The sequence below is a fragment of the Drancourtella sp. An57 genome (genome assembly GCF_002161525.1).
Classification (GTDB): Bacteria; Bacillota; Clostridia; order Lachnospirales; family Lachnospiraceae; genus Sellimonas; species Sellimonas catena.
Window position 1 is genome coordinate 57,672 of record NZ_NFHY01000009.1, and the last position, 57,671, is coordinate 115,342.

Below are 57,671 nucleotides of genomic sequence, written 5' to 3' on the forward strand. Positions count from 1 at the left end.
TTTGATCACGCCATCCAAAGCACTCAACGGCTCGTCAAGAAGCAGGATCTTCGGCTTCATTACCATGGTTCTCGCAAGAGCCACTCTCTGTTTTTGCCCGCCGGAAAGCTGTTCGATCTTCTTATCCAGATGGTCCTTCAGTCCCAGAAGATTGATCAGTCCATTGACTTCCTCCACCGTTACAATGTTTTTGTTATTGCGAAGGCCGTATGTAACATTCTGTTTCACATTCAGATTCGGGAAGAGCGCATAATCCTGGAATACAATATTGAATCCTCTCTCTTCCATTGGTACATTTAAAATATCTTCACCCTGAAAAATCAGTTCACCGGCATCTGCCTGTGTCAGTCCGAGGATGATATTTAAAAGTGTTGTTTTCCCGCATCCGGACGGTCCGAGAATCGATACAATCTCGCCATCCTCGATCTGCAGATTGATGTTTTTTAAAACATTCACTCCGTCAAATGATTTTTTGATATGCTTTAATTCCAGCATGTACAAATGCCCCTTTCTTTTATCCAGATTTTCTACATTTCATCGTTTTTTTCATCCTATAGCACTATAACTCTTTACGTTTTTTTGTTCCATCCGGCCTGCGTAAAGCTTTTGCAAAAATCACGTTACTGTCTTTTCAGGAAATGTAAAATTCATTTAACAAAAAAAACATTGGGGACGGGTTCCTTTTCACCGGAACACGTCCCCAATGTTTATTGGAGTGGTTTTATTCGCCCGCCGTCTCAGGTTCGGGCTGTCTTCTAAAATTCTGTACAAAGTCAATTAAAAGTGATGAAAGCATCACTGTCACCACGGAAAACGCAATCCGGATGACCGGAATATAAGAAAGGGAAAGTCCCAGTACTACCAGATCCGTAAAAAGATAGGCTCTGGAAAGCCTCCACCCGGTTCCTCTGGAAATGGAAAGGGCAAGTGCATCGTCTCCGCCGCTTGATCCGCCCTGACGTACAATCAGGCCGACACCGATTCCTACAAAAACACCTCCCAGAAGTGCCGCCGCAAGCGGATAATCCGACAGGTCCGGCAGCATGTAGGGAAACTGTTCCCACAGATCATAAAACAGAGACACAAATAAGGTGGAAATCACGGAAATCCTGATAAACTTTCCTCCAAGAAACCGGAATGCCAGAAGGTAGCAGCTCAGATCAAGGATCGGGGTTACAAGTCCTTTTGGAATATGAAACCATTTGTTTGCAAACAGTGTCATGCCAATGACACCTCCTTCAGTAATCCCGGTCTGTGAATGAATATTGTGGATACCGAAGGTACAGATTGCCGCTCCCACGGCAATCCATAACAACATCGGCACCGTAATTCCCTCAACCAGTCTTTGTACTGTTCATCTCATCTTATTCTTCAACATCATAAAACCTCCTTTATGTTTATCTTAAACTCTGGTACTATCCCAGAGTCAAGACATTTTCACAAAAAGGAGGTCTTTTTTATGCTCTCTGCTTTACGCCCGACGTATCACGCTTTCCTGTTTTCAGACGGTTCAGCGAAATTTCTTTTTCCTTATATACTGCTTTGGTCTCAGTTCCTTCTGCAAAAACATAGGCGCTTTCCACAGCGTCCTTCTTCTGAAGCCTGATTCCCCGGATTCCGAGGGCTCCCTTTTTCTTCTCGGATACATCTTCCGCCGGGAATTTGAGGAAGTAGCCGTTTTCTGTCTGAAGTACGGCAAAATCCTGCCCGTTCATCGGAAGCACAGCTCGTACTTCATCACCTTCCTGAAGCTTGGTCGCCGCGGTTGTCCGCTTGGAAACAAGGAATTCCGATCCTGCCACCCGTTTGACAAGTCCGTCTTTTGTGGCAAACAGAAGGAATTCTCCCTCCAGATCCGACTCGTTCATCAACGTAACGATATGTTCTTCCGTGCTGTCAAAATTACTGATATTGTCCACCGGAAGTCCCTTGTCCCGGAATTTGCCATGCGGGATATCCAGTACCTTGATCTGGTGCATCCGTCCTTCAGCAGTAAACAGACAGAGCTTTCCGGTATTCATGCAGCGGATGATATAGCGGCTTTCTGCGTCCGCCGCCTCCTGGTTCCGCTCGTAAACAGACGGATCCACCGTCCTTGCATATCCGAAACGGTCCACCAGACAGATCACTTCCTGCTCCTCGATCTTTTTCTCCTCGTAAACTGCTTCCTCTGCATTTTCAAGGAGGGTGCGGCGCTTCACCGCATATTCTTTCTTCAGCTTATTCAGATCGTCAATGATGACAGCCGACATTTCATCGTAGTCATTTAAGATCTTCTCATAACGCTCGATCTTACGGATTGTTTCTTCATGCTCTTTCTGAAGCGCTTCGATCTCCAGACCGATCAGCCGGTAGAGACGCATCTCCAGAATGGCCGTTGCCTGCCGCTCTGTAAAGGAAAGAAGCTTTGCCATCTTCTCTGAAGTTTTGCTTTTAAATGTAATCTCATCGGTGATTCCGTACATCAAACAGGCCCTGGCGTCCTTGACCGAACAGCTTCCCCGCAGGATCTCGATAATCAGGTCAATCACATCACAGGCCTTGATGAGACCTTCCTGTACCTCACGTTTTTCCTGCTCTTTTGCAAGCAGTGTCCGGTATTTCCTTGTAGTAATCTCGAACTGAAAATCCACATGATATTCAATGATCTTTTTCAGCCCCATCGTCTCCGGCTTTCCGTCCGCCACCGCCAGCATGTTGACGCCGAACGTATCCTCCAGTTTCGTCTTCTTGTAAAGCATGTTCGTCAGATTTTCCACATCGGCATCCTTTTTCAGGTCAATGACGATACGGATTCCCTCTTTGGAGGACTGGTTGGAAATATCCACAATGTCCGATGTCTTCTTCGTCTCCACAAGGGCGCAGACATCATTTAAAAATTTACCGATTCCGCTTCCGATCATGGTGTATGGAATCTCCGTGATGACAAGACGCTTTTTCCCGCCTTTTAAGTCTTCAATCTCCACTTTTCCACGCAGCTTGATCTTCCCGCTTCCGGTCTCGTAGATCTGCAGCAGGTCGTCCTGATTGACCACGATGCCGCCCGTCGGGAAATCCGGGCCTTTCAGATATTTCATCAGCTGCCTGGTGCTGATGGCATTGTTCTTCATGTATGCTTTTACCGCGTCGATGACTTCCCCCAGATTGTGGGTCGGGATGCTTGTCGCCATACCGACTGCGATTCCTTCCGCTCCATTGACAAGAAGATTCGGGAAACGGACCGGAAGAACTTCCGGCTCTTTTTCCGTCTCGTCAAAGTTCGGAACGAAGTTGACAATGTCCTTGTCCAGATCCGCAAGAAACGCTTCCTGGGTCACCTTCGCAAGTCTTGCCTCGGTGTAACGCATGGCCGCAGCCCCGTCCCCTTCGATGGAACCGAAGTTTCCGTGGCCGTCCACCATCACCATGCCCTTTTTGAAATCCTGTGCCATCACGACAAGAGCCTCATAAATGGAACTGTCGCCGTGAGGATGGTATTTACCCATCGTGTCCCCGACAATACGCGCGCACTTTCTGTACGGTCTGTCATACCGGATTCCCAGTTCGTACATATCATAAAGGGTACGTCTCTGGACCGGCTTCAGGCCGTCCCTGACGTCCGGCAGGGCACGGGAAACGATGACGCTCATCGCATAATCAATATATGATTTTTTCATGACATCCGAATATTCGGTCCGGATGATCTGTTCACTTTCATTCTGACTCATGTATCTTCCTCATTTCTAATGGTAACTGTCCGTTTCCTGCTAAATATCCAGCTCTGCCTCTCTGGCATTCTCGTAGATAAACGTCCGTCTCGGCGGTACTTCGGTACCCATCAGCATCTCTGTCACGCTGGAAGCCATCCGGGCGTCTTCGATCTCCACCTGTTTTAAAATCCGGGTCTTCGGATCCAGTGTCGTCTCCCAGAGCTGCTGGGCATCCATCTCTCCCAGACCTTTGTATCTCTGGAGCGTGAACGGCCCTTTGTGCTTCTTCCGGTACTCTTCCAGAGCCCGGTCATCGTAGAGGTATTCCTCCTTGCCGCTTTTTGGCATGGCCTTATAAAGAGGCGGCATGGCAATATAGACATGTCCCTCAAAAATAAGCTCCGGCATAAAGCGGTAAAACAAGGTCAGGAGCAGCGTGGAAATATGCGCTCCGTCCACGTCCGCATCGGCCATGATGATAATCTTATCGTACCGCAGTTTGCTGATATCAAAATCATTTCCGTATCCTTCGGAAAATCCGCAGCCAAAGGCATTGATCATTGTCTTGATCTCCGAGTTTGCCAGCACTTTATCGATACTTGCCTTCTCTACATTTAAAATCTTTCCGCGGATCGGAAGGATCGCCTGGTACATCCGGTCTCTCGCCGTCTTGGCAGAACCGCCTGCGGAGTCTCCCTCCACGATAAAGATCTCACATTTTTTCGGATCCCTGCATTCGCAGTTTGCGAGTTTTCCGTTGCTGTCAAAAGAATACTTCTGCTTTGTCAGCAGGTTTGTCTTTGCCTTTTCCTCCGTTTTCCGGATCTTTGCCGCCTTCTCCGCACAGGACAGCACTTTCTTTAAGACATCCAGATTCCGGTCAAAGTAACGCACGATTTCATCGTTTGTCACCTTGCTTGTGGCCTTGGCTGCATCCTGGTTGTCCAGTTTCGTCTTTGTCTGCCCCTCAAATCTAGGATCCGGGTGCTTGACAGAGACAATCGCCGTCATCCCGTTCCGGATGTCCGCACCGGTAAAGTTGGCATCCTTGTCCTTCAGAATTCCAAGCTCCCTTGCGTACTGGTTCATCACTGTCGTAAAGGTGGACTTAAAGCCTGTCAGATGAGTTCCTCCTTCTGCATTATAGATATTGTTGCAGAATCCAAGAATGTTCTCATGAAACTCATTGACATACTGAAAAACCGCCTCCACCTCGATGCCCTCGGCCTCCCCTTTGAAGTAGACCGGGTCGTGAACCGGCTCGCTCTTGGAATTCAGATCCTTGATAAACCCGATCAGTCCGTCCGGCTCATGGTAGGTAATCTGCTCTTCCGGCTCTTTTCTCTTATCTGTAAAATGAATCGTCAGTTCCGGATTCAGATATGCAGTCTCGTGAAGCCTGCTCTTGATCTCCTCCTCCCGGAATCTTGTCTTTTCAAAAATCTCGCCGTCCGGGAGAAAATTAATGGTCGTCCCTGTCTTTTTCGTCTTTCCGATCACCGGAAGGAGCCCGTTTTCCAGTTCCACCACCGGAATTCCCCGCTCATATCGGTCATGGTGAATGGCCCCGTCACGGCTGATCTTCACATCCATATATTCGGAAAGGGCATTGACTACGGAAGAGCCCACACCGTGGAGCCCGCCGCTTGTCTTGTAGACAGAATCGTCAAACTTTCCCCCTGCGTGCAGTGTTGTATAGACAATACGCGCCGCCGATACGCCTTTTTGATGCATTCCAACCGGCACGCCGCGCCCGTCATCGGAGACTGTCGCGGAGCCGTCTTTTTCCAGCGTCACTTCTATATTCATGCAAAATCCGGCCAGATGTTCATCCACGGAATTGTCCACGATCTCGTATACCAGATGATTCAGCCCCTTTGTACCTACACTTCCGATATACATGCCGGGACGCTTCCGGACTGCCTCCAGACCTTCCAGTACCGCGATACTGTCCGCATCGTATGTCGTATGTTTCGCCATCGTATTCTTCCTTTCTTCCTTCTGATTATTCGTATCTTTCAAAAAATCCATTACTTTCAACAGTTTACCACAATCGAACATACGATTCAAGAAATTAAATTTTACCCGTTTAGCACACGGTTTAAGGACTCTGCCAGCGGCTCCATGGCATTTTTCATCTCCTGCACCGTGTTCGTCTGGGCTCCCGCTTCCACGAGAAGCATCTTCGGGACAAGCTGCATGTTATAGCGGTATCCTTTCAGATAGATATTTCTCGTAAATCCCGGATAATGCTCATCGGCATCCAGCTTCATCTGAAGGGAGAACGCCAGGTTATCCTGAATATACGGATTGTTGAAATACTGGATATCTCCGTTTGCCCTCGTCCGGCACAGGCCGTTGAAGAACATGATTTTCGCCGTCTGCTTTCCATTCACTTCCGTCACCAGGTGGGTCGTTTCGGCAACTCCGTCTCTATGTAGGTCAATGACCACCTCGATGGATGGATTTTCAGCCAGAATCTTTTCCGCCGCGGCTCCGGAGAGCTCATAGGCTTCGCTTCGGTCCAGTTTCCCATTGATGATATCGTAGACACCCCGGTCGTGGATCGTCGGAATATGGTAAGTATTGTTCAGAAGATCCGTCAGGTAATCTCCGATTCCCACGATGGAAGTGGAATCATCCCCCGGAACCGAATCTACAAACGTTTCCTGCGAGTGCGTGTGATAGATCAGAATTTTCGGCCCGTTGTCCTTATTCTCAAATTTCATGTTTTTCGCAAGCAGCGTTTCCGCATTCAACTCTTCCGGGCTGGTCATCGTCGTACTGTCAATCGTATAAAAATGACTGGTCAGATACTCATAGTCCTTCAGCTTCTCCCGGTCGATGGTCCCCTGAATCTGCGTTTCATGAGGTTTTTCCGTCGTGGTATCCTGATTCTGTTCAATCAGCTTTCCATTTTCATCTACCACGTTCTCATCTTCCGCCTCCTTTTTCAAAAGCATCTCATACGTTTCCGAGTCCTCGATTTCCGTCTCGCTTACTTCATTCGCTTTTACATAGTTTCCAAGGGGCGTCATCTGCATCGCCTGCCTGGCCACCCATTCGCTGACCGTCCCTTCCGGTTGGTCGTTCATCCGGACAAGGGCGGGGAAATACATTGCCTCCGCCCCTTTTTGAATAGTCCTCCCGATTTCTGCCCGGATAAACTCTGCCGAACTTTCATAACCTCCCAGAATAATATATCCGCCAAGCACACTCACCACACCTCCGATCAGGAGATGCCTAAGGTGTATGTTTCCACTCAAATGCCTCACTCTACTTTCTTACCATATCAGGATTTTTATGTCTTAACACTATATGCCTTTTTCTTCGTGATTATGTGCCTGTCCTGTCATTTCGCCGCGCTCCTCATTCCTGGAGAATAACAGATTCAGGCCCTCCGATATAGTGAAGCTGATCCGCTTTACCGTATCATCAATATCCTTTGGTGTGACAAACATACCGTTGAGATGAGGAGAGATCAGCTGTCTGACAAGCTCATATTTTTCGGCCGCATGATACCCCTGCAGTACCACTCCCACTCCCTTGAGCGCCTCGGAATGTTCCATCTCTTTCATCAGGTTTTCCATCGCATCATTTACGATGGTAGCAGCGTCCACAACCGTTGGTACACCGATGGCAATCACCGGGATACCGATACTGTCTTCGGTAATGGCATTGCGGTGGTTTCCGACGCCGGAGCCCGGACTGATCCCTGTATCCGCAATCTGGATTGTCCGGTTCAGACGTTTGGAATTTCTGGCCGCCAGCGCATCCACCACAAGGATTACATCCGGCTTCGTCTCTGCCACAACGCCACGGACGATCTCTGCGGTTTCCATGCCGGTCTGTGCCATTACCCCCGGGACAAGAGCGCTTACCAGGGTCACTTCATCCTCGCCCATCGCGTACTTTCCATATTCCCGGACAATGTGCCTCGTAATATTCAGATTGTCCGCCACATACGGTCCCAGAGCGTCCGGCGTCACCTCCCGGTTCCCCAGTCCCACCATCAGGATCGAAATGTCCTCATCCTTGCTTCTTTTTTTCCATTTTCCCTTCAGAAGTTTCTCCACACACTCTGCGATCTTTACAGAAACTTCCCTGTGATACCCCTCATCCGGTACGGCAAGATTCGGTGCCTCCATTGTAATATATGTTCCAACAGGCTTTCCCATCGTTTTTGCTCCGTTCTCTGTCTTGATCTTCACCGTCGTCGTCCTGATTTCCCTTTCCTCGTCATACTCTTCTTCCAGAACGACGCCCTGGACCTCCACATTTTCTTCTTCAAATCGCTCTTTCTCCTCCAAAGCCAGATCGGTCCGGATACTATACTTCTCAACCATGATAAAACCTCGCTTTTTTTCATTTAAACACTAGTTTCTCAAAAAAAAGCCGAAATATGTATTGACAGAAATTATTTATTGACATAAAATAAATGAGTATGCTTCGTCAGATCGTTCCGTGTCCGGCTCTGACGATGAACAAGAAATGAATTTACCAGAGTTGGAGGTGTAGGTCATGGCTAACATTAAATCCGCAAAGAAAAGAATTTTAGTTGCTGAGACAAGAACTGCAAGAAATAAGGCGATCAAATCTAAAGTGAAAACTTGCGTGAAGAAAGTTGAGACAGCTGTTGCTAACAAAGACGCTGCTGCTGCAAAAGAAGCACTCAGCGTAGCAATCTCTGAGATCAACAAGGCTGGAAGCAAAGGTGTTTACCACAAAAACACTTGTGCAAGAAAAGTTTCCCGTCTTACAAAGGCTGTTAACTCTATCGCTTAATTTTTAATTTATAGAAACAAAAAGCAAAAGACATCCTGAAACCGTCAGAGGATGTCTTTTTTATTTGTTGTTTCTCTTTGCTCAAAGGTATCTCTGTTTTTTTATTCTGCCGGAACATCTCTGATCACATTGCAGTCTCGGATCAGGATGCCAAGCGTCACTGCCAGCAGCACGCCTCCTGCCAGTAACACAAGACTTAACATCCAGGCATACGAAGCCTGATCTCCCACAAAGCTTCTAAATCCACAGACTGCTGTATAAATCAGGAACAACATCTGCCATACGGCGAAGCGTTTTGATTTCTGCTCCTGCTCCGGATCATCCCTGGCAGCGGCGCAGACTGCCAATGTTGCCATAACGAGATAAAACAGCTGCGCCAGGAGCCCCGCCCATCTCCAGGGCCCTATTTCATAGGTGCCTGTAAACCGGACCATTGCCGTTCCAAATCCTGCAATCCAGGCATACCGAAACCTTTGATCTCCCGTCTGCCGGTAGAGCTCTTCCAATCCCCGTATCAGACACACAAGTCCCACCAGAGTTCCAATTTCGATTTCATAAATCCGGATACTGACCAGAAGCAGAAGAGTCCCTGCCATGATCTCATACTTCCACTTTTTCATCTATTTCACTCCCTCTTCCTTCAGATACTGCCAGATATCCCGGATTCCTTCCGGCTCCCAGACATCCTTTCTTACAATATCCCCGGCCTCGTCATAGTACGCATATTTGAATCCATCCACCGCAAACGGTCTCGCCTCCTGATCCATCTGAAGCCAGAGATTTCCTTTCTCGATCTGTGTTCCTCCAGGGATCTCATCATGGGAGTTGAGCTGAATCTGACAGAGAGAATACAGATATGGTCCGAACTCCTTCTGTGAAACAACCTCCACTACCCCTCTTGCCAGTATGCCTTCCCCTTCCAGATGTACGGTATACGGCATCAGACTGTTGTCATCCCGGTTCGTAATGCAGGCAAAGGAATAGACAATCGTGCTGCTTCCCGGCGTCTCATCCCGGACAAGCAGGACTGTTTTTTCCGGCATCGTCTCTCCGGTCAGAAAAACCGGATTTTCCAGCTTCATCTTCCTCTCAATCAAAACTCCGGCAGCCATCATCAGTACAATCAAAACCACACCGGCAATTCCGATCCTGACATTTCTTTTCATACACTTTCCCCTCGCACTTTTCTTTCATTGTATCATATATCATTTCAGAAAAGACAAAAAGAAAGCCGATACCGGGAAACATGTGTCCCAATATCGACTCTCCATATAGCATTATTGGTACATCAATAATTAGTTATTGATCAGTTTGTCGTCTTCAGCCCAGCTGTAGAGTTTTCTTAATTCTGCTCCAACTACTTCTGATTCATGCTGAGCGCCTTTTGCTCTCATAGCGTGGAAGTGCGGTGCACCGATCTTGTTTTCTAACAGCCAGTCTTTTGCGAATGTTCCGTCCTGGATGTCTGAGAGGATCTTCTTCATTGCTTTCTTTGTATCTTCTGTGATGATCTTTGGTCCTGTGATGTAATCACCGTATTCTGCTGTATTGGAGATAGAGTATCTCATTCCTGCGAAACCGCTCTGATAGATCAGGTCAACGATCAGTTTCATCTCATGGATACATTCAAAGTATGCATTTTCTGCCGGATATCCTGCTTCAACAAGAGTTTCAAATCCAGCCTGCATCAGTGCAGATACACCGCCGCAGAGAACTGCCTGCTCACCGAAAAGGTCTGTCTCTGTCTCAATCTGGAATGTACTTGTCAGAAGACCTGCTCTTGCACATCCGATTGCTGCACCATAGGCAAGTGCCAGATCCAGTGCTCTTCCGGATGCATCCTGCTCTACACATACGAGAGCCGGAACGCCCTGTCCGTCTACATATGTACTTCTTACTGTATGTCCAGGCGCTTTCGGAGCAATCATAGTTACGTCCACGCCTGCCGGTGGTTTGATCTGTCCAAAGTGGATTGCGAATCCATGAGCGAACATCAGCATCTTACCTTCTGTCAGGTTCGGTTCGATGTCTTTTTTGTACATATCAGCCTGTAACTCGTCGTTGATCAGGATCATGATAATATCAGCCCATTTTGCAGCCTCCTGGTTTGTCATGACTTTGAGTCCCTGTGCCTCTGCTTTTGCTTTGGACCTGCTTCCTTCGTAAAGTCCGACTACAACATCACATCCGGATTCTTTTAAGTTCAGGGCATGTGCATGTCCCTGGCTTCCATATCCGATGATGGCAATCTTTTTTCCCTCCAGCAATGCTAAATTACAGTCTTCCTGATAATAGATTTTTGGTTTGTTCATTGTTACTCTACCTCCTGATTTTCTGATATAATCGTCAAAGGGATCATCCCTTCAGCTGCTGATTAGTCCAGACCGTTTTCCTCGGCCCGTTTTCTCAGAATCTCCTCTGCATCCGCAATATCTTTATTTCCTCTGGAAAGTCCGGTGATTCCGGTCCGCGCAAGTTCTAGAATCTCGTAGCCGTCAAGCAGATTCAAAAACGCGTCCAGTTTAGACTGTGCTCCGGTAAGCTCTATAATCAGAGATTCTTTCTCCACATCGATGATCTTCGCACGGAACACATCCGCGATCGCGATAATACCCGGCCGAAGCGTCGCATCTGCCTTGATCTTTACAAGAATAAGCTCTCTGTAAACCGCTTCCTCATCATTGAGAAGCTTAATCTCCAGTACATCTTCCAGCTTCCGAACCTGCTTTTCGATCTGAGAGAGAATCCTCTCATCCCCGCTTGCCACAACCGTGATCCTTGTAAAACGCGGATCCGCTGTCACACCTGCCGTAATGCTGTCAATACTGAACCCTCTTCTGCTGAAAAGTCCTGCAATACGGCTCAGCACTCCCGGTGTATTATCCACCAATAAAGAATAAACCTGCTTTCTCATACAACCTACCTCTACTTTCTTTTCTAAAAACAGAGTGCGTTCTGTTTTTTTATTGTAACAATGAATCATCCTTTTGTCAAGTAAAGCATTAAATCTTTTTTCTTTTCTGTTTCTTACTGTGCGTTCTGTTCTGCAATCCGCTCGGCCAGATCGTTGAGATAGACCCACCGTTCCATTTTTTCTTCCAGTTCTTTTTCTGTTTTATCTTTTTCCCGGGTCAATTCTGTCAGTTTCATAGAATTGGTGGCATTCGCCATCATATCCTGATCCAGTTTTTCAAGCTTTGCTTCCAGAGATGATATTTCATCATCAATCCCCTCATACTCTTTCTGCTCTTTGTAAGTAAATTTCAGTTTTGCCTGACGGGGCTTCTTCCAGTCTCCCGCTTCGTTTTTCCTTGATTTCTCCGCCTCTTCCGTCTCTTTTCTCTGTTCACCTCTGGCATTCAGATAATCGGTGTATCCTCCTTCGTACTGTGTTACATCCCCGTTTCCGTCCAGTTCGAAAATCCGGTCCACAACATTATCGAGGAAATAGCGGTCATGGGATACGGCCACGACAATCCCCTCAAAAGAATTCAGATAATCTTCCAGAATGGTCACCGTTGCAATATCCAGATCATTGGACGGTTCATCAAGCAGAAGGACATTCGCTCCCTGCATCAGAACACTCAGAAGATAAAGGCGGCGTTTTTCTCCTCCGGACAGTTTTTCCACCGGCGTGTACTGCATCTCCGGCGTGAAAAGGAATCGCTCCAGCATTGCCGATGCGCTGATCTTTCCTTCTTCCGTCTGGACATATTCTCCGAAGTCCTTGATATAATCGATCACCCGGACACTGTTATCCATATCCGGCACTTCCTGGGCGAAATAACCGATCCGGATCGTCTCCCCGATTTCAATCTCTCCCTCATCCGGAGCAATCTGCCCCGCCATCATTTTCAGCAGTGTGGACTTTCCGCAGCCGTTCGGTCCGATAATGCCAAGCCTCTGGTCTCTCAGAACAATGTAGTCCAGATCCCGGATCAGGTTCCTCTCCCCATATCCTTTTGAAATATGGTGAAGTTCGATGGTTTTCTTTCCCATCCTGGTACTGATCTTTGCAACATCCACACTCTTTTCCGCCTCCGGCACTTTCCCGTTTTTCAGTGCCTCCAGCCGTTCCAGTCTCGCTCTCTGCTTTGTACTTCTTGCACGGCATCCCCGCTTTGCCCATTCCAGCTCCATACGGAGCACACTTTTACGCTTTCTCTCAGATGCAAGTTCCATCTCTTCTCTTTGGGCTTTCAGTTCCAGAAATCCGGAATAACCGGCCTCATATCCATAGATTTTTCCATTATCCACTTCCAGAATCCGGTTCGTCACACGGTCCAGAAAATAACGGTCATGGGTTACCATCAGTACAACACCCCGGTAATTTCTCAGGTAGTCTTCCAGCCAGATAATCATTCCCTCATCCAGATGGTTGGTCGGCTCGTCCAGAAGCAGAATATCCACATCTTCGGCCAGCACTTTCGCCAGCGCCACCTTTCGCCTCTGTCCGCCGGAAAGGTCTGCCATCTTTGCCGTATAGTCCAGAATTCCAAGCTTCGTCAGATTGCTCTGCACCTTCCAGTCCGTATCCGGATTTCCGTCCAGTGCATATCCGGCAATATCCGAATCCGCGCAAAACACCGGATTCTGCAGAAGATAGGCAGCCTTTTTCCCATTCTGCCGGATAATCTGTCCTTCATCCGGCTCCTCCTCTCCGGCAATCATCTTCAGAAGGGTGGATTTTCCGGTACCGTTAATTCCGACAATCCCTATTTTGTCTCCTTCCTGTACCCCAAAAGAGGCATCTTCAAAAAGAAACTTATCGCCAAATCGTTTTGTAATGTGTTCTATATTTATGATATTCATCTCTTTGCTGCTCCTGTCTTCTTCGATTTCATTCTTTCTGTATCCGATCATACTACCAGATATGATAAGGGATTTTTCCATTTGCGTCAATGCACGGAAAAAGACTGCTGTTGAAATCGCACAGCAGTCTTTATTCTTTAATAGCCAAGTTTGGGAAGAATATTTTTCGGTTCATCATAAATCAGCAGATCTGCTTTTTCATCCATCAGCGTCTCTTCATTGTGAATCAAAACGATCTTGCTTCCCTCAAAGCATTTAATATAGTTATGGAATACTTCCGAACTAAGCGACGTGCCCAGCAGAAGCAGTACATCACTCTTTTCAATCTCTTCCAGTGTTCTGGAAAGCTTTTCGCTGTCAAGCATCTCTCCAAAAAACGACACATCCGGACGGATCACGCCTCCGCACACTTCACAGTACGGAACTTTCTTTGCCTGTCTGATATAATCAACAGAATATGTTTTTCCGCATCTCTGGCAATGATTGTGATAAATACTTCCATGAAGATTGATCACGTTTTTACATCCGCTCCGTTCACTTAACTCATAGATATTGCTTGAAATAATACATTTCAGCTTTCCTGCCCGCTCCATTGCCGCAAGAGCATAGGTAGATGCCGACGGCTCCAGATCTGCAAGAATCTCGTGTTTATAAAAATCGTAAAACATTTCTGTCCGTGTATTAAAAAAGGCGTCCGTGTAAAGGTATTCCGGAGATCGTCCGTACCTTTCCTCAATCCGGTAAGCACGTTCCTGCTCCTTGAGCGGATAAATTCCGCACTCTTCCATCATCCCGGAACCGCATAATGCGACAATATACTGTCCTCTGTCGATAATCTCCCTCAATGTGTCCAGCTTGTTTAACTCCTGCATGGCAATCCTCTCCTTTTGGACTCTGCCCTTTTTCAAGGGCCGAAACCCTTTTTATTTATTATACTATGCAGGTTTTCCGTGTACAAGGGACATCTTTTGTGTTGTGCTATATTTTTTATTTATCCCAGATCCGGTGTATCCATGAGACAGATTGTCTCAACCGCTTTTCCGTCCGTCTCAAACAGAATAATTTCATTGGTTCCTTCTCTCAACAGCGGTCCCGGAATATAAAGACGTCTCTGCGGGCCGGCCTCCCAGAATCTTCCGATGTTTTTACCATTTACAAACACGCATCCTTTTCCGAATCCGGTCACGTCAAGGAACGTATCTCCCGTCTCCCTGGCATCAAATGTAAATTTGTAGAATGCAGGCATCCCTTCTTCATAATCTCTTGCGAAATCCACCTTTGAGATGTCCTCAAGCGGAAGCGGATACATATCCCATCCCATATGGAACGTTCCATTGACCAGAACCCCATGGGTAATTCCTTTTTTCTGTAATTCAATTTCCGGTCCGTAATTGACTCTTCCCATATTTTCCATCAGAATATCAAGATTTCCCTGCTCATTTTCCAGTTCAAATCCAGTCGTTCTGTCCATCTCATAATCATTACGGATATCTACCTGTTTTCCATCCGCAAAGAGAATTGCACGGTCTGCTCCGCCACGGATTTCGCAGGAACGAATCTCTTTTCCTCTGGTAATTGTACTTCTGTAGAGAACATAGCCATAATTTTGTCCAAGTTCCTCCATGGACAACGGCATGGCCTCTCTGACCGGGGTGCTTAATGTATCCAGCGTATCAAAAAGTCCTGCTTTTTCCTGTACCTGCAATGTTCCATATGATTTTCTTGTAATTGGAGTTGTAAACTCCACTTCCGGAATCTCACGGAATTTGGAAATCACTTTCTGGAATTCCAGATACTTCTCTGTAATCTGGCCATCCTCGCTTAATGGAGCATCGTAATCGTAGGATGTCACATCCGGAAGAAGCTTTCCATCATAATTAGAACCATTCATAAACCCAAAGTTTGTTCCACCATGGAACATGTAGAAGTTCACATGTCCCCGATTCAGCATATCTTCCAGGGATTTTCTATGGTCCTCAAGACCTACAACTTTATGTTCTCCCTGTCCCCAGTGATCGAACCAGCCATCCCAGAATTCCATACACATCAGCGGCTGATTTCCAATGACACTTTCCAACTCGTCAAATCTCTCCGAACCTTTGGAACCGAAATTTGCAGTCTGCCAGACATCTTCAACACCTCCGTCAGCCAGCATATGATCATCTGTGCCATCCGAAGTCACAAATGGTATTTCAATGCCTCGGTCTACCATCATTGTTTTCAATGCGTTCAGATATTCTTTATCATTTCCATAAGAACCATATTCGTTCTCGATCTGAAGCATCAGTACTGGACCGCCCTTTGTGAACTGATACGGCACAATCATCGGAATCAGTTTGTCATAATAACGCTCTACGCAGTCCAGATATACTTTGTTATTGCAGCGAAGCCGGATTCCCGGTTTCGTTAAAAGCCATGCCGGGAATCCGCCGAACTCCCACTCTGCGCAGATATACGGAGATGGTCTTAAAATCACATATAACCCCAGCTCCTGTGCCAGTTCCATGAATCTGCAAAGATCATATTCTCCTTCAAAGTGAAACTCCCCTTCGTACGGCTCGTGGACATTCCACGCCACATAGGTTTCCACCGTATTACAGCCCATGGCCTTTAATTTTTCCAAACGGTCTCTCCAGTATTCCGGAACTACCCGGAAATAATGGATACTTCCTGAAATGATCTGCAGTTTTTCTCCGTTTACATAAATCTCATCTTTTATTTCTATTCTGTTCTCCATTTTTAATCTCCTGCTTAAATTTGTTTCCGGGTTTCTCTTTATGAAAAGAAAGAAGCATCCCCGTTTGATGCTTCTTTCTTTTTCCCTTTTATCCTTTCTGTCACTATGCCATATATTCTTCCAGAAGTGTCATGTCGACCGAATCACTGTCATGAATGATCAGCTTGACAGATTTGGATAAATCCATACTAAGGATCCCCAAAAAGGATTTCGCATCAATCGTGGCTCTCCCCTGAACCAGATCGAAATCCCCCTCCAGTTTTCTCAGAACTCCATTCAGTCCTTTTGCTTTCTCCACTGAACCAATATTCACATATACCTCTCTCATTGTTTTTCTCCTGCCTTATGTGCATATTTTTCTTATCAGACAGCTCCTTATTATACTCGTTTTTCCACGATTTTGAAAGCCTTTTTTTGAAAAATTCACATTTGATTTTTCTCAGGAAAGCCAGGCTTTTCTCAGGATTTCCACTGCTTCTTTAATCTGGTCTTCTTCCATATTGGCATAACCGAGAAGCACAGAAGCCTGGTTTTTTCTGGTCCCCTGTGTATCGTAGGAGGAAAGACCGTAGACCGCCACTTTTTCCTCCCTTGCAAGCCGGATCAGTTCCTCTTCCGACCGTCCGTCCTCAAATGTCAAAAGCAGGTGGACACCGGCATGTTCTCCGGAAATCCTGCATTTTCCTGCAAATGGTTTCAGACAGTTCAGGAAGGTATCGTGCCTTCCTTTATAAAGTGCCCGCATCCGGTTGAGGTGACGCTCGTAATGACCGTCTTCGATAAACTTCTGCAGAATCATCTGATCCACTCTGGATACGGTCGGATTGATAAACCGGCAAGCCGCCTGATAAACTTTCATCAGGCTTTCCGGAAGTACCATGTAACTCATACGGATAGCCGGAGCGATGGATTTGGAAAAAGTGCCGAGATAGATCACCTTCTCCGACGCATCGTAACCTTTCAGCGCCGGGATCGGTTTTCCTTTATAACGGAATTCACTGTCGTAATCATCCTCGATCAGATAACGCCCTTCTTTTTCATCTGCCCATGCCAGGAGCTCCATTCTCCGCCTGATCGGCATAACAATTCCAAGGGGATACTGGTGGGACGGCATGACATAGGCAATATCCGCATCCGTCTCCTGAAGGATACTGGCTTCCATTCCGTATTTGTCCATATCCACGGTACATACCGGATATCCGAGCCGCTCAAACATCCGGTATGCCTGTCGGTAAGTCGGATTTTCGAACGCCACTTTATGATTATGTCCAAGAATCGTATGGAGCAGAAGAAGCATATAGTCGTTCCCTGCCCCGATGATGATCTGTTCCGGCGTACAGTTGACCCCCCGCGCCTGGTAAAGATAGGAGGCGACGACTCTTCTCAGTCCATATTCCCCCTGCGGATCTCCCATCCGGAACAGCTCGGACTTATCCTCCCCCAGCACATCTTTCGAGAGCTTTCTCCACACCTGATACGGGAAACGCTTCAGATCTACCCCGTGCGGAGAAAAGTCATACAGGATATCTTTTTTCTTCTCCTGCTGTCCTCCGGCAACTGTCTTTTTCGGTTTTAGCCGGTACAGTTCCTTAACATCCAGCACAAATGTCCCTTTGTACGGTACCGATTCGATATAACCTTCCGATACAAGCTGTTCATAGGCAAGTTCCACCGTACTTCTGCTGACTTCCAGATAGCCGGCCAGAGAACGGGTAGAAGGGAGTTTTTCCCCTGCGGAAATCCTCCCTTTCTGTATGTCATTTTTTATATACTGATAAATCTGTTCATAAAGAGGAACCGCACTGTGCGGTTCCAGATTCATTGTCAATTCATTCATTTTTATTTTTTCGGAAGTTTAAAGGAGCTCTTGAGTGATACGATTCTGTTAAATACCAGTGCATCCGGTCTGGAATCTTTGGAATCCACACAGAAGTATCCCTGGCGTACGAACTGGAAGCTGTCGTATGCCTTTGCATCCTGGAAATTCGGCTCTACATAGCACTCTCTTACTTCCAGAGAATTCGGATTCAGGTTCAAAGACCCGTCCTCCTTATTGTATACGCCTTTCTCCTCATCAATCAGGTTTTCATAAAGACGTACGGTTGCTTTCACTGCTGTCGGCGCTGCCACCCAGTGAATCGTTCCTTTGACTTTCCGGCCGGTAAATCCGGTGCCGCATTTTGTCTCCGGATCATAGGTGCAGTGTACGACTGTCACATTGCCGTTTTCATCCTTTTCGCATCCGGTACATTTTACAAAATACGCATTCATCAGGCGCACTTCGTTGCCCGGGAACAAACGGAAGTATTTCTTCGGAGGCTCTTCCATGAAATCTTCTCTCTCGATATAAAGCTCTCTGCCAAACGGTACCATACGTTTTCCAAGTGCTTCATTTTCCAGATTGTTATCTGCCTCGAGATATTCCACTTCTCCTTCCGGATAGTTGTCAATCACAAGTTTGATCGGATCCAGTACTGCCATCATTCTTGGGCGTTTCAGCTTCAGATCCTCACGGATGCAGTACTCAAGCATCGCGTAGTCTACAGAGCTCTGTGCTTTGGAAACCCCGCACAGCTCTACAAACATCCGGATAGATTCCGGCGTAAATCCTCTTCTTCTGAGGGCAGCGATTGACACCAGTCTCGGGTCATCCCAGCCATCGACGATCTTTTCTTCTACCAGCTTTTTAATGTAACGCTTTCCGGTCACGACATTGGTCAGATAAAGCTTTGCAAACTCAATCTGTCTCGGGCCGTGATCAAACTCGCACTCTCTGACTACCCAGTCATAAAGCGGGCGGTGATCCTCAAACTCCAGTGTACAGATGGAATGTGTGATCTTCTCAACCGCATCCTCAATCGGGTGCGCAAAATCGTACATCGGATAGATGCACCATTTGTCTCCTGTATTGTGGTGAGTCATATGCGCCACGCGGTACAGGATCGGATCTCTCATATTGATATTCGGGGATGCCATGTCTATCCTGGCACGGAGTACCTTTTCTCCATCTTTGTAAACGCCATTCTTCATATTTTCAAATAATTCCAGGTTCTCTTCTACAGAACGGTTCCGGTACGGACTCTCCTTGCCAGGCTCTGTCAAAGTTCCTCTGTATTCTCTGATCTCATCCGGAGTCAGATCACAGACATATGCTTTTCCCTTTTTAATCAGCTTTACCGCACACTCATACATCACATCAAAATAATCGGATGCAAAGTAAAGATGATCGCCCCAGTCCGCGCCGAGCCACTGGATATCTTCCTTAATAGAATCTACGAACTCCATACGCTCTTTTGTCGGGTTCGTATCATCAAAACGCATGTGGAATTCCCCATTGTATTTCTGTGCGAGACCATAATTCAGAAGGATTGACTTTGCATGTCCGATATGCAGATATCCATTCGGTTCCGGCGGAAAACGCGTACAGACATGATCGTACACTCCTTCTCTCAAATCTTTTTCTATTTCCTGCTCAATAAAATTCCTGGATTCAGTTGCTGTTGTCTCCATAAAGCCCTCCTCATAGGTTTGGTTTTATTCATAACTTTTATGTTACCATAAAACACCTGCAACCACAAGCCAAAACCGCAAACGAGCGGCATCAAACTATTCCGGATAGACTGCGTATTTCATCACACCGTCTTCATGGTTTTCGAAGATCCGGTATGCCTTTTCGATCTCGGAAAGTGTGCATGTGTGGGTAATCAAAGGTCTGGCATCCAGTCTTCCCTCCCGGATCAGTTCCAGAATCTCTTTGCATTTGCATGCGTCTACCCCTCCGGATTTCCAGATCAGATTTTTCCCGTACATATCCGGGAGCGGAAGTGTCTGTGGTTCTTCGTACATGGCTTCCAGCCCGATCACTGCATTGGGACGTGCCAGTCTCCATGCCATCTCAAAGGTGTTGGTGCCTCCTGCCGCCTCTACGACAGCATCGGCCCCGCGTCCGTCTGTCAACGCCCGGATCTCCCGTTCCAGAAGATCCATATCGTCCGGTGTAAATGTCAGATCCGCCATCTTGTATTTTTCCGCGAAGGCAAGGCGTTCTTTCATACAGTCAATGGCAATAATCTGTTTGGGCTCATACAGTCTTGCGCAGAGCATCGTGCAAAGTCCCGCAGGTCCTGCCCCGATAACCACGACCGTATCTCCTTTCCGGATCTCCACCATCTGTGCCGCCCAGTATCCGGTGGAAAGAAGATCCCCGGTGAACAGCGCCTCCTCGTCAGACACCTCATCCGGTATCCTGGTAAGCCCCTGATCTGCAAATGGAATCCTTGCGTACTCCGCCTGTCCTCCGTCGATCCGGCATCCAAGCGACCATCCACCCTCCGGATCAGTACAGTTATTCACATATCCTCTTTTGCAGAAAAAGCATTCTCCGCAGAATGTCTCTACATTGACCGCCACCCGGTCTCCAACGGAAACGCTTCTGACTGCAGGTCCGGTCTCCTCCACAATGCCGACAAATTCATGTCCCAGAGTCACACCCGGCACCGCCTTTGGAACCGCACCATGCAGGATGTGAATATCACTGGAACAGATCGTTGAAAGGGTCACCCGGATGACAGCATCCGTTGGCTTCTGGATGACCGGGCGCGGCTTCTGAAGAAGCGCGGCTCTTCCCTCTCCCTGATAAACCATTGCTTTCAACGTAAACGCCTCCTTTTCCCTGATACTATATTATTCACTGATTCTAATTATATCATTTCTCCGGAAGAGTCTCAAATCTCCTCTTGCTTTTTTTCGGTTCCTTCTTTATACTGAGAATATCTATTCAGGACTTCTTTTTTCTGTTGTCCTACCGGGAAACTATAATTTCCCGCAGAAAATCCCGGCCCTTCGGCCAAATTTATCACGTTTCACATAACCAACAGGAATATTAGGGAAAACGAAGAGAATCGCTTGATTTTCATTGTATTTTTTTGCATTCATTGATAAAATCAGTTTAAGAAGCAGTCTGTCCGTTTTTTCTGTATTCCACTCAAGAAAGGAGACATTTATGACAGAAATTACGCAAAAGAACAATGGCAGTTCGACAGACATGCAAAAAGAGCAAAACATCAATTTCTCAGATGCACAAATTACCAATAAAAAGGTGAAAGATAATGGTGCAAAACTGATTTTCGGCAATCCCATTTTATGTGCACAATTTTTGCGGGGATATACGAATATTGAACTTCTAAAAGACGTTCAGCCGGAAGATATTACAGATATTTCCGAGCGTTTTATTTCTATGTGGCATGAAGAGCGAGATTCTGATTCAATTAAAGAAATCCATTTGAAAGATTGTCCTGAATCCGAGTCTATTTTTTTAATTACACTGATTGAGCATCAGTCCAAAGTAGATCACGATATGTCTTTTCGAATCTTGAGATATATCGTTCTGATTCTCACAGATTATGCGCAACGGATGGAAAAACAGCATTCTGGCATCACTTCTTCCAACGGATTTCAGTATCCCCCTATTATTCCAATTGTTTTCTACGATGGTCCCGGAAATTGGACAGCTTCCACAAACTTTCATAATCGTACAGCTCTTTCTGACATTCTCGGAAAATATATTCCTTGCTTTGAGTACTGCATTGTTCCTTTATCTCAGTACTCCAACCAGGATCTGATTGCCAAAAAAGATGAACTGTCCTTGGTAATGCTGATTGATAAATTAAGAAGTGCAGCTGATTTCCGGCAATTACAGGAAGTGCCAGATGGTTATTTGGAAGAGATTAGCCGTAATTCTCCTGACTCGCTTTTACAGTTGATTGCTAAAATTATCTCTGTCCTTCTACACCGTCTTAATGTTCCGAAAGAAGAAATTGTTGCTTTTGCAGATCAGATCGAACGGAGGGATTTTGCAATGCTGTTTGAAAATTTTGAAGCTTATGACGTTCAGGAAACACGGCGTATCAGCAAAAATGAGGGAATATGTTTAGGAAAAGCTCAAATTGTTCTTTCATTTCTGGCAGATCTTGGGGATGTCACTGAGCCTCTGAAAGAGCGGATTCTTTCTGAAAAAGACCCTGAGCTTTTAACCGTCTGGAGCAAAGTTGCTGCCAAAGCGGCTTCTATCGATGAGTTTATTTCTCAATGTATTCCAAATATAAATGAATAGTTTACGTGTGCGGACATAAAAATGAAAAAACTCCTGATTTCTCAGGAGTTTTTTAAGCTGCCTAGCGGACTTGAACCGCCGACCTCCGCCTTACCAAGGCGACGCTCTACCGACTGAGCCAAGGCAGCATATTTAACACGCTCATTTACTATATCGTAAATTATCAGAAATGTCAAGAGGAAATTTTAAACCTTCCGGTACAGCTTCTTTTCGTGCTGTACCGGAAGGTTTTCTGTTTATGACAATTCCAGTTTTCCTGTATAAAGCTGGTAGTATGTCCCTTTCTGTTTGATCAGATCTTCGTGATTGCCCCGTTCGATAATGCGTCCGTGTTCCAGAACCATGATAGCATCGCTGTTCCGGATCGTGGAAAGCCGATGGGCAATGACAAATACCGTACGTCCTTTCATCAGGTTATCCATACCTTTCTGTACGATGCTTTCCGTACGGGTATCAATGCTGGATGTTGCTTCGTCCAGAATCAGTACCGGCGGATTGGATACAGCTGCCCTCGCGATTGCAAGAAGCTGTCTCTGCCCCTGGGAAAGTTCTTCTCCGTCACCGCTTAACATGGTCTGATAACCATTCGGAAGCATATTGATAAACTGATCCGCGTGGGCAAGTTTTGCTGCCTCGTATACATCCTCGTCCGTTGCATCCAGTCTTCCGTACCGGATATTTTCCATGATTGTTCCGGTAAACAGATGGGTATCCTGCAATACAATTCCAAGAGAACGTCTCAGATCGTACTTTTTGATCTTGTTGATATTGATGCCATCGTAACGGATCTTACCATCCTGCACATCGTAGAACCGGTTGATCAGGTTTGTGATGGTCGTCTTTCCGGCTCCGGTGGAACCTACAAACGCAATCTTCTGTCCTGGTTTTGCGTAGAGTGTCAGATCGTGGAGCACCATCTTTTCATCCGTATACCCGAATGTCATATCGTAGAACCGTACATCCCCCTTCAGTTCCGTGTAGGTCACGGTACCATCCGCCTGATGCGGATGCTTCCATGCCCACATACCAGTTCTCTCTTTGCACTCGATCATATTGCCGTCTGCATCCTTGCGGACATTGACCAGTGTCACATATCCTTCGTCCACTTCCGGCTCTTCATCCATCATCGCGAAGATCCGCTCCGCGCCGGCAAGCGCCATGACAATGGAGTTAAACTGCTGTGCCACCTGCATGAACGGCTGGGTAAAGCTCTTTGTAAACTGAAGGTAGGAAGCCATAACACCAAGGGTGATGCCACCCACTCCCATGACGGACAGGAATCCTCCAAGTACCGCCGTAAGTACAAACTGCAGGTTTCCAATGTTTCCGATAATCGGTCCCATCATGTTTGCAAAGGTATTTGCGTTTGCAGCACTGTCATAAAGTTTCTCATTCAACTCATCAAACTCTTCTTCCGATACGCGCTCATGGTTGAAAATCTTGATGACACGCTGTCCGTTCATCCTCTCTTCCACAAACCCGGTAATATTTGCGATGGCAATCTGCTGTTTCAGGAAATATTTTCCACTGTTTCCTCCGATCGTCTTTGCGACAAAGATGAGCAGGAAGATCATAATAACAGCCAGAACCGTCAGAATCGGGCTCAGCGCCACCATGGAAATAAACGTAACCACGATGGTAATGGAAGACATCAGCACCTGCGGGATGGACTGGTTAATCATCTGACGCAGGGTATCCGTATCATTGGTGTAAAGACTCATGATGGAGCCGTTGGTATTCTGGTCAAAATAGCGGATCGGAAGTTTCTGCATATGTTCAAACATATCATCTCTGACCTGTTTTAATACACCCTGCCCGATCGTTACCATCAGTCTTGTGTAAACAAATGTAGAAATCACTCCGGCCAGGAAGATGGTTCCAAGTACTCCAAGCGCCATGTAAAGCTCTGAGAAATCCGGCGACTCCTGCCCGATCAGCGGGATAATAAAGTCATCCAGCAGAAATTTCAGTGACAGAGATACCGAAATAGACGCAATGGAACTGATAATGATACAGATAAATACTGCAAAAAACTGTACTTTAAAGCGGCTGGTCACATAGCCGAGCAGTCGTTTTGCCGTCTTTAAGGTCCCTTTGGAAACACGTACCTTTTCGTCATTCTTATTCATCTTCCTCACCTCCCTTTACCTGCGATTCGTAAACTTCCCGATAAATCGCATTTGTCTTTAAAAGCTCTTCAGATGTGCCGATTCCGTTGATCTTACCATCATCCATGACGATAATCAGGTCTGCATCCTCAACAGAAGAGACTCTCTGCGCGATAATGATCTTTGTTGTGTCCGGAATTTCTTCCCGGAATGCCTTTCGAATCATGGCATCCGTCTTCGTATCCACCGCACTTGTGGAATCGTCCAGGATCAGAATCTTTGGTTTTTTCAGAAGGGCTCTCGCGATACAAAGTCTCTGCTTCTGTCCGCCGGAAACATTGTTTCCTCCCTGAACAATCATCGTATTGTAGCCAGCCGGGAATTCCTGCACAAAGGTGTCTGCCTGGGCAAGCTTACATACTCTCTGCACTTCTTCATCAGATGCGTTTTCATCACCCCAGCGGATATTGTCGTAAATTGTTCCGGTAAAAAGCACATTTTTCTGAAGCACCATGGATACCTGGTCACGCAGTGCTTCCAGGTTGTATTCTCTGACATCAATACCCCCGACTTTAACACATCCCTTTGTCACATCGTAAAGTCTTGGTATCAGCTGCACAAACGTAGATTTGGAACTTCCGGTACCGCCGATAATTCCAATTGTCTGTCCGGATTTGATGTGAATATCGACATCTTTCAGGGAAAGATTTCCACCTTCCCCGGCATAGCTGAAATCCACATGTTCAAAATCGATGGATCCGTCCGGAACGACCTTAACAGCATCCTCTTTATCCTGCATCTCCGGCACTTCATCCAGTACCTCCGCAATACGGTCACTGGAAGCCTCCGCAATCATAATCATAACGAAAACAAAAGATACCATCATCAAGGAAGAAAGAATCTGAAGTGCATAGACAATAACGCTTGTCAGCTCTCCTGTTTCCATCGTTTCAAATACAATATCCTTTCCTCCAATCAGCACCATGCAAAGTACAACCGCATATACAAAAAACTGCATGGTCGGAGAGTTCCAGGCCACGATTTTCTCTGCCTTTGTAAACAGATCGTAGACAGTCTGAGATACTTTATGGAATTTCTTGATTTCGTAGTCTTCTCTTACGTATGCCTTTACCACTCTGGCCGCATTGACATTTTCCTGTACCTCGTTGTTCAGAACATCGTATTCATCAAATACTTTGATAAAATGAGGATGGGCCTTCTTGGCAATGAAAATCAGTGTCCCTCCCAGCAGCGGGATTACAATAAGGAACAGGAGCGCGATTTTTACATTGATCGTCAGTGTCATGATCCATGACAGAACGATCATAATCGGTGCTCTTGCAAGCAGACGGATGCTCATCATATACGCCATCTGCACATTGGTAACATCTGTCGTCATACGTGTTACAAGGCTGGATGTGGAAAAGTGGTCAATGTTTTTAAAGGAAAACTCCTGAACCTTGTAAAAAATATCATGCCGCAGGTTTTTCGCATATCCCGCTCCGGCTCTTGCCGCATAGGTACCGGCCTTTACTCCGAACCAGAGAGCAAGCATGGCCATAACGACCAGAAGGACGCCCATCTTAATAATGTAGGGAAGATTGCCGTCCTGAATTCCGATATCGATAATGTTTGCCATCAGAAGCGGGATCAATACTTCCATCAACACTTCCAGAATGACAAAAAACGGTGCGAGAACGGATTCTTTTTTATATTCCCTGATTGATTTAAAAAGCTTTCTGTTCATCTCTACCTCCTGAAGTTATTCATTTGATCTGTTCTTCTTCCGAAAGATTGCAGATCATTTTCCGCAGAACACGAAGACACACTTCCAGGTCCTCTTTCGGAATCCCTCCGGTCAGCTTCTTTTCCATCTCCTGAATATTTACCAGAATATCCATCCTGAGTTTCTCTGCCTTTTCCGTAGGGATAATCTGTTTGAGCCTTGCATCCCTCGCAACACTTTTGCGGTAAATAAATCCGTTTTTTTCCATCAGCTGCAAAATCCCGCTTGCGGTAGATCTTCTGATGCGGAACTCCTCTTCGATATCCCGCTGGTACAGATCCCGCTCCATCGTCTCAAACAGAATAAAGGTCAGGACATGCTTCTGCATCGGCGTCAGCCCCATCTCCACTTCCGGCATCGTTCCCCGCCTTTTCAGCTGATGGGACAGCATATGGATGATTCTCCCGACGTGATGCTCCTGTGCCTTACGTAACTCTTGGTCCATCGTTTCCACTCCTATGATTTGTTCGTTTCCTAACAGTAGGATTATAAGGTTTTTTTCTTGACCTGTCAACATTTTTTCAATTGTTATTTATATAACAGAAAAACCGCCAAAACACTCGCATTTTTCAATGAATATTTTGGCGGTTTTCACTGTTTTACAATATAATCAGAGCAGGTCCTCTGCTTTTGTTTTAATTCTCTGCAGGGCATTGTCCACCGTCTTCGGCTTCTTTCCCAGAAGCCCTGCAATCGTTTTATAATCGGTTCCAAGCAGATGCAGGTACAACACCCTCTTTTCCAGATCACTCAGACGTCCCTCCAGATCTTTCATGAAAGAATCCTCGGATTCCTTGTGAATCACCAGATCCTCCGGATTATTGTTGGATGAAGTATTCTGGAGACCGATCAGCTCGGATTCCTTTTCCTCGGAAATCTCCTGTTTATCATAGAGAGAAACATAGGAATTCAGCGGCAGATGTTTCTTCCTCCTCGATGCCCGGATCGCTGAATACAGCTGTCTTGTCACACAGATCATTGCGAAGGTTTCAAAGGAAGCCTCCTGCTCCGGATCGTAATCCTGCACCGCTTTAAACAAACCGATCATTCCCTCCTGAATCAGGTCATCACTGTCCCCGCCCAAAAGGAACATCGCCCGCGCTTTTTTCTTAACCACGGGCTTATACTTTTCCAGAAGGAAATCCATAATCTCGGCTTCTCCGCTTCGAAGGCTCTGGATCAGCTCTTCATCTGTTCTGGTTTCATAATCAGCCATCTTTCTGCCGCTCCTTTACCTTGTCCTCTGGCGAACAATCTCGTAAGCCAGTACGCCGGCCGCCACAGATGCGTTGAGAGAATCAATCTCTCCTTTCATAGGAATTGACGCAGTGAAATCACATGCTTCCTTTACGAGTCTGGAAACTCCCTCTCCTTCGTTCCCGATCACAAGCCCGATCGGCCCTTTGAGATCGACATCGTACATCACATCGCCTCCCATGTCGGCACAGACAAACCAGAGTCCCCGTTCCTTTAATTCTTCCATTGTTTTCACCAGATTGGTCACCTTTGCAACCGGAGTATAGTTTAACGCCCCTGCCGATGTTTTTGCGACTGTCGCGGTCAATCCTGCCGCCCGGCGTTTCGGAATGATCACCCCGTGGGCACCCGCCAGATTGGCCGTCCGGATAATGGCTCCCAGATTGTGCGGATCCTCGATATTATCCAGAAGGATCAGGAACGGATCCTCCCCCTTCTTCTTCGCAAGGTTGAACATATCCTCAATATCCGAGTATTCATACGCGGCTGTTACTGCAATAACGCCCTGATGCTTTTTTGTTCCCGAGAGCTGGTCAAGCCGCTCTTTTGTAACAAAGTTTAAAATCGTATCGTGCTTTTTTGCTTCCCGTACGATGGTCCGCACCGGTCCGTCCTGACATCCGTCCAGAACGTACAGCTTATCCACCGGTTTCCCGGAGCGGAATGCTTCCAGCACCGCATTTCTTCCTTCAATCATCGATTCATTTCTATTCTTCTGGTCTTTCATCCTTCTCCTCTGCTTCCTCCAGCCCGACAAGGCCGGTTTTGATCAGATCAACGATCCGTCTGTAGTTTTTTTTCAGATAAAGATATCCGATCAGCGCTTCAAATCCTGTTGCCCGTCTATAGTCCGTGATGGACTGATTCTTCGCCGGGGAAACGGATTTTGCGTTTCTCCCTCTCCGGTAAACCGCATGTTCCTCTTCCGTCAGATGTTCCTGCATCACCCTCATCATGGCAGACTGTGCAGATGCCTGCACAAGCCTGCTCGTCTCTTTCTGCATAACATTCACCGGGCGGTTTCCCTTTCTGATAATCAGCGATTTGATCACCAGGTCATAGACACAGTCCCCGATAAAGGCAAGGGACAAAGGGGAATAACTTCTGATATCATGTTCCTCTGTCTGAAAGACTTCACACAGATACGAATCCAGTTCCATCGTTATACTCTCTTCCATTGTACTCCTTCTCTTGTGTCCTTTAAGACAATTCCTTTTTCCAGAAGCTCATCCCTGATCTCATCAGCACGTTTGAAATTCTTTTCCTTCCTTGCCTTTGTTCTCTCCTCGATCAGAGCCTCGATGTCCGCATCCAGCATTTCCTCTTCTTTGTCCACAATCAGTCCGAGGATATCGCAAAGACGCACAATCAGATCAAAAAGTGCCTTTGCGTACTCTTTGGAGCTTTCTCCGTCTGCTGTTGTGTTGGCAAATTTTACAAGTTCAAAGATAGCAGTGATGGCATCGGCTGTATTGAAGTCATCTTCCATAGCGTCTTCAAATTCTTTGATGAACTCTGCAGTCTTTGCCGCGTTTTCTTTCTCTACATCTGTCATCCGCTCTGTCTGTGCTGTTTCCATCAGGTGTTTCAGCTGGTCTGCAGCATTGGTAATACGCTCCAGACTGTTCTTTGCTGCTTCCATCAGCTCCGCGCTGAAATTCAGCGGGCTTCTGTAATGCGCGCTCAGCATAAAGAACCGGAATACCTGCAGGTCATATTTCTCCCCGATCTCCCGTACAGTGCGGAAGTTTCCGAGAGATTTTGACATCTTCTTATTATCAATATTTAAAAATCCATTGTGCATCCAGTAACGCGCAAATTCCTTGCCGTTGCATGCCTCGGACTGTGCTATCTCATTTTCATGATGCGGGAAAATAAGATCTTCGCCGCCGGCATGAATGTCAATCTGCTCGCCCAGATATTTTCTGGACATTTCCGAGCATTCGATGTGCCATCCCGGACGTCCTTTGCTCCACGGTGCATCCCAGAACGGCTCGCCGTCTTTTTTCGGCTTCCAGAGTACGAAATCCAGAGGATCTTCCTTTTCGTCCTGGCCGGATACGAGAAGCTCTCTTCCGCCGGACTGCAGGTCATCCAGATTTTTATGGGACAGCTTTCCATAGTCTTTGAAACTTCTTGTACGGAAGTAAACGGTTCCGTTCTTCTCATAGGCATGCCCCTTTTCAATCAGTTCCCGGATCATCTCGATCATTCCGCCGATCTCCTGGGTCGCCAGCGGATTTGCGGTAGCCGGCTTGATGTTGAGGTCTTCCATATCCTTTTTGCACTCCGCAATATAGCGTGCCGCGATCTCATCTGCCGTCACGCCCTCTTCCAGTGCTTTTTTAATGATCTTATCATCTACGTCTGTAAAGTTGGAAACAAAATTCACTTCATATCCTTTGTATTCAAAATAGCGGCGTACCGTATCAAAGACAATCATCGGTCTTGCATTTCCAATATGAATAAAATTATAAACGGTCGGGCCGCATACATACATCTTTACCTTTCCCTCTTCCAGAGGCACGAATTCTTCCTTTTTTCGTGTCATCGTATTGTACAGTTTCATCTGTCATTCTCCTCCTTTTCTTTTTTTGCAGAGTCTTACGGAGCATTTCTATCGCACAGGAAAATTTTTCCGGCACATAAAAAGAAAAACTTCGTCCCTGATAACATCCAAGAGACGAAGTTGATCCGCGGTTCCACTCTATTAAAAAGGGCAGATGCCCTTTCCACTCATCTGTGCAGGTAACGACTGCCTACGTGATCTGCTACTTTTCCTTCGCAGCCCCGGCTCCCGGACGCACTTCACATATCCGTTCTTTCGGAGGGCTCTCAGCCGGCGGCCTTCCTTCTCTGTAAAGTATGCATATGCTACTCTTTCCGTTCTCTGCCTTTTTCTATCCTTCTGTTGTTATAGTGTATGGGATAACTCTCATTTTGTCAACTCCCATTTCTATACAATCTCATTCAAAAATACCGGTGGTGCGGGTTGGGTGCCCTTCAGAAGCACTCGCATCTGCGGGCCCATGTTTTCATAGACTTCCCGCTCCTCTTTACGCTCTGACCGGTAGCCAAACAATACCGTCACAAGTTCCCCCGGAGAAACCGTTTCCGCCTCTTTGGAGGCTTTGGTTTTCCGGACAGATAAAGTCTGTCCCTCCTGTCCCCGGATCTCCCAGTATCCGGTATTTTCCGGAATCAGTCCATCTTCTATATGAAGCCGGATCTCAAAATTGCTCCGGGCAAGGAACCGTTCCAGAAAGTGCTGAAGATGGACGATCCGGACCATGATCACCGGAACTTCCTTTTCTTCGGCTCCTTCCAGTTCTTCTTTAAGCCATGCCGCATCCTCCGGGCGGGCCCCTGAAATCTGGACGGTTTTTACCGGTTCCTCATTCAGAAACGCGAGGATCTGCTCCCAGTCTTCTTTTTTCTGGAACAGCGGCTCCCGAAGCTCTGCCTTTCCTTCATAACATCCATAAACGACAAATCCGGTCGGTTTTCCGTCCTTTTCCGTAAGCAGGATTCCTCCGCCTTCGCTCTGCTGTTCTTTTAAGATCGTCCTATAGTAACGTTCTGTCCGGACAGCGCGGATGAAAGGCATCTGTCCCAGCAGCTCTTCTGCAAGGCAAGCAAGTGCCTGACAGTCCGATTCCCCGGCGTACCGCACCTGACATCCTGCCAAAGTCCCATCTTGTCCTTTTTCTCCGGATGGTTTTCCCTCTATCCGGCACTGGCGGTAGACAAACCGGAATCCATGCGGATAATAAATTCCCTCCGCAGCCGGCATCAAATAAGTGAACGGCTCTCCTGCCTGATACATGTCTTTGGCAGACATTTGCAAAAGCCGCGTCATATACCCCCGGCCCCGGTATTCCTTCTTTGTTGCCACCGCTATAATGTAGTGGAGCAGGGATGTTTTCCCAAAAAAATGCACCGGATATGGATTAAGCTGCAGCATGGAGACGGGTTGGTCCTCTTCTTCTATGATATAGATGGAATTCTCCGCCGTTTTCACCTGATAATAATAATCAAGAAACGCCTCGTCGTCCTCCGTAAAAATCTCTTCCCAGAGCGATCGGGTCATTCTGTGCTCCTCTTGTTTCAGCTTTCTTATTTTCATTCCATCACCCGGTCATCCGACACACCGTGACATACAGGGCATCCCCGGCATCCGCCTTCCTGCCACGTCACGTCATAGCTGAAATTCGTTGCCTTTTCAATGCAGCAGACTGCCTGGGCGGAAATTCCCTCTCCGCTTCCGGTAAATCCAAGACCTTCTTCCGTAGTTGCCTTGATGTTGACCTGATCCACATCAATGGCAAGCGTCCTTGCAATATTTTCCCGCATGGCATCAATATGCGGACGCATCTTTGGCCGCTGCGCAATGATTGTTGCATCGATATTTTCAATCACATATAAGTGTTCATCAAGAAGCTCTCCAACCTGTTCCAGAAGTTTCAGGCTGGATGCTCCTTTGTATGTTTCGTCTGTATCCGGAAAGTGAAGACCGATATCTCCAAGGGCCGCGGCGCCGAGAAGCGCATCCATGACCGCATGCAAAAGCACGTCCGCGTCCGAATGACCCAAAAGCCCCTTTTCATATGGAATCTTCACCCCTCCGATAATCAAGTCTCTTCCTTCTGTCAATTTATGGACATCATATCCCATTCCTACTCTCAATAAGACTCCTCCTTTCCTTTTCACGTTCATCTGTCCTGTATTGTACTCTTTTCCATCTTATTTTAACATATTCTTCCCAAAAACTACTGATTTTTCGGGAACATTATTTAACGCGGAACATTTTCGGGGCATAGCGGTACACCAGAATGAGCGCCGCCACAATATAGGCAAGTGTCACAACCAGCACGCCTGCGGTAAACGGAAGATTTCCTGTGAGAGTACCGTTTGCCTGAAGCTCATAACACAGAAAACAAATCAGATAGACCGCCATATTAATTGCCTGAAAAAACGGATTTTTTACATTCATCTCTTCAGAATACGGCTGGAATACGTAGTACAAAAACAGGTGATGCACGGTAAAGAACACAGAAAGCATCAGTACTGCCGCACAAAACAAAAACATGTTCTGTCCAAAATTCCAGATACCGCAGATTCCACGAAATCCTGCCACCGCTGCACAGATTGCAGCTCCGATCACCAGATTATACCCCGCGATTTTTACCAGACGGATCCGGAAATTGGATAGAAGTGTCTTGGGATTCCGGTAGAAACCGAATTTCAGCATACTTTTATCGCAATTATAAAACATTGCCTTGCAGGCCTTGTCAGCCACCGTCATCATATACATAACAAAAACGAAAATCGGAAGGAAATCCGGAAGGTTTTCTGCTCCCAGATACGCTACTTCCGGCATTCCCACTCTGAACATCACACCTGCGATAAAAAAGCCCACGACTGCCGCCAGACGATAGTACACCGGTCTTAGAATCTGCCTCCTGTGCCTCAGGAAAAACAAAGCATTAAAGTATTCATAGCCGTGAAGCTTTTCCACTCCCGCCATCTTTCTGCTGTCTGCATGCAGATCCTGCTCCCGAATTCCCACAGACTTCTCATTTGCCGCCTGGGTGGATTGATTGACAATGGAAGAAAACAGCCATTGCTCTTCTACCGTCCTGTGGAGTTTCCGGCGGTAACAACGGTATCCTGACAGAATATACCACACCGAAATCACACCCACAATACAAATCAGAACAAGTAAAACAGGATGAAACAGTCTCTCTGCAGTCAAAAATGGTCCCCACGGCACGAACACAGTATATGCACCGGCAACGGACAGAAAAATAATTGTCCATACCCATCCGGTTTTTCTGGAGAACACAATCCCTTTCCGGTCATACAGCCATACCTGAAACGCCTCGCCCGCAGCACGCATCATCACAATGACAATCCAGAGACATATACCGTCTGCAATACTTCCTCCCGTAAACCAGGAAGCTGTCATGATGCAAATCAGAAAATACAATGCGAACGGGATATAACAGTAAAGAAGATATACCTTTGTATACTTTTCCACATCCATTTTCATGTACCGTATCGCGGTAAATTTCTCTTTCGTTACTTTAAAGACCACACTATCCTGAAGCGGTCCCATGATACAGGACAAAAAGAACAGGATCTGAACCAGACTGTCAAATCTCACTCCACTTTCCGCCGTACCAGCAAAAAGTGCCGGAAGGACAGCAAAAAGAAATATGTAAAGCGCCTTCCCCGCCAGACTGAAAACCTGACCAAGAATTGTAAACAACACCGCAAGCACCATCTTCAGTTCCCGATTCCCATACACACTGTCCGGAACATGCTTCCCGATCACCCACAGTCTCTTCAGATAATACAGGAACGTATTCGTCACAATTGTTGCTTTTAACATAATAATCTGCTGTAATGTTCTAACCATGGCTTTCCTCATCCTTCAATAATTCAATGATCTGTTCTTCAAAATCCTTCTGCTTCAACATCTCATGGTCGATCTGCCTGAGTCTCCCGTCACTTAAAATGACGATCTCATCACAGAGATCCGTCGCAAGCTGCAGAATATGCGTAGAAAAAATGATCACATGATCCTTCTGCATACTGCGCAGAAGACGCTTCATCTCCAGCGCAACAACTACATCCAGTGAAGTCAGCGGCTCATCCAGAAGAATCACCGGCGGCCTTGAGATCATAAAACAAATCATCTGAAGCTTATTCTTCATTCCATGAGAATATCCCTTGATCAGCTTCTTCCTGTCCTCCTGGTCAATCTGCACCAGATCAAAATACGCTTCCGCACTCGTCCCCGGCTCAATCCTGTCCCTGTTAATATCCATAAAAAACCGCACAAACTCTTCACCCGTCAAAAAATCCGGAAGCACCGGCACCGAAAACACATATCCAATCTCATCCGGCATTATCTCCCGCTCGCTCTCTCCGTCCCAGAGCATAGCAGCCCCTGAATCCGGCTGAATCTCATCGCTCAGGCAATTAAACAACGTCGTCTTACCAGCTCCATTACGCCCAAGAAGCCCATAAATCTTTCCCTTTTCAAACACAAAGGAACAATCATGCAAAACCACCTTGCTGCCAAAAGATTTCTTCACATTATTTAAACGTAATTCCATATCCTTCCCCTTTTCGTTCGATTTTTTCAATATTATATCTAAAAAGTCTGCCAGATACAACGTAAAAAACCATATTCCAGAAATATTAAGAATTATTTAGAATTATTGCCAAATTATCGGGGACGTGTTCCGGTGTATCGGAACCTGTCCCCGATGAAAAAAATCTGACAATTTGAGTTTTGCCTTATTTTATGCGGGTTTCGGGGGTTTTTTTGTCATTTACGTCGTGTACCTGTGTATCGGAACACGTCCCCGCCGAAAGTAAAACACAACAAAAAAAGAGACTTTCGTCTCTTTTTTGTACTTATGAATTTGTAGTAGCGGGAACTGGATTCGAACCAGCGACACTACGGGTATGAACCGTATGCTCTAGCCAACTGAGCTATCCCGCCATATGTTTTGTAATTTTCATAAGAAATGGGACCTATAGGGCTCGAACCTATGACCCTCTGCTTGTAAGGCAGATGCTCTCCCAGCTGAGCTAAGATCCCATATGAATAGCGGGAACTGGATTCGAACCAGCGACACTACGGGTATGAACCGTATGCTCTAGCCAACTGAGCTATCCCGCCATATGTTCGTAATTTCTTACGAAATGGGACCTATAGGGCTCGAACCTATGACCCTCTGCTTGTAAGGCAGATGCTCTCCCAGCTGAGCTAAGATCCCATATATCGCGGGTCGCTTTCGCAACCCGCTTGATTATTATACTATTAACATCTGATAAATGTCAACACTTTTTTTATCTTTTTTGACATAGATTTTTTCACTTTTTTTGGTGGTCTTTGCGGCTTTTTCCGTTTCAGACTGTTATAGCAGGATCTCAATGAATCTGCGTCTTTATTTTGCGGAAATTTTTAAACAATTCCCTGAGCTTCCATTGCGGCTGCTACTTTTTCAAATCCGGCAATGTTTGCTCCTACAACATAGTTGCCTTCGCATCCGTATCTCTTTGCTGCGTCTGCTGCGTTGTGGCAGATGTTTACCATGATGTTTTTCAGTTTCGCATCAACTTCTTCAAAAGACCAGCTCAAACGCTCGCTGTTCTGTGACATTTCCAGTGCGGATGTTGCAACACCGCCGGCGTTGGATGCTTTTCCAGGTGCAAAGAGTACGCCATTTGCCTGTAAGTATTCGGTTGCTTCCATTGTAGTCGGCATGTTTGCTCCTTCTGCAACTGCGATACATCCGTTTGCCACAAGCTGTTTTGCATCTTCAAGGTGCAGTTCGTTCTGTGTTGCGCAAGGAAGTGCGATGTCGCATTTTACGGACCATACGCCTGCGCCTTCATGGTATTCGGAGTTCGGACGGTATGTCTTGTACTCGGTCAGTCTTGCGCGTTTTACTTCTTTGATTTCTTTCACTGCATCCAGATCAATGCCTTCTGGATCGTAGATCCATCCGGTAGAATCGCTCATGGTCACGACTTTTGCACCCATCTGTACTGCTTTTTCTGCTGCATAGATCGCAACATTTCCTGCTCCGGAGATGGCAATGACTTTATCTTTCATGTCTTTGCCTGCGAGTTTTAACATTTCTTCCGTGAAGTAAAGCAGTCCGTATCCTGTTGCTTCTGTACGAACAAGGGATCCTCCGTATGTCAGACCCTTTCCTGTGAGCACGCCTTCAAATACGCCGCGGATTCTCTTGTACTGTCCGAACATGTAGCCGATCTCTCTTGCCCCTGTTCCGATGTCTCCGGCCGGCACGTCTGTGTCTGCTCCAATGTATTTGCACAGCTCTGTCATGAAGCTCTGACAGAATGCCATGATCTCTCTGTCGGATTTTCCTTTTGGATCAAAGTCAGATCCGCCTTTTCCTCCGCCGATTGGAAGACCTGTCAGTGAGTTTTTGAAAATCTGCTCAAATCCAAGGAATTTAATAATGCTTAAATTTACAGACGGATGGAGTCTGAGTCCTCCTTTGTATGGTCCGATTGCGCTGTTGAACTGTACCCGGTATGCCTTATTGACATGTACCTGTCCGTTGTCGTCTACCCACGGCACACGGAAGAGCAGCTGTCTTTCTGGCTCTGTCAGTCTTTCCAGAAGCGCTTCTTTTCTGTATTTATCTTCATTTGCCTCAATCACGACACGGAGAGATTCCAGAACTTCTTTGACAGCCTGGTGAAATTCCGGTTCGTTTGGGTTTTTCTTTACTACAAGGTCAATCACTTCATCTACGTATGACATAACATCTTCCTCCTACTTCTTTTCCTAAAAAAGTCTGCATAAACATACATCGCTTTTCTTCTTTAACACTGTAAAGCATTTTCATGTCATTGTCAAGAATTTTTTACCTTGTCTTTTTGGTTCGTTTTTCCTGATTTTCCATTCCCGCGGCCTTCTCATGGGCGGCTTTTGCCAGTATTCGCAGTTGTTCGGAAAACGGCTCCGGATCGATTTCGCTCTCGGCCAGCAGTTCTCCCCACCATTCCGTCAACTTGTCTTTCAGCTTCAGATACAGTTTTTCTCCGCTTTCTGAAAGCGAAATTTCGTATGTTTTTGCATTTCCCGGACGTTTTTCCCTGATTATATATCCACTTTTCTCGAGGCGACGCATCTCTCTCGTCGCCATTGCCTGATCCATGGCCATGGAATCGCACATCTCTCTCTGGCTGCACTTTGGATTGGCCCCAATATACATGACAAAATAATAGCTGGAATAGCCGATCCCGTACTGCTCCACCAGATGGTGCAGATACTTCTGTGACTGACGGTTTAGAATAGAAATATATTTTCCGATCTTACTGGACGGCATATCTGTCCCTCCCTTAATAAAACCATTAAGCAATTTTACGCTTACATTATAATCATCGTGTTTTCTTCTGTCAAATACTCAAGGGAAACGGAAAGAGGACAAATCCTGCTCTGAACTGTCCTCTTTCTCTATCAATTATATGCCCTATTTGAAATATGCGACGCCGGATTCAAAGATCTTCATATCCTGTTCGCCGTAAATATTGATTGCCACACCATCCGCTCTACGCTCGGAATGTGCCATCTTGCCAAGTACACGTCCGTCCGGGCTTGTGATACCTTCGATCGCGCGGTAGGAACCGTTAACATTCCATTCCTCGTCCATCGTTACATTTCCGTCCAGATCGCAGTACTGTGTCGCTACCTGTCCGTTTGCAAAGAGGGTATTAAGCCATTCTTCATTTGCAACAAAACGTCCCTCCCCGTGGGAAGCCGGGTTTGTATAAACTCCGCCAAGCTCTGCCATCTGAAGCCATGGGGACTTGTTTGTAACTACTTTTGTGTAAACCATCTTGGAAATATGACGTCCAATGGTATTGTATGTCAATGTCGGCGCGTCTTCTGTCTGTCCGACAATCTTGCCGTGCGGAACAAGGCCCAGTTTGATCAGTGTCTGGAATCCGTTACAGATACCAAGCGCAAGACCGTCTCTTTCATTTAAGAGCTTCTCTACTGCTTCTTTCATCTTTGCGTTCTGGAATGCAGTCGCAAAGAACTTCGCAGATCCGTCCGGCTCATCTCCTGCGGAGAATCCGCCCGGGAACATAATAATCTGAGATTGTCCGATTGCCTTTTCAAACTCAGCTACAGAATCGCGGATATCTGCCGCATCCAGATTCCGGAATACCTTTGTAATCACCTTAGCACCTGCGCGCTCAAATGCCTTTGCACTGTCGTACTCGCAGTTTGTTCCCGGGAATACCGGAATAAAGACAGTCGGCTGCGCAATCTTGTGGGAGCAGATGTGAACTTTCTTTGTATCGTAGCATCCGTCTTCCGTGATACGTGCTTCCGGATCTGCCGGCGCCACATATACGGACTCCGGTGCTGATTCTTCACCTGAAACGGTTGCAAATACCTTTTCCAGAGGTGCTTTCCATGCTGACTCTGCTTCTGCAAGTGTAATTTCCGTATTTCCATAAGAGAAGGTACCGTTATCTGTCACTTCACCGATCACTGTATATGTAATCGCAAGTTTTCCGACTTTGTCTGCCGGTACTTCTGCGATAATATCTCCAAATCCCGGAGCAAAGAAATCTCTCGGGTCTACATTATGCTCAATCTTGACACCCATGCCGTTTCCGAATGCCATCTTGCTGACAGCCGCAGCAATACCGTGGCGGTCCAGAGCGTACGCGGAAACAATGTTTCCATTCTGAATGTCCTCGCGGAACTTGCCGTACTGATCCATTGTCTGGCTGTAAACCGGGAGGCTGTACTGGTCTTTCTCAATCCGAAGCCATACAAGCTTATTGCCTGCTGCTTTGAGTTCCGGTGTAATAATGTCTCCAACCTTCGCAATGTCCACAGCAAAGGAAACCAGTGTCGGAGGTACATCGATATCCTGGAAGGTTCCGGACATACTGTCCTTTCCTCCGATGGATGGAAGTCCGTATCCGATCTGTGCGCTGTATGCACCAAGGAGTGCCGCAAACGGCTGACTCCAGCGTTTCGGATCTTCTGTCATTCTGCGGAAATACTCCTGGAATGTGAAGCGGATTTTCCGGTAATCTCCGCCGGAAGCTACGATCTTTGCGATGGACTCGGTCACTGCATAAACTGCTCCGTGATACGGGCTCCAGCTTGAAAGATACGGGTCAAATCCAAAGCTCATCATAGACACGGTATCACATGCCCCTTTCAGTACCGGAAGTTTGGCTACCATGGTCTGGGTCTCTGTCATCTGGTATTTTCCGCCGTGCGGCATGAAGACAGATCCTGCTCCGATGGAACCGTCAAACATCTCCACAAGTCCTTTCTGGGAACATACGTTGAGGTCTTTTAAAGTATCAAGCCATGCTTCTTTCACATCCGGAACATCTTTGCGTTCTTCCAGCATGTTGCCGTCTTTTGACGGAATCTCAACAAAGACTTCTGTCTCCTGATGTGCTCCGTTTGTATCGAGGAATGCACGGGAAATATTGACAATCTCTTTGCCTCTCCAGGAGAGTACAAGGCGAGGCTCTTCTGTGACAACTGCCACTTCCACTGCCTCCAGGTTCTCCTCTTTGGCATACTCTAAAAACTGTGCGACATCTTTTGGATCTACTACAACGGCCATACGTTCCTGGGACTCGGAAATAGCGATCTCTGTTCCATCAAGTCCTGCGTATTTTTTCGGCACTTTGTCAAGATCCACTCTCAGACCATCTGCCAGCTCTCCAATCGCAACGGAAACTCCGCCTGCGCCAAAGTCATTACACTTCTTGATGAGACGGCTGACTTCTTCTCTGCGGAACATTCTCTGAATCTTACGCTCTGTCGGCGCATTTCCTTTCTGAACTTCCGCACCACAGGTCTCGATGGATGCCTCTGTATGTACTTTGGAAGAACCGGTCGCACCGCCGCATCCGTCTCTTCCTGTCCGTCCGCCGAGCAGAATGATGATATCGCCCGGATCGGATGTCTCACGGATGACCGCACGTCTCGGCGCAGCGCCAAGGACAGCACCGATCTCCATACGTTTTGCCACATAATCCGGATGATAAATCTCTTTAACCATGCCTGTAGCAAGTCCAATCTGGTTGCCGTAGGAGCTGTATCCATGAGCAGCCTCTCTGACAAGCTTCTTCTGAGGAAGCTTTCCTTTCATCGTATCTTTCACAGAAACGGTCGGATCTGCCGCTCCTGTCACACGCATTGCCTGGTAAACATAAGTACGGCCGGACAGCGGGTCACGGATGGCTCCGCCAAGGCAGGTTGCAGCGCCTCCAAACGGCTCGATCTCGGTCGGATGATTGTGTGTCTCGTTCTTAAAGTTGACAAGCCACTCTTCTTCCTTTCCGTCCACTTCGATCGGCACTACGATACTGCACGCATTGATCTCATCGGACTCCTCCTGATCCTGAAGCTTTCCTTCTTTTTTCAGCTTCCGCATTGCCATCAGGGCAAGGTCCATCAGGCAGACAAACTTGTCCTCTCTGCCTTTGAAAATTTCACTGTGTGTCTGTAAATATTCCCGGTATGTCTCTTCCAGAGGTTCACGGTAGTCTCCCTCTCCGAAAGTTACATTGGTAAGCTCAGTGGAGAATGTCGTATGACGGCAGTGATCAGACCAGTATGTATCCAACACACGGATCTCTGTCATGGACGGATCACGCTTCTCCTCTGTCCGGAAATAATTCTGAATATGAAGGAAATCCTTAAATGTCATGGCAAGGCCAAGGGAATCATAAAGCTCTTTTAAGCTTCCCTCTTCCATGTCCTGGAAGCCGTCAAAAATCAGGACGTCTGCAGGCTCCTCAAACTGTGTCACCAGTGTTTCCGGCTTGTCCATTCCGGTTTCTCTGGAATCCACTGGGTTGATGCAGTGCGCCTTGATTGCCGCAAACTCCTCGTCGCTTACGCTTCCTTCGATTACGTAAGTTGTCGCCGTCTTGATTACCGGCTTTTCATCCTCACGGATAAACTGTACGCACTGTACAGCAGAATCCGCTCTCTGGTCAAACTGTCCCGGCAGGTACTCTACGGAAAATGCCCGCTCGTCCTCTTTCATCGGGAAAGTCTCTTTATATAAGGTATCTACCGGCGGTTCCGCAAACACACCGTTGCACGCTCTCTCAAATGTCTCGTCTGACAGATTTTCAATATCATAGCGGATCAGCACACGGACATTGGTCACGCCGCAAATCCCCAGGTAGCTTTTGATCTCGTGTTTTAATGCTTTCGCCTGTACGGCAAAATCCTGCTTTTTCTCTGCATATACACGTCTTACACCGCTCATGAATTTCCTCCATTCTTCTTTTTACAAGATTATTCGATTCTGACCCTAGTGTATCATACTTTTCTTGATAAGTATAATTAATATATTTAAATTTACTTATAAGTTGTCCTAATTTTCTTTTTTCTTCCTCCAGATCCGAAGTCCAATACAGATCAATTCAAAGAAAATCAGAAAAGCAACAAAAAATCCCCCGATCCGCAGTGTCATATCGAAGAAAAATCCTTCCGGAAGCATCCGGATCATATAATCCGTGGCCGGGTCAAACATCCACAGATCATTGTCGAAAAACAGCTCATGGAAAATGACAAAGCACCGGTCAAAGTTCACGGCAATCGCAATTCCAAGAGCCGCAACCAGCGCCAGAAACACTCCGACCGTGATCTCGTAAGCCTTCGGCAGAATCCGTTTGAGATCCGCCTTCAAAATGAGCAGAAGCACTACCGCCGCAGCCAGTATAACCGCCGCATATCTTCTGAGGGCAAACCCTCCAAGAAACAGATCCCGGACCTCTCCCATGTGGAACCGGTCCTGCTCATTAAAAAAGTCCTGACGCTCCCCATCAATCGTAGTCATGACGGAAAGCTCCTCCCGGTCTCCTCGTAAGTAGGACATCATCTTTTCCGTAACATCCATGATGTCGTCCATCTCCATCGGGAGTGTCTCCTGAATTTCATACTTTTCATATTCTTTCTGGTAAAAACCAAAATCACTGTATGCTGCGATCTCGAAAGCACTCAGCAGTAAAATCAGAATCAGCGAAACCGCTGCCGCTGCTGTCAGAAATCCGTGTAGCACTTTTTTTGTCTTCATTCTTATCGCCGTTCCTTTCTGTCTGTCTTCTTTTCCTATTATATATGCTGTCGGCCCGTCCTTCCAGCAAAACTTTTGTGCCTTGTTTTTTTTCCATTCTTTCCTTATAATAAAACTAGAATTTATAAGGAGGACTTATGATGGATATCAACTATGAATTATATAAAGTTTTTTACTATGTTGCGTCAAGTTTAAGCTTCTCCGAAGCATCCAAGCAGCTTTATATTTCCCAGTCCGCAGTCAGCCAGTCAATCAAGGCTCTGGAAAAGAAACTGGATCAGGTCCTGTTTATCCGGAGTACAAAGAAAGTCCAGCTCACTCCGGAAGGGGAGATCCTTCTGCGCCATGTGGAACCGGCCATGAATCTGATCAAAAGAGGAGAAAACCAGCTTCTGGAATCCGCCTCCACAGGCGGTCAGATCCGGATCGGGGCAAGTGATACCATCTGCCGCTACTTTCTTGTACCGTATCTGGAGCGTTTTCACAGGAGTTTTCCAAGTTCTCACATCAAGGTGACAAACCAGACGTCCATCAAATGCGTGGATCTTCTGGAAAACGGACAGGTGGATCTGATTTTTATCAATTACCCTAACAATTATATCAACCAGCTTTCTACTGTCAAAAAGATCAAAACGTTCCGGGACGTCTTTGTCGCCAATGATTCCTTCTCCCACCTGAAAGGGAAGAAACTTTCCTACCAGGAACTTTTGGATCAACCGATCCTGATGCTGGACCGGAAAAGTACGACCAGTGAATTCCTTCACAGTCTTTTTCAGCAGCATCAGCTGGATCTGGTACCGGAAATCGAACTGAGCAGCAATGATCTTCTCATCGATCTTGCAAAAATCGGCCTTGGCATCGCTTTCATTCCGGATTACTGTTTAAGCCGTGACCCGGAAGGGCTCTTTATCGTGGAGACAAAAGAAGAGCTGCCAAAGCGGCAGCTCCTGATCGCCTACAATGACCGGATTCCGATGTCCCGGTCTGTACAGGCTTTTCTCGATTACTTCTAATCTTTGGATCACAGCCGGATCCTTACGTTTTCGGAGTGTTCTATGGCTGCGTCCTGGTTTCATCCCAGAATGCAGCCACCGCTTCGGCCGTCTGGGGAAGCCGGATGGAGAAAGCCTTGCTCCATTCTCTGGGAAAGACCGCCCGGTACTGTCGAAGCAGGAAACGGTCGTCCAGAAGAAAAATCATTCCTCTGTCCGTATCGGTTCGGATCACCCGTCCAGCCGCCTGCATGACTTTATTCATTCCAGGATACAGGTAGGCATAATCAAATCCGCTCATTCCTTTTTCATCAAAATACTGCTTTAACAGCTCTCTCTCCAGACAGACCTGGGGAAGTCCTGTGCCGACAATCCACGTCCCGATCAGCCGCTCTTCTGTCAGATCGATCCCCTCTGAAAAAATCCCGCCCATCACGCAGAATCCGATCAGTGATCCGTCCCGCTCTTCCTCAAAGTAATTCAGAAATTCTTCCCGTTCTTCCTCCGTCATGCCCGGATCCTGAATCAGGCAGAAAATCTCTTCCTCTTCTTTCTGAAGTGCCAAAAAGGCCTCATACACATCATTTAAAAACCGATAGGATGGGAAAAAGGCAAGATAATTCCCATTTTTCTTTCGAACCGTCTCCAGCATATATCTGGCATACCGCTCGTACATCTCCTCACTGCGCCTCGTATATCGGGTCGTAACATCGCTTCCGATCAGAACACTTTTATTCTCTTCCGGAAACGGGGTATGGGCATACACCGCATAGTCATCTGTCTGCGTGCTCAACAGCTTCTTATAATATTGAATCGGAAGCAGGGTGGCCGAAAAGAAGATCGTGCTGACTCCATAATTCAGATACTCGCTTAAATTGACCGCCGGATTCACGCAGAACAGCCGGACATAAAACTTCCCTTCTTCGGTAAGCTCCGTATAAATCATATAATTTTCGTCCAGTTTATCATGAATATACAGAAAGTCCCGAATCTCAAAATACAGATCCAGCACCTTCTCCCGAATCTCTTCCTGACTGCACTCTTCCAGAAAACGCTCTATTTCGGTCATCACATTCATCAGACGGAGCACCAAATGGGAGACACTGGAATATAAAGCATGTCCCGGGCATTCCCTTTTCAGTGTCAGAAGCTGCTCATTACACCCGCTGATGGCTTTTCCCAGTTTTGCATCCTCCTCTTTTACCGCTCTTCTGACCTCCAGAAAATCTTCCTTGCAGATGGAGGCACTGTACATGGATCTCCCCCTTTCCACCAGATTGTGCGCCTCGTCAATCAAAAAGAGATACTCCTTCTTCGCTCCTTCTCCGAAAAAGCGCCTGAGATGGGCATTCGGATCAAATACATAATTGTAATCACAGATGACCGCATCAGTCCAGACAGAAAGATCCAGCGCCATCTCAAACGGACATACGGTATGCTTTCTTGCATAGGATTCAATCTGATCCCTGCTCATATCATCGGTGTGGGTCAGCATATCAAAGACCGCATCATTGACCCGGTCAAAGTGTCCTTTCGCATACGGGCAGGCATCCGGATTGCATTCCGCTTTTTCACAAAAGCAGATCTTCTCTTTTGCAGTCAGAGTAATAACCTTGCAGGCCAGTCCCTGCTCCTTTAACGTAAGGAAAGCCTTTTCCGCCACTGTCCTTGTGATCGTCTTGGCTGTCAGATAGAAGATCTGATTCGCCAGTCCTTCGCCAACCGCCTTTACCGCAGGGAACACTGTCGCCATCGTCTTCCCTACTCCTGTCGGCGCCTGAATAAACAGCTTCTTCTTCCTGAGAATCGACCGGTACACCGATACCACCAGATCTTTCTGCCCTTCCCGGTAACCGAAAGGGAACTCCACCTGTTTGATGGACTGATTCCTCTTTTGCCTCCACTCTATCTGAAAAACGGCCCATTTTTCATACCGGTGCACCAGATCAAAAAACCATTTCTTCAGTTCTTCACAGGAAAAAGTCTGATAAAAACGCTTTACTTTCTCTGTCTCCATCTGACAGTAGGTCATCTGTACTCCGATTTCAGAAAGTTCCTTTATGCTGGCGTATATATAGGCATAGCACTTTGCCTGGGCCAGATGCACCTTCTTCGGTTCTTTGATCAGATCCAGATCCTGCAGGATTCCCTTGATTTCATCCACTGCGGTCCGGCCATCCTCCTCAATAATTCCGTCCGCTCTTCCCTCCACTATAATATCCAGTTTCTCACACGGCACGACAATCTGAAGCGGCACCTCCGCATGATATCCGCCTCCCATCTGTCTTTGAATTTTCCGATGAATCCTTCCCCCAAGCAGCATGGCCTCTTTATCCGTTGTGCCTCCCTGTCTGCTGTCCAGATCTCCCTCTCTTAGAATAAACTCCACCAGATTTCGGACCGAAATCCGTACCTTCTCCTCTTTTTTCTCTTCCATCCCGGGTCACGTCTTTTCTTTCATTTTTGTCTAATCTTGTTTATTATAACATAAACACAGTATAAAAAAGAAGTGCTTCCCCGTCTTGTCGGAATGGAAACACTTCTTTTTTATACCCTGCCAAATGCCGCCTTATGCGACACAGAATTTATTCAAAGTTGCTTCAAAATGCGGATCGATTCCAGCATACTGCACAGTCAGAGTTTTGTTCAGATCGAGACTGAAAACGCCTAAAATCGATTTGGCATCTACGATGAATCGATTGTAAAATACATCGATATCAAAATCGCACTTTTCTGCGGATGTGACAAACTCATGGACATCTGCAGGGGTCAATTTGATTTTTCGTTTATGTTCCATTTGAATACACTCCCTTCTGTGTTCCCATGTATTATGCCATCATCTTTTTTGAAAATCAATCTGTAAAAATGCCAGTATTTTCCAGGTTTTCCTCTTTTCTTTGTCGAAACCGCTCAAAAAATCCGCAAAATGAAACTCCTGTCCTAAGACTGCTCTCCGTCCCGGTATTCCATCATTTCGCCCCGGTAGCGCAGCGGCATATTCATCTGCTGAAGCTTCAAATTCTTCCTTTCCTGAATCGTCACGCTCTTTTTAAATCCCTTCCATAATCTCTGCCACTCTTTTTCCTTTTCCGAAAACGATTTTTCTATTTCCCATTTGCGCTCTTCATCTCTGATAATCAGCCATGGCTTCTGTTTCGGGTGGATCAGAAAAGAAGCATGTGTCTCATCGCAGATCACAAAATCTTCCAGCGGGAACCGGTTGGAAAAATGATCAGCAATCCCCGGAAGGACAAAATTATGCGGTGTAATGCTGGCATAAAGAATCCCTCCTTCCAGCTCCTGAAAACGAAGAAACTCTTTCCACGCATGTGTTTCCCTGCCAACATTTCTGCTCAGTTCAAACACACGGCGCACCTCCGGATGGGAAAGATGCCCCATAATCTTCTTCCCGTCAGGAAGGTTTCTTGCCTCCATCATCATACGAAGAATCGCCGTTCCCTTTCCGGGATCTTCTGAAAGCAAGGCATATCCGACAGACAGTTCAGCCTCCTCTCCCAGATGGCGGTGAATCAGCCTGCGGACTGCCTCTGCTTTCTTTTCATCCTCTCTCACTTCCCGGTACTCACAGAACATCTCCTGCTGCACACTGCCCCAGAAAACAATCCCTGCCTCCTGGTCACTCCTGTCAAAGGTCCACGCATCATAGATGGCGGAGAGTACTCCTGTCATGGTCTCCGTACAGATATATCTTCGTTTCATCTTCCCACTTCCCCGATCTTCATGTCATCAAAAAGCGACAGCTGCCTGTAGGTAATCTCCCCAAGTCTCCCCGGAAGCTTCTCCCTCGGATCCAGAAGATTCCTTAAAATATAATCTTCATCCATCCGTATCGGATACATCATCTTCCCTTTGCATGTCACAAAATAAAGCGCCCGCTTCAACACAACGCCCATCTTCTTCAAATCTGTGAAATCCAGCGTCCCTGTTCTTCTTGCCCGCACAATCCGTCTGGCGGATGTATAGCCGATCCCCGGCACCCGAAGCAGCGTCTGGTAATCAGCCCGGTTGACCTCCACCGGAAAATACTCCAGATGCCGCAGGGCCCAGTCGCACTTCGGATCCAGAACCAGATTGAAATTCGGGCGTTCTTCCGATAAAAGCTCCTCTGCCGAAAAATGATAATACCGCAGAAGCCAGTCCGCCTGGTACAATCTATGCTCCCGAAGAAGCGGCGGCCCAAGGTCCGTCCTTGCAGGAAGAGCAGAATCTTCATTCACATGAACAAACGCCGAGTAAAACACCCTCTTTAACTCAAACTTCTGATAAAGAGACTCTGCCACACGGATAATCTGATAATCGCTCTCCGGTGTTGCCCCGATAATCATCTGCGTACTCTGTCCTGCCGGAACAAACTGCGGCGCGTGCCGGTACAGCGCAAGCTCATGTGTATTCTCCTCCCGTTTCTTCTGTACATATCGCATCGGAGATAAAATATTTTTCCGGCTCTTATGAGGTGCCAGAAGATGCAGGCTCTCAGCCGTAGGAAGCTCCAGATTAATACTCATTCTGTCCGCAAGAAATCCCGTCATCCGAATCAGATCCTGAGATGCACCCGGTATTGCCTTTACATGAATATACCCCTGAAACCGGTACTGTGACCGCAGCCGGTATAAAGTCTCATAAATCAGGCGCATCGTATAGTCCGGGCTTTTCATAATACCGGAACTTAAAAACAATCCTTCTATATAATTTCTCCGGTAAAACTCAATCGTAAGACGGCAGACCTCATCCGGGGTAAAGGACGTCCGCTCCACATCATTGGACGCACGGTTAATACAGTACTTACAGTCAAAAATACATTCATTGGTAAACAGGATCTTTAAGAGGGAGACGCACCGTCCGTCCGGCGTAAAACTGTGGCAGATCCCTGCTTTCTCGCAATTCCCGATTCCAGTTCCGTCTCCCCTTCTCTGAGTGCCGCTGGAAGTACATGCCACGTCATATTTGGCTGCGTCAGAGAGAATGCTCAGCTTCTCACACAGCGTCTTTTCTTTCTGAATCCGAAAACAATCCACGTATCTCCCCTCCTCTTTTTCGAACATATGTTCTTTTTATTATGATAGCACATACGTTCGGCATGCGCAAGGAGAAATTAAAAAACTCCATACAGGCAATGTTCTGTCTGTACAGAGTTTCTGATTATTTCCATATGCAGTTTTTCTCCAGCACTTTTACGATTTCCTTTAATCCCTCTTCGTCTTCCTCGGAAAAGCGTCCCACAAGCGGACTGTCAATATCCAGTACCGCAATGACGTCGTCTCCGTCGTGGATCGGAAGGACAATCTCGGAATTCGATGCGCTGTCACAGGCGATATGCCCTTCAAATTCATGTACGTCGTACACTCTGAGCACCTGATCTTTCTGTGCCGCAGTTCCGCACACTCCCTGTCCCAGAGGGATCCGGATACAGGCTGTCTTTCCCTGAAATGGTCCAAGGTAAAGCGCTCCATCCTCCATCAGATAAAATCCGGCCCAGTTCAGATCCGGGAGTATCTGCCAGAGTAATGCGGACGCATTGGCCAGATTCGGAACAGGACGGCTCTGCGTCCCGGTCAGTGCATCCATCTGTTCTTTTAAAAGACGATAATCGATCATGATTCCAACACCTGTGCTGCATCGCTTAAGTATGCATTGTTCACCTGGTCAAAGGCTTCGTTTTCCACTGCTTCTGCCAGCTTCGGATCAATCGGGATCCGGCCGAGTACCGGAATCTCCAGCTCTTTTGCAATGTCTTCAATATGACTCTTTCCAAAGACCTCGATCTTCCGGCCGCAGTCCGGGCATTCCAGATAACTGAAGTTTTCCACGATTCCAAGTACCGGAATATTCATGTCTTTTGCCATATGATATGCTTTCTTTACAATCATGCTGACAAGATCCTGCGGAGATGTCACAATCACGACACCGTCCACCGGAAGAGACTGGAATACCGTAAGCGGTACATCTCCGGTTCCAGGAGGCATATCTACGAAGAGATAATCTACGTCACCCCACATGACATCGGTCCAGAACTGAGTCACCACGCCTGCGATGATCGGTCCTCTCCAGATGACCGGGGTATCTTCTTTCTCCAGAAGCAGATTGACAGACATGATCTTCGTTCCGTCTTTTGCTACGCAAGGAAGCATTCCCTCTTCATTTCCAAGGGCCTGCTCATGGATTCCATACATCTTCGGGATCGATGGCCCTGTGATATCTGCATCCAGAATTCCCGCCGTATATCCTTTCTCAATCATCATTCTTGCAAGGGATGCCGTAACCATGGATTTGCCGACTCCACCTTTTCCACTGATGACTCCGATCACTTTTCTGACCGCTGAATACGGATTCGCCGGTTTTCTGAAATCCTTCTTCTGGCTGGTACATGTCGATGCATGAGCACATCCGGCACATCCTTCTGAAGGACAGCTTTCCTGTTTCTTTTCTTCCGCCATGTCTTTAATGCTCCTATTCCTCTACTGCTGCGATCACTTCGATCTCGCAAAGTACATTCTTCGGCAGTTCCTTCACTGCCATGCAGCTTCTTGCCGGTTTGGATGTGAAATATTTTGCGTATACTTCATTAAATGCTGCAAAATTAGCCATATCGCTTAAAAAGCATGTTGTCTTTACAACATGATCAAAATCTGTTCCTGCTGCTTTTAATACTTCGCCGACATTCTTGCATGCCTGCTCTGCCTGACCTTCAATTGTGTCAGCCTCTACTGTATCCGTTGCCGGATTGATCGGAATCTGTCCTGCTGAGTAAAATACTCCTCCTGATACATATCCCTGAGAATAAGGCCCTAATGCTTTTGGTGCTTTTTCTGTTGCTACTACTTTCATCGTCTGTCACTCCTCTTATCGATATTTACAGTGTATTACTGCATCTTGTTATAGTATAACACCTTTTCTCCTGCTTTGGCAATTGCTAGTGATTGGCTTTCCGGAAAATTTCCAGCACATCGGAAGCGTCGAGCGGGCGGAGTACGGAAAGCCGGACGGTATCATTCATCGTCGCGTCCATAGCCAGCTCTTCCAAGGCCCGTCAGGTTGTTATGGGAAAGACTGCCGCACCACATCAGCTCGCTCATGGCATCATAATCCGCCGGATTTTGAAGCGCCTTTCTTCCACTGTCGATAACGGTCCGCAGAAGTCCCTCCGCGATCTCATCCGTCATCCGGTTTTTCTGGTCCGGAATAAAATACCGTTCCAGTGTGTGCATCATGATATCCGCAATCCCGCATCCGATCTGGTATTTCGGAAGTGTAAAGGTAAGCTCCGGATTCATAATGGCAAAGGCCGGCCGGTTCAGCTCCGTTCCGAGACCCGATTTCTTCCCGATTACTTCATTGGTAAGGACCGCAGAGTCGCTTGTCTCACTTCCCGCGGCCGGAATCGTCAGCACAACGCCGACCTTTGTCGTCCTGGTCAGAGGAACTTTCTTCATCCAGATATCCCAAAGAGGAATCCCGGGATTTGCCACTCCATGGGCAATGGCCTTGGCCGTATCGATAGCGCTGCCTCCACCTACGCCCAGGATAAAATCCACCTTCTCCCGGATCCCTTTTTCCACCCCCTCTTCCGCAAATGCAAGCCCTGGATTTGGTTTTACGCCTCCAAACTCTGCATAGGCGATTCCCTCTTCTTCCAGCGACTTTTCAATCCGCTCCAGCAGTCCCGATCTTCTGGCGCTGCCTCCGCCGTATACAATCAGCGCTTTTGTCCCTCCATGCTTTTTCACTTCTCTGCCGCAGGAAACTTCTGTGTCTTTTCCAAACACAATCTCTGTCGGCACACAATATGTAAAATTCCGCATCTATCGTCCTCCTTCCAAGACTGTTTCTTAGCCTATTTTACCATAATCTTTTTCCTGCTGCCATTTCCCGGTTCATTTTTCAGAAGTATTTGAACTATCACAACAAATATGTTATCCTAAACTACAAAGATACTATATATGGAAGGAGGCACTCTGTTGAAGATACAGGAATCCGCTGAAAATTATCTGGAAACAATCCTGATGCTGGGAAAAGAAAAAGGAAATGTCCGTTCTATTGATATCGCAACTGCTCTTTCTTTTTCAAAGCCGAGTGTCAGTGTCGCCATGAAAAACCTGCGGGAGAATGGATATATTTTGATGGACAAGGACGGCTATATCGCATTGACAGAAAAGGGGCATGAGATTGCTGAGACCATTTACGAGCGTCACACCCTTCTTTCCAGCTTCCTGATGTATCTCGGCGTTTCCAGGGAAACTGCCACTCAGGACGCCTGCCGGATTGAACATGTCATCAGCCCGGAAAGTTTTGAGGCCTTAAAGCAGCATGTATACAGCCACAAGGAAATTATGGATTTAAATGATGTGAAGATGTAGTCAAAACAGGGAGGCATAACCTCCCTGTTTTTTCCTTCCTGTTTAGTTGAGGAAATTTTCAATGATGACGCCTTCCGCTTCCTCCTCATTAAGTCCAAACGTCTGAAGCTTCAAAAGCTGTTCACTGTTGATCCTTCCAATTGCCGCTTCATGTATAATCTGAGCATCCACATTTCTCGCGTCAATCTCCGGAATGGAGCGTACCTGAGCATCATTCATAATAATCGAATCACACTGAATATGGGCATGGCAGGCCGCCTTTCCGACTGCCCTCGGATGGAAGGTCTGGATGGACTCTCCCTTTGCCACGGACCGTGAAATGATCTGTGCCGAGCTTGCATCCCCGTTCATAATCACCTTCATGTTGGAGACCGCTTCCTGTTTATCGTGTGTCATCAGTTTTTCTGTCACGGTAAGACGGCTTCCCGCCTCCATGGTAATATCGGTTTCCCTTTTTGTCGAGTCCACTCCCTCGATCTGTACCGTGTCCATGGTAAAAATGGAGTTTTCGCCGACATAGATATCGGTTACCGGATTTAAGATACGGGCTCCTGTTCCTTCTCCTTCACCATAATGCTTTTCTTCGTAATGGACGGACGCATTCTTTCCGATATGGAACGTATGAATTCCGTCATGTCTTGCATCGTTGCATCCGGAATTGTGGATTCCACATCCTGCAATGATGGTTACCTTTGCTCCATCCTCAATGTAAAAATCGTTGTAGACAACATCTGTCATTCCGGAACTGGAAACAACAACCGGAATGTGTACCGTCTCTCCGTTCGTATCTTTATCAATATAGATATCAATTCCCTGCCTGTCCTCTTTTTTGCGGATTTTGACATGCTCGCTGTCCCCGTGGCAGATGGAAATTCCGTTTTCACGCAGATTGAAGGCTCCTTCCTGTTTGAATCCTTCCCCGTCAATCATACGAAGTACTTTCTCTGTAATCTTATCCAGCATCATCTTCTTGCACCTTCTTCCTTCTTATACCGCTGCGCCCTGATTTTTCAGGCACTGTGGATGGCTGATGGCTTCTCCTATCAGATACGGCAGAATCTCCTGTGTTGGTCCGCACTTTGTCACCTGTCCGCCGTCAATAATCATGACACGGTCCGCCATTTGAATAATCCGTTCCTGATGAGAGATCAGAAGCAGACTCTCCTTTTTCTCCGTATGAAGCTTTTGAAATTCTTCTACCAGCATGGCAAAACTCCAAAGATCAATCCCGGCCTCCGGTTCATCAAAAATGCAGAGCTTATGCTTTTTCACAAGAACCGTGGCAATCTCAATCCGCTTCATCTCGCCTCCGGAAAGAGTCGCATCCACTTCCCGGTCCAGATATTCCTCCGCGCAGAGGCCTACCCGGCTCAAAAGCCCGCAGCAGATATGCTTCGGAAGATCCGTTCCCGCAGCCAGGCTCAGCAGTCTTCTGACAGTCATTCCTTTAAACCGGGGCGGCTGCTGAAACGCAAAACCAATTCCAGCTTTCGCACGCTCATAAATCGGAAGACTCGTAATGTCCTGCCCGTCCAGCCAGATCTTCCCTTCGGTCGCTTTATAAAGCCCCATCATGAGTTTGGCAATCGTGGATTTGCCTCCGCCGTTTGGTCCGGTCACAACGAGCATCTCTCCGTCTTTTACTTCAAAGCTGACATCTTTTAGTATTTCCTGCTTTTTTCCATCTTCTTCTATTTCATAAGAAAGGTGTTCTACTTTCAGCATGTTTCCCCATCTCCTTTTATCTGTTCATGATTTAGTATGCCAAAAAGATGCCGTAAAGTAAACACACATTCCTGCTTCTTTACAACATCTTTTTCCTATTTACTGCCGTCTGTCTTCAGCGCCCGCATGGCATTAAGGATTGCGATGACTGCAACTCCGACATCGGCAAAAACCGCTTCCCACATATTGGCCATTCCAAATGCGCCCAGAACCAGCACGAGCGCCTTCACCGCGAGAGCAAATACAATATTCTGGCGGACAATCCGAATGGTCTTTCTGGCAATCGCCGTAATCTTCGCGATTTTGGCCGTATCATCATCCATCAGGACAATGTCCGCCGCCTCAATGGCCGCATCTGATCCCATGCTTCCCATGGCAATTCCCACATCTGCCCTTCCAAGAACCGGAGCATCATTGATACCGTCCCCGACAAAGGCAAGTTTTGCTCTTTTTTCTCCACTGCCGCTCATCTCGTCAAGAAGCTGTTCCACCAGTTCTACCTTATCTCCCGGCAGTAGTTCTGTATAGACTTCATCGATTCCCAGCTCTTTTGCCGCTTCCTCCCCGGCCTCTTTTTTATCTCCGGTTAACATCACGGTCTTTTTCACGCCGGACTGTTTGAGAAGGCGGATTGTCTCCGGCGCCTGCTCTTTGATCGTATCGGAAATTACAACTGTTCCTTCAAATTTTCCGTCCAATGCGAGATATACAACCGTTCCGATACCCCGGTACGGCTCAAACGAGATCCCGTATGTCTGCATCAGCTTCCCGTTTCCGGCAAGAAGCTCTTTTCCCCGGTAAACGGCACAGATCCCGCATCCTGAGATTTCTTTTGCATCACTGATCTTTTCCGGCGTTACATCCTTTTTTTCTTCCAGATATGCTTCCCGTATGGACTGGGCAATAGGGTGATCGGAATACGCTTCCGCCGCGTAGGCAAGGGTTAAAAGCTCCCTTTTCTTCTGCTCCGGGAGAACCTCAGTCACCTTGAATTCCCCTTTTGTCAGTGTTCCGGTCTTGTCAAAAACAACTGTCTCCACATCCGCCATCGCTTCCAGATAATTGCTTCCTTTCACAAGTACCCCGGCCTTGGATGCAGCCCCGATACCACCAAAAAAACTGAGCGGTACAGAGATTACCAAAGCACACGGACACGAAATCACGAGAAAGATACACGCCCTCTGGATCCAGTTACTCCATCCTCCTCCCAGAACGACCGGAGGGAGAATCGCAAGAATCACTGCCGCAATGACAACTACCGGAGTATAATACTTTGCGAATCTGGTAATAAAGTTTTCCACTTTTGCCTTCTTGCTGCTGGCATTTTCTACCATCTCCAGAATCTTGGAAACTGTAGAATTCTCAAACTCTTTTGTCACACGTACATGGAGGATACCGTTTCCGTTAATACATCCGCTGATGATATCGGATCCCGGAGTCACTCTCCTTGGAACCGATTCTCCTGTCAATGCGGATGTATCGATCATAGAAGTTCCATCCACCACCACTCCGTCAAGCGGAATCCGCTCACCTGGTTTAATGATAATCACACTTCCAGTCTGAACATCATACGGATCGACCTGGACAAGCTGTCCATCCTCCTCCATGTTGGCATACTCCGGACAAATATCCATCAGTTCCGCGATCGATGCCCTTGAACGGTTCACCGCATAGCTCTGAAACCATTCCCCTACCTGATAAAAGAGCATGACGGCAACCGCTTCCGCATATTCACCTACTCCAAATGCCCCGAAAGTAGCAAGCGTCATAAGAAAGTTTTCATCAAAAATCTGTCCGTTCCGGATATTTCTGGCTGCCTTCCACAAAATATCCCAGCCTATTACCAGATATGGAATCAGATAAAGAAGAAATCCTTTCGGAAATTCTTTCATTCCTTTCACAGTTCCTGTCTCTTTAAGAATCAAGAGTACTGCATAGAGAAGAAATGCCACAGCAATTCTTACCAGCATCTTTTTCTGCTTTTTCGTCATTTTCCTTTTCCCTTCCGGCAGGCCTGTGCTTCCCACTGCCAGCCTGTATAACCATTCCGGATCCTGGCATTTATCTCAATCCTGGAATTCCGGTATTTTATTAAAACATATGAGCAATTATTCATATATTCCGTTTTAACTATACATAGAATTGTAAGCGCTGTCAATAGGTTTTCAGAAAATCTTCCGAACGGGTTTTCAGCAGAAAAAAAGCTGCGGGTTGCTTCTCCCCGCAGCTGTATGTTTTCTTAATCGTCCCTCTCCTCGAAGGTCTCTTTTAATTTGTCCATAAAGCCTTTTTTCTTCGGTTTCTCCGGTTTTTCTTTTTCCGGTTCCGGCTGATTCAGGGAATTGCCTGAAAGAGCGTCAAACCGTTTGAGTGCTTCCTTTGCTTCCGGACTTAATTTTTCCGGTGTCTGGATCACAAGGGTGACGTACTGGTCTCCCCTCACCTTTGGATTCCGCACGGACGGTACTCCTTTGCCTTTCAGTCTTACCTTCGTATCTGTCTTTGTTCCAGGTTTAACAGTATAGATGACTTCCCCATCCACCGTCTTGATGCGCACATCTCCGCCGAGGGCTGCCTGTGCAAATGAAATCGGCGCTGTGGAGAAAATATTCATGTCCTGTCTCTGGAAGATCGGATGTCTGGATACCGTTACTTCCACAAGCAGATCTCCTCTTGGTCCTCCATTGGTACCCGGCTCACCTTTGTCCCGTATTCTGACACTCTGTCCATTGTCGATTCCGGCCGGAATTGATACCTGAATGGTTTTCTTGCTTGAGATATAACCGGTTCCTGCGCAGTCCGGACACTTTTCACGAATAATCTTGCCGGAGCCATGACAGTCCGGACATGTCTGTACATTCTGCACCGTTCCAAAGAAAGACTGTGAGGTGTAGACAACCTGGCCTCTGCCACCACATCTCGGACACGTCTCCGGACTGGTTCCCGGTTTTGCTCCTGTTCCCTGACATTTCTCACATGGATCTTTCAGAACGATCTCAATTTCCTTTTCACAGCCGAACACAGCCTCTTCAAAGGTGATCCGGACTCCTTTCCGGATATTCATACCCTTCATCGGGCCGTTACTGGTGCGGCCGCTTCTTCTTCCGCCGCCGAAAAAGTCTCCGAAAATATCACCGAAAATATCGCTGAAATCCGCACCGCTGAAATCAAAGCCGCCGAATCCGCCTGCACCGCCTGCACCGCCGCCTTCAAATGCCGCATGACCAAACTGATCATACTGACGGCGCTTATCCGGATCACTTAATACAGCATACGCTTCAGAAGCTTCTTTGAACTTTCTTTCTGCTTCCGCATCTCCTGGATTCATATCCGGATGATATTTTTTCGCAAGCTGACGGTATGCTTTTTTCAGTGTTGCGTCATCGGCATCTCTGGATACTCCCAGGACTTCATAGTAGTCTCTCTTTGCCTCTGCCATAATCGTTACCTTCCCTTTCTATACAGTAGGCGCTGCCGCGTATCCTACATTTCGGTATCGGGGACCCCGGATCAAGCCGGAATCCACACACGCACAGAGATTGCGCCGAGCGCAATCTCTGTGTTCTGCCTGTTATCCGGCAGTATTATACTTCTTTATAGTCTCCGTCTACGACATCGTCATATCCTTCCGGTGCCGGTCCTGACTGTGCATTTCCACCCTGAGGTCCTGCTCCCTGAGCACCGCCCTGTGGATTTGCCTGCTCATACATCTTTGTGAAAAGTTCCTGAGAACTTGTCATCAGTTTCTCTTTTGCAGCTTTGATTTCAGCGATATTCGCTTCTGTCATTTCTTCTGCATTCGGATATTTTGCAAGGATATCCTTAAGAGCCTGAATATCAGCCTCTACTGCTGATTTTCCGGCTGCATCGATCTTGTCTCCAACATCTTTAAGTGCTTTTTCTGTCTGGAATACAATCGCATCTGCCTCATTCTTTGTATCAACAGCTTCTTTTCTCTTCTTGTCTGCCGCTTCAAATTCTGCTGCTTCTTTAACCGCTCTGTCGATATCTTCATCAGACATGTTGGAACCTGCTGTAATTGTGATGTGCTGTTCTTTTCCTGTTCCAAGGTCTTTTGCAGATACATTTACAATACCATTTGCATCGATATCGAATGTTACTTCAATCTGCGGGATTCCACGTGGTGCCGGCGGAATTCCATCCAGTCTGAACTGTCCGAGGGACTTGTTGTCTCTTGCGAACTGTCTTTCACCCTGTACAACGTTGATATCTACTGCTGTCTGGTTGTCTGCAGCTGTAGAGAAGATCTGACTCTTCTTTGTCGGGATTGTTGTATTTCTTTCAATCAGTCTTGTTGCAACACCACCCATTGTTTCGATGGAAAGTGACAGTGGTGTAACATCAAGAAGAAGGATGTCGCCTGCGCCTGCTTCTCCGGCAAGTTTACCACCCTGGATGGAAGCACCAAGTGCAACACATTCATCCGGATTCAGAGATTTGCTTGGCTCTTTTCCTGTCAGCTGTCTTACTTTATCCTGTACAGCCGGAATACGTGTAGAACCACCTACCAGAAGTACCTGGCCAAGATCTGACGGACGAAGTCCTGCGTCAGAAAGCGCTCTCTGAACAGGCTCTGCTGTCTTTTCTACCAGATCGCTTGTCAGTTCATCAAATTTTGCTCTTGTCAGATCCATAT

The 57,671-nt window shown here is 46.9% G+C and carries 50 protein-coding genes, 5 tRNA genes and 1 other annotated feature (2 of these 56 cut by a window edge); of the genes, 4 read left to right on the plus strand and 51 right to left on the minus strand.

From position 1 onward, the window contains the following. The 6 genes from B5G11_RS08870 to gpr all read right to left on the minus strand — a co-directional run. Positions 1 to 495: the 5' portion of an ABC transporter ATP-binding protein gene (locus B5G11_RS08870; RefSeq protein WP_087167340.1), read on the minus strand. Its footprint begins 276 nt before the window's first position; the window shows 495 of its 771 coding nt (coding positions 1-495); the start codon lies at positions 493 to 495; its stop codon lies off the left edge, out of view. A gap of 226 nt (positions 496 to 721) precedes the next feature. Beyond that, on the minus strand, positions 722 to 1,318 hold the full coding sequence (locus B5G11_RS08875) for a YitT family protein (RefSeq protein ID WP_087167515.1): 597 nt from the start codon (positions 1,316 to 1,318) through the stop codon (positions 722 to 724). A 139-nt stretch (positions 1,319 to 1,457) separates the two neighbouring features. Continuing rightward, complete coding sequence (locus B5G11_RS08880) at positions 1,458 to 3,707, minus strand: DNA topoisomerase (ATP-hydrolyzing) (RefSeq protein ID WP_087252925.1); 2,250 nt, start codon at positions 3,705 to 3,707, stop codon at positions 1,458 to 1,460. Positions 3,708 to 3,746: 39 nt separating this feature from the next. Beyond that, on the minus strand, positions 3,747 to 5,669 hold the full coding sequence (locus B5G11_RS08885; protein ID WP_087252926.1) for a DNA gyrase subunit B: 1,923 nt from the start codon (positions 5,667 to 5,669) through the stop codon (positions 3,747 to 3,749). A 101-nt stretch (positions 5,670 to 5,770) separates the two neighbouring features. Then, entirely contained in the window at positions 5,771 to 6,955 is a 1,185-nt protein-coding gene (gene spoIIP / locus B5G11_RS08890; RefSeq protein ID WP_242959010.1) for a stage II sporulation protein P, read from the minus strand. 48 nt (positions 6,956 to 7,003) lie between these two features. Then, a complete protein-coding gene (gene gpr, locus B5G11_RS08895) occupies positions 7,004 to 8,035 on the minus strand; it encodes a GPR endopeptidase (RefSeq protein ID WP_087252928.1) in 1,032 nt (343 codons plus the stop codon). Positions 8,036 to 8,210: 175 nt separating this feature from the next. On the opposite strand from gpr, the gene rpsT reads away from it, so the two are divergent. Beyond that, positions 8,211 to 8,474, plus strand: a complete 264-nt coding sequence (rpsT, locus tag B5G11_RS08900) for a 30S ribosomal protein S20 (protein ID WP_087167343.1) — start codon at positions 8,211 to 8,213, stop codon at positions 8,472 to 8,474. 101 nt (positions 8,475 to 8,575) lie between these two features. Here the strand turns inward: rpsT and B5G11_RS08905 are convergent, their stop codons facing one another. The 12 genes from B5G11_RS08905 to B5G11_RS16885 all read right to left on the minus strand — a co-directional run bounded on the left by B5G11_RS08905 (position 8,576) and on the right by B5G11_RS16885 (position 20,958). Continuing rightward, on the minus strand, positions 8,576 to 9,094 hold the full coding sequence (locus tag B5G11_RS08905) for a hypothetical protein (protein WP_087252930.1): 519 nt from the start codon (positions 9,092 to 9,094) through the stop codon (positions 8,576 to 8,578). Further along, on the minus strand, positions 9,095 to 9,640 hold the full coding sequence (locus tag B5G11_RS08910; RefSeq protein ID WP_087252932.1) for a hypothetical protein: 546 nt from the start codon (positions 9,638 to 9,640) through the stop codon (positions 9,095 to 9,097). Positions 9,641 to 9,769: 129 nt separating this feature from the next. Then, positions 9,770 to 10,786, minus strand: coding sequence for a ketol-acid reductoisomerase (gene ilvC, locus B5G11_RS08915; protein ID WP_087252935.1), 1,017 nt, complete (start codon positions 10,784 to 10,786; stop codon positions 9,770 to 9,772). A 62-nt stretch (positions 10,787 to 10,848) separates the two neighbouring features. Beyond that, positions 10,849 to 11,388: an acetolactate synthase small subunit gene (gene ilvN, locus B5G11_RS08920; RefSeq protein WP_087167346.1), complete on the minus strand. Its 540-nt coding sequence runs from the start codon at positions 11,386 to 11,388 to the stop codon at positions 10,849 to 10,851. A gap of 113 nt (positions 11,389 to 11,501) precedes the next feature. Continuing rightward, positions 11,502 to 13,286, minus strand: coding sequence for an ABC-F family ATP-binding cassette domain-containing protein (locus B5G11_RS08925; RefSeq protein ID WP_087253083.1), 1,785 nt, complete (start codon positions 13,284 to 13,286; stop codon positions 11,502 to 11,504). Positions 13,287 to 13,423: 137 nt separating this feature from the next. Beyond that, positions 13,424 to 14,158 carry a Sir2 family NAD-dependent protein deacetylase gene (locus B5G11_RS08930; RefSeq protein WP_087252937.1) on the minus strand — a complete coding sequence of 245 codons (735 nt, stop codon included), beginning with the start codon at positions 14,156 to 14,158 and terminating at the stop codon, positions 13,424 to 13,426. A gap of 119 nt (positions 14,159 to 14,277) precedes the next feature. Beyond that, complete coding sequence (locus B5G11_RS08935) at positions 14,278 to 16,023, minus strand: beta-galactosidase family protein (RefSeq protein WP_087252939.1); 1,746 nt, start codon at positions 16,021 to 16,023, stop codon at positions 14,278 to 14,280. Between the two features lie 103 nt (positions 16,024 to 16,126). Beyond that, the gene (locus B5G11_RS08940) at positions 16,127 to 16,351 is read right to left on the minus strand and encodes a hypothetical protein (protein ID WP_087167349.1); all 225 of its coding nucleotides are present in this window, start codon (positions 16,349 to 16,351) and stop codon (positions 16,127 to 16,129) included. A gap of 111 nt (positions 16,352 to 16,462) precedes the next feature. Continuing rightward, a complete protein-coding gene (locus tag B5G11_RS08945) occupies positions 16,463 to 17,860 on the minus strand; it encodes a PLP-dependent aminotransferase family protein (RefSeq protein ID WP_087252941.1) in 1,398 nt (465 codons plus the stop codon). A 2-nt stretch (positions 17,861 to 17,862) separates the two neighbouring features. Further along, entirely contained in the window at positions 17,863 to 19,533 is a 1,671-nt protein-coding gene (locus B5G11_RS08950; RefSeq protein ID WP_087252944.1) for a glutamine--tRNA ligase/YqeY domain fusion protein, read from the minus strand. A gap of 96 nt (positions 19,534 to 19,629) precedes the next feature. Beyond that, on the minus strand, positions 19,630 to 20,667 hold the full coding sequence (locus B5G11_RS08955; protein ID WP_087253085.1) for an alcohol dehydrogenase: 1,038 nt from the start codon (positions 20,665 to 20,667) through the stop codon (positions 19,630 to 19,632). 168 nt (positions 20,668 to 20,835) lie between these two features. Next, entirely contained in the window at positions 20,836 to 20,958 is a 123-nt protein-coding gene (locus tag B5G11_RS16885; RefSeq protein WP_255396412.1) for a hypothetical protein, read from the minus strand. A gap of 67 nt (positions 20,959 to 21,025) precedes the next feature. On the opposite strand from B5G11_RS16885, the gene B5G11_RS08960 reads away from it, so the two are divergent. After that, complete coding sequence (locus B5G11_RS08960) at positions 21,026 to 22,135, plus strand: Rpn family recombination-promoting nuclease/putative transposase (RefSeq protein WP_087252947.1); 1,110 nt, start codon at positions 21,026 to 21,028, stop codon at positions 22,133 to 22,135. 55 nt (positions 22,136 to 22,190) lie between these two features. Here B5G11_RS08960 and B5G11_RS08965 read toward each other — a convergent pair. From B5G11_RS08965 to B5G11_RS09060, 20 genes are all read right to left on the minus strand, one after another. Next, positions 22,191 to 22,263, minus strand: a tRNA-Thr gene (locus B5G11_RS08965). 108 nt (positions 22,264 to 22,371) lie between these two features. Beyond that, on the minus strand, positions 22,372 to 24,264 hold the full coding sequence (locus B5G11_RS08970) for an ABC transporter ATP-binding protein (protein ID WP_087252949.1): 1,893 nt from the start codon (positions 24,262 to 24,264) through the stop codon (positions 22,372 to 22,374). After that, entirely contained in the window at positions 24,257 to 25,990 is a 1,734-nt protein-coding gene (locus B5G11_RS08975; protein WP_087252951.1) for an ABC transporter ATP-binding protein, read from the minus strand. The genes B5G11_RS08970 and B5G11_RS08975 overlap by 8 nt, the downstream gene beginning before the upstream one ends. Positions 25,991 to 26,009: 19 nt before the next feature. Continuing rightward, positions 26,010 to 26,474, minus strand: coding sequence for a MarR family winged helix-turn-helix transcriptional regulator (locus B5G11_RS08980; RefSeq protein ID WP_087252954.1), 465 nt, complete (start codon positions 26,472 to 26,474; stop codon positions 26,010 to 26,012). 165 nt (positions 26,475 to 26,639) lie between these two features. Further along, positions 26,640 to 27,245 carry a sigma-70 family RNA polymerase sigma factor gene (locus B5G11_RS08985; protein WP_087252956.1) on the minus strand — a complete coding sequence of 202 codons (606 nt, stop codon included), beginning with the start codon at positions 27,243 to 27,245 and terminating at the stop codon, positions 26,640 to 26,642. Positions 27,246 to 27,260: 15 nt separating this feature from the next. Continuing rightward, positions 27,261 to 28,013, minus strand: coding sequence for a 23S rRNA (guanosine(2251)-2'-O)-methyltransferase RlmB (gene rlmB / locus B5G11_RS08990; protein ID WP_087252959.1), 753 nt, complete (start codon positions 28,011 to 28,013; stop codon positions 27,261 to 27,263). Then, entirely contained in the window at positions 27,994 to 28,464 is a 471-nt protein-coding gene (locus B5G11_RS08995; RefSeq protein WP_087167357.1) for a ribonuclease III domain-containing protein, read from the minus strand. Before B5G11_RS08995 ends, rlmB begins: the two co-directional genes overlap by 20 nt. Continuing rightward, positions 28,449 to 29,855, minus strand: a complete 1,407-nt coding sequence (gene cysS / locus B5G11_RS09000) for a cysteine--tRNA ligase (RefSeq protein ID WP_087252961.1) — start codon at positions 29,853 to 29,855, stop codon at positions 28,449 to 28,451. Before cysS ends, B5G11_RS08995 begins: the two co-directional genes overlap by 16 nt. Positions 29,856 to 29,962: 107 nt before the next feature. Continuing rightward, positions 29,963 to 30,186 (minus strand) — a binding site (T-box leader). A gap of 56 nt (positions 30,187 to 30,242) precedes the next feature. Then, the gene (locus B5G11_RS09005; RefSeq protein WP_087252963.1) at positions 30,243 to 31,412 is read right to left on the minus strand and encodes a GNAT family N-acetyltransferase; all 1,170 of its coding nucleotides are present in this window, start codon (positions 31,410 to 31,412) and stop codon (positions 30,243 to 30,245) included. Continuing rightward, positions 31,409 to 31,972 (minus strand): 2-C-methyl-D-erythritol 2,4-cyclodiphosphate synthase, encoded by a 564-nt coding sequence (gene ispF / locus B5G11_RS09010; protein WP_087252965.1) that lies wholly within the window; start codon positions 31,970 to 31,972, stop codon positions 31,409 to 31,411. The genes B5G11_RS09005 and ispF overlap by 4 nt, the downstream gene beginning before the upstream one ends. A 103-nt stretch (positions 31,973 to 32,075) precedes the next feature. Next, positions 32,076 to 33,707, minus strand: a complete 1,632-nt coding sequence (locus B5G11_RS09015; RefSeq protein ID WP_087252967.1) for a hypothetical protein — start codon at positions 33,705 to 33,707, stop codon at positions 32,076 to 32,078. Beyond that, a complete protein-coding gene (locus tag B5G11_RS09020) occupies positions 33,700 to 34,410 on the minus strand; it encodes an ABC transporter ATP-binding protein (protein WP_087252969.1) in 711 nt (236 codons plus the stop codon). Before B5G11_RS09020 ends, B5G11_RS09015 begins: the two co-directional genes overlap by 8 nt. Before the next feature lie 318 nt (positions 34,411 to 34,728). Then, a tRNA-Met gene (locus tag B5G11_RS09025) sits at positions 34,729 to 34,802 on the minus strand. A 26-nt stretch (positions 34,803 to 34,828) separates the two neighbouring features. Next, positions 34,829 to 34,901 (minus strand) — tRNA-Val (locus B5G11_RS09030). A 7-nt stretch (positions 34,902 to 34,908) separates the two neighbouring features. Beyond that, positions 34,909 to 34,982: transfer RNA gene (locus B5G11_RS09035), tRNA-Met, on the minus strand. Between the two features lie 24 nt (positions 34,983 to 35,006). Beyond that, positions 35,007 to 35,079: transfer RNA gene (locus B5G11_RS09040), tRNA-Val, on the minus strand. 188 nt (positions 35,080 to 35,267) lie between these two features. Continuing rightward, the gene (gene gdhA / locus B5G11_RS09045) at positions 35,268 to 36,602 is read right to left on the minus strand and encodes an NADP-specific glutamate dehydrogenase (protein ID WP_087252971.1); all 1,335 of its coding nucleotides are present in this window, start codon (positions 36,600 to 36,602) and stop codon (positions 35,268 to 35,270) included. A gap of 103 nt (positions 36,603 to 36,705) precedes the next feature. Further along, the gene (locus tag B5G11_RS09050) at positions 36,706 to 37,170 is read right to left on the minus strand and encodes a MarR family winged helix-turn-helix transcriptional regulator (protein WP_087167364.1); all 465 of its coding nucleotides are present in this window, start codon (positions 37,168 to 37,170) and stop codon (positions 36,706 to 36,708) included. A gap of 144 nt (positions 37,171 to 37,314) precedes the next feature. Further along, entirely contained in the window at positions 37,315 to 41,112 is a 3,798-nt protein-coding gene (locus tag B5G11_RS09055; RefSeq protein WP_087252973.1) for a phosphoribosylformylglycinamidine synthase, read from the minus strand. Positions 41,113 to 41,220: 108 nt separating this feature from the next. Next, on the minus strand, positions 41,221 to 41,922 hold the full coding sequence (locus tag B5G11_RS09060; RefSeq protein ID WP_087252976.1) for a TIGR01906 family membrane protein: 702 nt from the start codon (positions 41,920 to 41,922) through the stop codon (positions 41,221 to 41,223). 140 nt (positions 41,923 to 42,062) lie between these two features. On the opposite strand from B5G11_RS09060, the gene B5G11_RS09065 reads away from it, so the two are divergent. Then, on the plus strand, positions 42,063 to 42,935 hold the full coding sequence (locus B5G11_RS09065) for a LysR family transcriptional regulator (RefSeq protein WP_171027881.1): 873 nt from the start codon (positions 42,063 to 42,065) through the stop codon (positions 42,933 to 42,935). A gap of 40 nt (positions 42,936 to 42,975) precedes the next feature. Here B5G11_RS09065 and B5G11_RS09070 read toward each other — a convergent pair whose 3' ends face one another. The 8 genes from B5G11_RS09070 to B5G11_RS09105 form a co-directional block, all read right to left on the minus strand. After that, entirely contained in the window at positions 42,976 to 45,351 is a 2,376-nt protein-coding gene (locus B5G11_RS09070; protein WP_087252978.1) for an ATP-dependent DNA helicase, read from the minus strand. Between the two features lie 132 nt (positions 45,352 to 45,483). Continuing rightward, entirely contained in the window at positions 45,484 to 45,711 is a 228-nt protein-coding gene (locus B5G11_RS09075) for an HPr family phosphocarrier protein (protein WP_087167369.1), read from the minus strand. Between the two features lie 143 nt (positions 45,712 to 45,854). Beyond that, on the minus strand, positions 45,855 to 46,634 hold the full coding sequence (locus B5G11_RS09080; RefSeq protein ID WP_087252980.1) for a TIGR03915 family putative DNA repair protein: 780 nt from the start codon (positions 46,632 to 46,634) through the stop codon (positions 45,855 to 45,857). After that, positions 46,631 to 47,950 carry a putative DNA modification/repair radical SAM protein gene (locus B5G11_RS09085; protein WP_242959012.1) on the minus strand — a complete coding sequence of 440 codons (1,320 nt, stop codon included), beginning with the start codon at positions 47,948 to 47,950 and terminating at the stop codon, positions 46,631 to 46,633. The genes B5G11_RS09080 and B5G11_RS09085 overlap by 4 nt, the downstream gene beginning before the upstream one ends. A gap of 124 nt (positions 47,951 to 48,074) precedes the next feature. Next, on the minus strand, positions 48,075 to 48,530 hold the full coding sequence (locus B5G11_RS09090; RefSeq protein ID WP_087252984.1) for a GAF domain-containing protein: 456 nt from the start codon (positions 48,528 to 48,530) through the stop codon (positions 48,075 to 48,077). Beyond that, a complete protein-coding gene (locus tag B5G11_RS09095) occupies positions 48,527 to 49,369 on the minus strand; it encodes an Mrp/NBP35 family ATP-binding protein (RefSeq protein WP_087252986.1) in 843 nt (280 codons plus the stop codon). The genes B5G11_RS09090 and B5G11_RS09095 overlap by 4 nt, the downstream gene beginning before the upstream one ends. A gap of 13 nt (positions 49,370 to 49,382) precedes the next feature. Continuing rightward, on the minus strand, positions 49,383 to 49,760 hold the full coding sequence (locus B5G11_RS09100; protein ID WP_087167374.1) for a RidA family protein: 378 nt from the start codon (positions 49,758 to 49,760) through the stop codon (positions 49,383 to 49,385). A gap of 161 nt (positions 49,761 to 49,921) precedes the next feature. Beyond that, positions 49,922 to 50,734, minus strand: a complete 813-nt coding sequence (locus B5G11_RS09105) for an iron-containing alcohol dehydrogenase (RefSeq protein WP_087167375.1) — start codon at positions 50,732 to 50,734, stop codon at positions 49,922 to 49,924. Positions 50,735 to 50,890: 156 nt separating this feature from the next. Here B5G11_RS09105 and B5G11_RS09110 point away from each other — a divergent pair, with 156 nt between their 5' ends. Next, the gene (locus tag B5G11_RS09110; RefSeq protein WP_087167376.1) at positions 50,891 to 51,289 is read left to right on the plus strand and encodes a metal-dependent transcriptional regulator; all 399 of its coding nucleotides are present in this window, start codon (positions 50,891 to 50,893) and stop codon (positions 51,287 to 51,289) included. 42 nt (positions 51,290 to 51,331) lie between these two features. On the opposite strand, the gene B5G11_RS09115 is transcribed toward B5G11_RS09110, so the two are convergent. From B5G11_RS09115 to dnaK, 5 genes are all read right to left on the minus strand, one after another. Continuing rightward, positions 51,332 to 52,252 (minus strand): SufD family Fe-S cluster assembly protein, encoded by a 921-nt coding sequence (locus tag B5G11_RS09115; RefSeq protein WP_343215491.1) that lies wholly within the window; start codon positions 52,250 to 52,252, stop codon positions 51,332 to 51,334. 24 nt (positions 52,253 to 52,276) lie between these two features. Next, positions 52,277 to 53,014, minus strand: a complete 738-nt coding sequence (locus tag B5G11_RS09120; protein ID WP_087252988.1) for an ATP-binding cassette domain-containing protein — start codon at positions 53,012 to 53,014, stop codon at positions 52,277 to 52,279. 95 nt (positions 53,015 to 53,109) lie between these two features. Continuing rightward, positions 53,110 to 55,005: a heavy metal translocating P-type ATPase gene (locus B5G11_RS09125; RefSeq protein WP_087252991.1), complete on the minus strand. Its 1,896-nt coding sequence runs from the start codon at positions 55,003 to 55,005 to the stop codon at positions 53,110 to 53,112. A gap of 248 nt (positions 55,006 to 55,253) precedes the next feature. Further along, the gene (gene dnaJ, locus B5G11_RS09130) at positions 55,254 to 56,453 is read right to left on the minus strand and encodes a molecular chaperone DnaJ (RefSeq protein ID WP_087167380.1); all 1,200 of its coding nucleotides are present in this window, start codon (positions 56,451 to 56,453) and stop codon (positions 55,254 to 55,256) included. Between the two features lie 145 nt (positions 56,454 to 56,598). After that, positions 56,599 to 57,671 carry the 3' portion of a molecular chaperone DnaK gene (gene dnaK, locus B5G11_RS09135; protein ID WP_087167381.1) on the minus strand. The gene runs 802 nt beyond the window's last position, so 1,073 of the gene's 1,875 nt are visible here — the last part of the coding sequence; its start codon lies off the right edge, out of view — the gene reads right to left on this strand; its stop codon occupies positions 56,599 to 56,601.

What these genes read in the sequence shown, in the direction of transcription:
- B5G11_RS08875 (WP_087167515.1), bottom strand. Translation starts at nt 1,318, where the DNA reads ATGTTGTTATGGATTGCCGTGGGAGCGGCAATCTGTACCTTCGGTATC.
- B5G11_RS08880 (WP_087252925.1), bottom strand. Translation starts at nt 3,707, where the DNA reads ATGAGTCAGAATGAAAGTGAACAGATCATCCGGACCGAATATTCGGAT.
- B5G11_RS08885 (WP_087252926.1), bottom strand. Translation starts at nt 5,669, where the DNA reads ATGGCGAAACATACGACATACGATGCGGACAGTATCGCGGTACTGGAA.
- gpr (WP_087252928.1), bottom strand. Translation starts at nt 8,035, where the DNA reads ATGGTTGAGAAGTATAGTATCCGGACCGATCTGGCTTTGGAGGAGAAA.
- rpsT (WP_087167343.1), top strand. Translation starts at nt 8,211, where the DNA reads ATGGCTAACATTAAATCCGCAAAGAAAAGAATTTTAGTTGCTGAGACA.
- B5G11_RS08905 (WP_087252930.1), bottom strand. Translation starts at nt 9,094, where the DNA reads ATGAAAAAGTGGAAGTATGAGATCATGGCAGGGACTCTTCTGCTTCTG.
- B5G11_RS08910 (WP_087252932.1), bottom strand. Translation starts at nt 9,640, where the DNA reads ATGAAAAGAAATGTCAGGATCGGAATTGCCGGTGTGGTTTTGATTGTA.
- ilvC (WP_087252935.1), bottom strand. Translation starts at nt 10,786, where the DNA reads ATGAACAAACCAAAAATCTATTATCAGGAAGACTGTAATTTAGCATTG.
- ilvN (WP_087167346.1), bottom strand. Translation starts at nt 11,388, where the DNA reads ATGAGAAAGCAGGTTTATTCTTTATTGGTGGATAATACACCGGGAGTG.
- B5G11_RS08925 (WP_087253083.1), bottom strand. Translation starts at nt 13,286, where the DNA reads ATGAATATCATAAATATAGAACACATTACAAAACGATTTGGCGATAAG.
- B5G11_RS08930 (WP_087252937.1), bottom strand. Translation starts at nt 14,158, where the DNA reads ATGCAGGAGTTAAACAAGCTGGACACATTGAGGGAGATTATCGACAGA.
- B5G11_RS08935 (WP_087252939.1), bottom strand. Translation starts at nt 16,023, where the DNA reads ATGGAGAACAGAATAGAAATAAAAGATGAGATTTATGTAAACGGAGAA.
- B5G11_RS08940 (WP_087167349.1), bottom strand. Translation starts at nt 16,351, where the DNA reads ATGAGAGAGGTATATGTGAATATTGGTTCAGTGGAGAAAGCAAAAGGA.
- B5G11_RS08945 (WP_087252941.1), bottom strand. Translation starts at nt 17,860, where the DNA reads ATGAATGAATTGACAATGAATCTGGAACCGCACAGTGCGGTTCCTCTT.
- B5G11_RS08950 (WP_087252944.1), bottom strand. Translation starts at nt 19,533, where the DNA reads ATGGAGACAACAGCAACTGAATCCAGGAATTTTATTGAGCAGGAAATA.
- B5G11_RS08955 (WP_087253085.1), bottom strand. Translation starts at nt 20,667, where the DNA reads ATGGTTTATCAGGGAGAGGGAAGAGCCGCGCTTCTTCAGAAGCCGCGC.
- B5G11_RS16885 (WP_255396412.1), bottom strand. Translation starts at nt 20,958, where the DNA reads ATGAATGCAAAAAAATACAATGAAAATCAAGCGATTCTCTTCGTTTTC.
- B5G11_RS08960 (WP_087252947.1), top strand. Translation starts at nt 21,026, where the DNA reads ATGACAGAAATTACGCAAAAGAACAATGGCAGTTCGACAGACATGCAA.
- B5G11_RS08970 (WP_087252949.1), bottom strand. Translation starts at nt 24,264, where the DNA reads ATGAATAAGAATGACGAAAAGGTACGTGTTTCCAAAGGGACCTTAAAG.
- B5G11_RS08975 (WP_087252951.1), bottom strand. Translation starts at nt 25,990, where the DNA reads ATGAACAGAAAGCTTTTTAAATCAATCAGGGAATATAAAAAAGAATCC.
- B5G11_RS08980 (WP_087252954.1), bottom strand. Translation starts at nt 26,474, where the DNA reads ATGGACCAAGAGTTACGTAAGGCACAGGAGCATCACGTCGGGAGAATC.
- B5G11_RS08985 (WP_087252956.1), bottom strand. Translation starts at nt 27,245, where the DNA reads ATGGCTGATTATGAAACCAGAACAGATGAAGAGCTGATCCAGAGCCTT.
- rlmB (WP_087252959.1), bottom strand. Translation starts at nt 28,013, where the DNA reads ATGAAAGACCAGAAGAATAGAAATGAATCGATGATTGAAGGAAGAAAT.
- B5G11_RS08995 (WP_087167357.1), bottom strand. Translation starts at nt 28,464, where the DNA reads ATGGAAGAGAGTATAACGATGGAACTGGATTCGTATCTGTGTGAAGTC.
- cysS (WP_087252961.1), bottom strand. Translation starts at nt 29,855, where the DNA reads ATGAAACTGTACAATACGATGACACGAAAAAAGGAAGAATTCGTGCCT.
- B5G11_RS09005 (WP_087252963.1), bottom strand. Translation starts at nt 31,412, where the DNA reads ATGAAAATAAGAAAGCTGAAACAAGAGGAGCACAGAATGACCCGATCG.
- B5G11_RS09015 (WP_087252967.1), bottom strand. Translation starts at nt 33,707, where the DNA reads ATGGTTAGAACATTACAGCAGATTATTATGTTAAAAGCAACAATTGTG.
- B5G11_RS09020 (WP_087252969.1), bottom strand. Translation starts at nt 34,410, where the DNA reads ATGGAATTACGTTTAAATAATGTGAAGAAATCTTTTGGCAGCAAGGTG.
- gdhA (WP_087252971.1), bottom strand. Translation starts at nt 36,602, where the DNA reads ATGTCATACGTAGATGAAGTGATTGACCTTGTAGTAAAGAAAAACCCA.
- B5G11_RS09050 (WP_087167364.1), bottom strand. Translation starts at nt 37,170, where the DNA reads ATGCCGTCCAGTAAGATCGGAAAATATATTTCTATTCTAAACCGTCAG.
- B5G11_RS09055 (WP_087252973.1), bottom strand. Translation starts at nt 41,112, where the DNA reads ATGAGCGGTGTAAGACGTGTATATGCAGAGAAAAAGCAGGATTTTGCC.
- B5G11_RS09060 (WP_087252976.1), bottom strand. Translation starts at nt 41,922, where the DNA reads ATGAAGACAAAAAAAGTGCTACACGGATTTCTGACAGCAGCGGCAGCG.
- B5G11_RS09065 (WP_171027881.1), top strand. Translation starts at nt 42,063, where the DNA reads ATGGATATCAACTATGAATTATATAAAGTTTTTTACTATGTTGCGTCA.
- B5G11_RS09070 (WP_087252978.1), bottom strand. Translation starts at nt 45,351, where the DNA reads ATGGAAGAGAAAAAAGAGGAGAAGGTACGGATTTCGGTCCGAAATCTG.
- B5G11_RS09075 (WP_087167369.1), bottom strand. Translation starts at nt 45,711, where the DNA reads ATGGAACATAAACGAAAAATCAAATTGACCCCTGCAGATGTCCATGAG.
- B5G11_RS09080 (WP_087252980.1), bottom strand. Translation starts at nt 46,634, where the DNA reads ATGAAACGAAGATATATCTGTACGGAGACCATGACAGGAGTACTCTCC.
- B5G11_RS09090 (WP_087252984.1), bottom strand. Translation starts at nt 48,530, where the DNA reads ATGATCGATTATCGTCTTTTAAAAGAACAGATGGATGCACTGACCGGG.
- B5G11_RS09095 (WP_087252986.1), bottom strand. Translation starts at nt 49,369, where the DNA reads ATGGCGGAAGAAAAGAAACAGGAAAGCTGTCCTTCAGAAGGATGTGCC.
- B5G11_RS09100 (WP_087167374.1), bottom strand. Translation starts at nt 49,760, where the DNA reads ATGAAAGTAGTAGCAACAGAAAAAGCACCAAAAGCATTAGGGCCTTAT.
- B5G11_RS09105 (WP_087167375.1), bottom strand. Translation starts at nt 50,734, where the DNA reads ATGCGGAATTTTACATATTGTGTGCCGACAGAGATTGTGTTTGGAAAA.
- B5G11_RS09115 (WP_343215491.1), bottom strand. Translation starts at nt 52,252, where the DNA reads ATGCTGGATAAGATTACAGAGAAAGTACTTCGTATGATTGACGGGGAA.
- B5G11_RS09120 (WP_087252988.1), bottom strand. Translation starts at nt 53,014, where the DNA reads ATGCTGAAAGTAGAACACCTTTCTTATGAAATAGAAGAAGATGGAAAA.
- B5G11_RS09125 (WP_087252991.1), bottom strand. Translation starts at nt 55,005, where the DNA reads ATGACGAAAAAGCAGAAAAAGATGCTGGTAAGAATTGCTGTGGCATTT.
- dnaJ (WP_087167380.1), bottom strand. Translation starts at nt 56,453, where the DNA reads ATGGCAGAGGCAAAGAGAGACTACTATGAAGTCCTGGGAGTATCCAGA.